This is a genomic window from Neorickettsia findlayensis (assembly GCF_009856525.1).
GTDB classification, from domain to species: domain Bacteria; phylum Pseudomonadota; class Alphaproteobacteria; order Rickettsiales; family Anaplasmataceae; genus Neorickettsia; species Neorickettsia findlayensis.
The window spans coordinates 115,344-173,014 of sequence record NZ_CP047224.1; the positions used below are offsets into that span (position 1 = coordinate 115,344).

Here is a 57,671-nt window from a genome sequence, read left to right on the forward strand (position 1 = left end):
TATTATACCTCTCAATATAGACCACGCCCTCTCACCATGCACAACAGTAACGGGAAGTTAGTGTGAAGGGACAGAGCGGGGAACAAAAACACAAACTTGAATGACGACGCAATAACACACAAAATATTCATACGTCATCAGAGATATCTTAGCGATACTCTAACAAATATTCAAGATTATATAAATTCATGTATAACCTTACATTCTAGCAATATATTGATCAATTAATGTGTTTATTGCTTACCAAAAGGTGTTTATCCGATTTTTTTTGAGGAGAGTGGATGTTTGCTTTCGATTTCCTTGTGGAGCGTGTTTTGCGAAATGTGGGTATAAATCTGAGTGGTTGTAATCTGCGCATGTCCTAGTAAATCTTGCACGACCTTGATGTCCATTCCACTATCTAGTAGATGTGTTGCAAACGAGTGGCGAAGAACATGTGGAGAAATTCGTTTAGGATCAAGGTTGCACTTTAATGCAAGCTCCTTCAACAACTGTCCCAGCCTTTGCCTTGAAATCGGTCTGTCTTTTCTTCCTGCACCTGGAAAAAGCCAAGGGGAATTACTTTGGTAGGAAGTTAGATATAGCTTGAGCACCTGTATCGCTTTCTTAGAGAAGGGCAATATCCTTTCTCTTCTACCCTTGCCCGTGATGATGATATGTTGTTGCCCATTGAGAAGTGGGCGTATGTCGGAAATTTTCAGATTTATAAGCTCGGAAACCCTCATACCAGAGGAATATAAGATTTCTAGGATTGTGTACAATCGTAGGGTAGTAGGCTGTCCGCTTTCTAAGAAAGTAAGTAGTGAGAAAACTTCTTCTTTGGTTAGGTACCTAGGAAGTACCAACGTTTTTTTGGGAAGCTCCAGAGTTTGGGCTGGATTGCTACTGGAGACTTTTTCGGAGTATAAAAATGAGAAAAATTGCCTGAAAGTCGCTATTTTTCTTCGTATCGTTGCATTAGAGAGTTGCTGAGTTCGCAGGTTGGCGATATATCCATACAAATCCTCTTTCGATGCATTTTGTAGGCCCTTTTTCTTGAAAAAAGCACTTAACAGCCTAAGGTCGGTCCGGTAGCTGCTGATCGTGTTAAATGTGGCATTTCTCTCGACCAGGATCTTTTCAAGAAACTGTTCAACATATTTGCAATCACTTGCTTGCATATATCAGTCCTGCAGTGAGTTATATAGTCAGTTTGCCGCACTTTTTCTGCGAAAAGTTCCGCGATAGCACGGCATCTACCGAAGAACATTTCAAATGCCTGTTCAGTAATAACAGCCTTACTTTGAGAAAAGGTTACTTTGTGAGTTCCAATTCGTGAGCTTTTTTCCGACGCTATGATTTCATTGAATCCAAACTTGGTTGAGGGATTATGCTCCTAGAACTCCATACCTCATGCCCAGTCGAAAAACAATTAGTATGGTTCCCACTATAAGTCTCATAGCTGCTAATTATTGCAATATCAGTACTGAAAAAAGCACCCCTTCATTTTCATTTGTAGACAGTCCAGACGTCGCAGAGTTGATTTCCTTGAGATAAATTTTTACAATCCCAGGGTTGAAGTAGGTTTTATGAATGAGTCTCGATAAGATACTGTCAGCATATTCTCATAACTCTCCTGGTTCTAGAACAAACCTTGCACGGATATTGGAGTACGGTCGTCTTGGTGGTACAGGAAAGCTATTGATTTTACCTGTGGATCAAGGATTTGAACACGGTCCAGACGAGAGTTTTTACAATAATCCCTTGGCTTATGATCCTGAATATCATATTAAATTAGCAGTCGATGCTGGCTTGAGCGCGTATGCTGCTCCATTCTCGATGCTGCAGGATGTGGCACATAAGTATCCCAACCATGTGCCGTTAATTTTGAAGCTCAATACTGCTAGTAAGCTCTTTCCAAAGAGTTGTTCGCCTAACCAGGCTTTCATCAGTACGCCGGAAGACGCTATCAGGTTAGGTTGTGTTGGCGTGGGGTTGACTATTTATCCTGGCTCTGAGAGTTATTGTTCAATGCTTACTGAGGCTGCAAAAGTTGTAGCACAGGCTAAGGCGTTTGGTCTTGTTGTTGTAGTATGGTCCTATCCACGTGGTGGTGAGCTTTCTGCTAAGGACGAAACCGCATTGGATGTTGTTTCGTATGCAGCGCACATGGCATGCCTTCTTGGTGCTGACATTGTTAAGGTGAAATTACCTACTTCTAATCTTGCCAATAAGAAGAGTCATCTTTCCTCAGTGGAGGAGCTTTCGGAAAGAGTGAAGGTAATAGTGAGGTCCTGCTTTACCGGTAAGAGGTTAGTGCTTTTTTCTGGTGGGCAAAGTAAGGAGTTGCCTGCGCTTTATGAAGAGGTTAGAGCAATCAAGAAGGGTGGTGGCAACGGGTCCATAATAGGTAGGAATGCATTTCAGAGATCTTATAGAGAATCTCTTGCAATGCTTTCAGAAATTATCTCGTTGTATAAGCAGTGAAACTTGTGGCGTGCTTATAGTTGGTTCATTATGGCCTTTTTCCATGTTGGTTCCCTTAGAGTTCGTGCCAATGATCTGTTTGTATTGCGCGTTTTAAATTTTGAAAAGTGTGTTGCGTTGCCTTTTAATATGATTAGGTGGGTTAGCACGAGTGTTCTCGCCGATGGCTTTTTGTACAGTGTCGCTATATTTTTCCATTTAGAGGCCAGAGCAGAGACATAACCATATATGCTAGCTGTATAATGTGCTTGATCAGTTTCTGGGGGAGGAAGGAAATGATATGCCAGAAAGGTGTGCGGATCTAATGATGTTTTTGAGTTGCGTAATCCAGCTTATCCCGCTTATTGTACCTATTGTGTACTCTGCGTAGTACCAAAATCAATGACCGCGTGTACTATTTGATAGTCAGTAAGCTCTGCCGCTGGTCCTCTGCCCGGAGGTCTCTGTGATGCCAACTGTATCACAGGGTTTTCAGGAACAGTGGGAAATGGTGTGCCAGGTTGTGCATGGTCAGGAGGGGTTTTTTCTTGTGTTTGTCTATCTTTAACTGCCTGTAGTCCACTTGTAATTGCATCATCAACAATCTGATCCACGAGTCCTAGCAGTTTTACTGATCCGCATAGAGAAAGATTGTGTATTTCTGTGTTTTCCGGTACATAAACAGGCTGGTCGGAAACAATACCTGTAAGGTCTAGACTTTTCGGTGTTTCTCTTCCTCCTTGCAATCCGGCGCACCTAGCAATTTCACTTGCGGTACAGCACAGGAAAAAAAGAAATGTGAACAATACAGCTAAGATGTTCAATACCAACAGTATCTTTCCGTTAGGAAAAGTTTTCGTGCTGCACAGCAACGTCAGGTTCACTATTAAGGCAGCAAAGACCAACAGTAATACAGAAAGCGCAAAAATGCATAAGATTCTTCGCTTGGAAAATGTGCAAGCTATAGGCATAGCACCACTAGACTGCTGTTTAGAAATGCTACTTTCCTGGATTAATGTGCGCGCGTCTCCATTATAAATTTCAGACCAAGAGTGCATTGTTTTTTATTACAAGTTTTAAATTTTGCAGAGAAGCACAACCCAAACACTGCAACACAGGACATGGGCCAAGTGCTTAAGTTTATTGATTCTACTATCGAGAAAGCAGTGCCAAGTCTTTTTCAATCAATATAAGTAGGTGTTACCAATACTACTATCATATTACAAAATATCAGCGGTACTCCTTAAACTTGCTATGAACCATCACTAGTATCTGGGTAATTTCTACAAAGTGTAAATCTATTTACTATATTTATTAACTTTATTTACCATATATACCGATGCTGTTCAACCTTCCTGTAAAAGTTATTCGTTGTGTTGCACTCTTTTATTCTCAGAAGAGTAAATATTTGCTGAGTTTTTTATCGATCAGGGTTGGTGTGATTAATTAAGAATATAACCTCAGTGGAATTGAAGCGAAGCAGTAATTAAATTCCTGTGATGGCGGGTTTATTTGCTGGATGCTTTTCCTGTTTTGTTTGTTACAAGCCTTTTGGCTCACACGTGTTATGCATCGTGCTTTGTCCTATAAAAATCTGAATATCGGAGTCATTCGAAAAGCAATATAAACCAAACTATATGCAGGCCGCATCCGTGCAGTTTTTCTTTTGTGTTATTGCAAGTAAGTGGGATTCATCGGTGATTTTTTACCGTTGGCATTTTATTTTAGGTGAGGTATGTCTGATGCTCTCAGGCAGGATCCTCTCAAGGTAAAAGCATTTTCTACTCACGATATTGTCGAAATCGATGGATTAGCGCTGACTAACTCTGTAGAAATACAGCACTTTGAAGCATCAAAGACCGAGTTTTCGTTCTGTTTTTATCAATAAAAGGATAGATGTAGGTGTTTCTTGAGTTCCCATTTTTCCCGTATAGGAAGAGTTGTTGGAAAATGCGTGAATCTATTCGAGGTGGATAGTCTTATCGTATTGTTGTAAAATGAGTGGGTATTGAGGCTGGATGGCAGATTGGTTATGCGGAGGACTGCAAATCCTTTTAGGTCGGTTCGATTCCGGCTCCGGCCTTTCTTGTTGTGTTTACTACTTCCATAGTTGTTCTTTGGTGGGCATGTTTGTTTGTAGCTTCTTTTGAGTTTTTGGTATGAAGTTCGTTTTCCCGACGGTCTTGCTCGGACTGCTACTTCTGGTGCTGACGTTCAAGTTCATAGGGAGCAATGTTCATTCTGAAGATGAAAAAGTGGGTGCAGAGGTGCGTTCATTGCGCACTATAGTTGTCGAACCGGTATTGCGTGCGATTGTTGTAAGTGGTTATGGAAGTGTTGATGCCGCACAGCGTCACTTTTTGTATTCGCAGGTGCCCGGGGAGGTCATAGAAAAGCTCGCCAGGGACGGGCAGATCTTGGAAGAGGGTGATACGTTGCTCCGCCTTAATAGTGATGTATGTGAAGCTCAGTTGCAAAGTTTGAAAGCTCTGCTAGAAGAAAGAAAAATGGAGTACCAAGCTGCTAAAGAGCTTAATGAGAATGGGTACTTATCCCAAGTAAAACTTTCAGCTGCGCTGGTTGGTCTTAAAAAGGCTGAAGCAGATTTGAAAGCCTTAGAAAGGCAAATGAAAAAACATACAATTAAGGCCCCAGTTTCAGGCATAATTGGGAAGATAAATGTTACCGTTGGGGATGTTGTATCACCAGGAGTAACACTCATAGCGGAATTGATCCCGTTCGGGGACTACATTGTGCGAATGAACGTCTCAGAGGTAGATATTTTGAATTTGAAAGAAGGTCTGGAAGCTGAAGTTATTCTTCCCGAAGTTGGTACTATAAAGGGAAGAACAAGGTTTGTTTCACTTGTTCCAAATGATCCTACAGGGACGTTTCTTGTTGAAGTTGGGGTTGAACGGAAAGAATTGGGCGAAAACCGTGTACCAGTGGGGATGGTGGTCGATACAAGGATAGTTGTGGACAAAAGATTCCTCTATAAAGTACCTGGTAGTGCGCTCTTACTAGAGAAAGATGGGAAGATTGCCATAGAGATTCTAAAAGATGGTTTGCTTCAGCCTATCAGGGTAGAGATAGTGGAAGAAGAAGGTGAGAATTTTTGGATACAGCAGAACGCAGCTGGGGGACAGATAGAGGTCGTTGTTGCTGGTGGGAGGCTTTCCAGACGCCAGGAACTTAAAGCGAACTAAGCTGGGTTTCTTTTTCTTCATTTTTTGGTTACTAATTTTGCTAGTGGTGGCAGGGCACGGTTTTCTTGTGTTGGATGTTTTTTTTACTTTCCAGGGTTATTTTCTGCAGTTTTTTGTCATACCGATGCTCATTTGTGTGGGTTTCTGGGTCTCTTGCAAAATGGGGTGGATACATATTCTCAAGCTACCGGTTGCTTTGAAATGTCTCTTTGTTCCCGCTAAGGGTTGCAGAAAAAACATTTCCTCTTTTTCGGCTTTTTCAGCTATATTGGGTGGAAATCTTGGAGTTGGTAATCTTTCTGGTACCGCGATTGCGCTTGCCACTGGGGGTCCCGGCTCGATTGTATGGATGATTCTGATCATTCTTTTCACTGCTTCGATCAAGTATGTCACTTGTTACTTAAGTCTGGTTTACAGGACAAAGAGGGGTACACGCTTTATTGGTGGTCCTATGTATTTTCTTCGAGATGGGCTTAAATCTAAAGTTTTGCCGCTCTTGTTTTGTATAGGATTGATTTGTACAGCGACCATTGGCGGTGGCTTAGTGCAAGTGAACTCTCTTGCTTTGCCGATGGATTATCTCCACATACCGAGGATCTATGGGGGTTTAATTTTCACAGTCCTAGTTGCGCTTGTGACTTTTGGTAGGCTTCGTGTCTTTACTCAGGTAGTTTCGTTTGTAGTGCCATTTATGGCCATCGGATATCTGGCTGTCTCACTTTACATACTTGTTTTGCATGCGGATAGAATCCCAAATGCACTTTCACTTATGTTAACGTCGATGTGGAGCAGAACAGACATACAAGGTGGGATTGTTGGATTTGCGTGGACGCAGTTTTTGACTACAATGCAGATGGGTATTTCCAGGGGAATATTTGCTTCTGACATCGGGTTTGGGCTAGAGGGTATACTTCATGCAAACGTGAAACAGGAAGAAGGTCATAAGTTGCCATTGGAGATAGAACAAGGTCTTATAGGTGTGATTTCACCGTTTATTGTGTTGCTGGTCTGTTTTGTTACAGCCTTGGTGCTTATGGTAACAGGTGTTGCATGGGGTCCTTTTGAAAGTACCAATATGTGCTTTGAGGCCTTCAAGGTTGGTGCTGAAAGTGATGTTGTGGGATACTCACTTATCGTTGTGTTATTCTGTTTTGCTTTTACAACAGTATTGACATGGTCTTTTTGTGCACAGTGCGCGCTTGAATATCTCACGAATTATAGTACCAAAGTACTCAAATTGTGGAAAATTTTTTTCGTTCTCGTATTGCCATTTGGTGCGCTATCGGAGGTGTACTTTCTATGGAGGGTAGTTGACTTTACTTCTGCGATTATGCTCGTGACGAATTTAATAGGGATGGTGTTTCTCGCAGGAGGTGTCGTGCACGAAACCAATAATAGTGTTTGAGAATTGTGAGTTTACTAGATTAGATGTCTTTGCTATTCTGAGAGCGACTTCTCTTCTTGTTTTTGGATGAAAAAATGGAACCTGCCAGCTGGTAGTGACAGAAAGGTTGCCTTCATTGATGCTAGAATCGTTGATCCAGAAAGCGGATTAGAAATCCTTGGGGATCTCGTTGTTCATGAAGGACGAATCGGTGATTTTGGGGAATCTCTCCTTAGTGATGTTGAACTTAAGTCCTTCGACGAAGTTATAAATTGCGCTGGGCATCTCCTAATACCAGGTATCATAGATATACACGTTCACTTGAGGGATCCAGGACAGTTGCAAAATGAGGATATACATTCTGGTACTAAGTCTGCAGCTGCTGGTGGTGTGACTACAGTTGTTTGTCAACCTAACACTGATCCTCCGATTGATACAGTTGAAACTCTGGCATACATACAAGATAAGGCAAACAAAGTTGGTTTTGTAAACGTCCTATGTTACGCATCGATTACAAGGGGAGGAAGGGATCTCACTGACATGTTTGCCTTGCATAAAGCGGGAGCGGTTGGTTTTACAGATGATGGTCTTCCGGTTATGAACTCGCTTTTCATGAGACAGGCTTTTCTGAATGCTGCTTTTCTGAAGGTACCAGTAGCACAGCATGCAGAGGATCTAAACCTTTCTGATGGTGGCTGCATAAATGAAGGAGTGATGTCTCATAAGTTAAATGTCCCTGGAATCACGCATCTTGCTGAGTCTGTCATGGTAGCTAGAGACATATTGCTTTTGGAGCAACTTAACGCACATTACCACGTATTACATGTTTCAACGAAGAAGACAGTTGAGATAGTCAGAGCGGCAAAAGATAGAGGAATGAAAGTGACCTGTGAAGTAACACCACACCACTTTCTTTTAACCGAAGAGGCTGTAGATGGATATAACACCGCTGCCAAAATGAACCCTCCTCTGCGAACAGAAGAGGATCGTCTTTGTATGATCGGGGCGCTTAAAGACGGTACCATCGATGTTATTGCTTCAGATCATGCACCTCACAATGAGGTTTATAAAGAGCTCCCACTCAAAGAGGCTGCATTTGGGATCGTTGGATTGGAAACAATACTGCCACTATCACTGGAATTATACCACTCTGGAATTTTGGGACTGCATTCCTTGCTTGCAAAACTAACGTGCAATCCTGCAAAGATTATTGGTTCTGAGGCTGGAAGAATAAAGGTGGGAAGTCCTGCGGACCTTGTTTTACTAGATCTTGATTCAGAGGTAAGGATAAATACAAAACAGTTTGCAAGTAAATCTAAGAATTCACCTTTTGGAGGGCGTAAGACCAAGGGTAAAGTTTTACGTACTATTGTTGGTGGGAATACAGTGTATACGGATATATGAGAAAATTCCTATCGATATTGTTTTCTTATGAGGTCTCGATGCTGAGTTGGTTGTTCACGGACTTTTTTAATATTATCTTGCATGGATGCAGTATGAGTGAATGTACAGGAGGAGCTTTTACTGGCATCGCTGTCTAGTAGGTTCTTATTACGAGGGCAGTTTTACGCAAATCTTTTTGGAAATCCTGTGCAGAAAATGGTAGAATTTGCGTGATTTTAAAAAGTAGAAGCTACCAATTTAGATAAACTTTTTAGACAGAGATCTAGGGCCTCTTTTTCACGAAGTGTGGCCTGAATGACATATGGTACAGAAGGGGTGACTTTTCCGTGTGATTTAGAAATCATCTCTTTCGTAGAGTCTATGAAACTTATGTTTTTGCAAATCTCCTTATCGAGTATGATGAGCAAATAGGGGACTTTATCTAGTTCTGTGCAGATAATTAGTATTCCTGTTTTGGGTCTTATTCCTGAGACAGAATTTAACAGTGTTTCTCTTGCTATACCCTGAACCTTCTTAATTACTATTTCTACTGATCCGTGTCTTTCTGTTTGGGCTTCTGCATTTGTGATCAGTGAATAGTACGCGCTAGTGATCTCTTTCTGATGACTCTTTTGCATCGCTCTGAATTTTAATTGATTTTCATTAAGCTGCTGCAGTTGTGCTTGTTTTTCTTCTCGCATGTATTGTAAAGCGGTAATGTGTGTTACTGCTTCTATCCTGCGTACACAGTGAGCTACAGATGATGCTGATAAAATTTTTATTAATCCAATGCTTGAGCTTTTTTTGACATGTGTACCTCCGCACAGCTCCACCGCTTCCCCTATTGAGACAACACGAACCGTATCGTCGTACTTTTCTCCGAACAATCCAATGGCGCCATCTCTTATCGCGTCATCAGTTTTTTTGATTTCCGTTTTTACAGAATGATCATCCCAGATCATAAGATTCACACAGTCTTCTACTTTAGAAAGCTCTTCCTCCGTAATAGATTGGCTGTGACTGAAATCGAAACGTAACCTATTTGGTGCCACAAGCGAGCCACGTTGTGAAACATGCACACCGAGTATTTTTCTCAAAACATGGTGTAATATATGTGTTGCCGAGTGATTTCTGGCTAGGCCGTTTCTGCGATCTATGTCGATCTTGAGGTTTACTTTTTCGCCTTTACTCACCGCTTGACCCCCAATGATTTTGCATTCATGGAGGATAACTCCTTCAGTAGATTTGTAGACTTTTTCTACTTTCAGCGTAGCATTTTCCCCTTCTATTACGCCTTGATCGCTCTCTTGTCCACCTGATTCTGGGTAGAAAATCGTTTGGTTCAGTATAATTGTCAGTTCATTAGACGCATCTTTTTCTGTTACCGCTAAGACGATAGCCGATCCTGCGAATCTTTCATAACCAGTAAATGGTGTCTTTCCATGTTCCAGGAACACTTCTTCGACTTCATTACTTGAAATTCGAGCTGTATCCTGCGTACGGGAAGCCTGAGCAAGGAGTCTTTGCATTTTCATTCTTTCAGTGAAACGTGCTTCGTCGACTGAAATTTTTTTCTCTTTTAAGATATCTATGGTTATGTCCAATGGGAATCCGTGAGTGTCATATAATGTGAACGCTACGTCTCCAGATAAGGTATCGCCCTCCCTCATAGAACTTGAAACCTCCTCGAGTAATTTCATTCCTGACTTCAGTGTATTTCGAAACGATTCCTCTTCTAGTGTTAATGTATTCAAAATGAGATTCTTAGCTCTTGTGAGTTCCTGGTAATAAGCTCCCATGTGTTTCTCGAGTACCCAGAAAAGCTTTGGTAACAACACTGCATCGAAACCGAGTGCATGCGAGTACCGCACTGCTCTGCGTATTATCCTCCTCAGGACATATTCGCGTCCGGTGTTACCGGGTAAAACACCATCTGCTATAAGAAAACTAGCAGAACGCAAATGGTCGGCAATTACTTTATGCGCAGCCTGATTGTCTTTGTTGCCAGTAATCTTTTGTGATTCTTTTACAATGGCTTGGAACAATTTTGTTTGGTAGTTATCATCCGTACCCTCTAAGATTGCTGTCACTCTCTCCAGTCCCATTCCTGTATCTATACACGGACACTCCATGTGCCTCAGTTTCCCGCTTCGTTCTCTTATGTACTGCATGAAAACGAGGTTCCATATCTCGACGTATCTTTCGCCGGGATCCTTGTTATCTTCAGGTATGTCTCCGGCTAAGTGCTCTCCATGGTCGTAAAAGATCTCTGAGCAGGGACCACATGGACCAATATCACCCATCTGCCAGAAATTATCACTTGTGCTAATTCTCTTGATTTTTCTTTTCCCGAAACCAGTTAATTTATCCCAAATCCCGAACGCTTCATCATCTTCGTGGTAGACCGTGATATATAGTTTTTCCTTACTTAATTTCAGTTCTTCGGTAACGAACTTCCAAGCCAACTCTATTGCCCTTTCCTTGAAATAGCAGCCGAAGCTAAAATTTCCCAGCATTTCAAAAAAAGTGTGGTGCCGTTTTGTAAATCCGACGTTTTCCAAGTCATTGTGTTTACCTCCAGCCCTAACGCATTTTTGTGCTGTTACAATGCTCGAGAATGGTGCCTTTCTGACATCTGCAAAATAGTCCTTAAATGGGACCATACCTGCGTTGACGAACATCAGTGAAGGATCTTCTTTTGGTACTAAAGACGCTGAAGGGAGGTTTATGTGTCCGTTTTTGACAAAGAAATCTATAAATCTTTTTCTGAGTCCGTCTATCATGAAGTAGCCCAATGCACAGGACACAAACGTAAATGTTATGTTTCCGGGTCTTGAAAGTAAAGTACAGTCAATTTTCTTGCAAGTTCTTGCGGGCGGGGCTCTTGTAACGTTTAGAATTTGCGTTACTCCTGCACGATATTGAACCTATAGGAGCTGCTTATCAAGTCCACTTTCCCGAAGATAATGTTGCTTGTACAGAGTTCCCATTTTTATTATTAGGAGAAAGGCTTAATTTACAATATTTTGCGACCATCCGTAGCCATGGCTTTTTGTTTGCAGTGCTCAATCAATTACTAGTATATCTGGCGCCTCTTTATGTAGTGTCTGTTCTGATTGTGAGTACCTACTTACTCGTGAATAGTAGCTTTAATACGGAGAAAATAACGTTTGTCTCAATTGCGCTACTCATAGTTTATCAAAGTTTTACTCTCTCAAAACCGTTGGCTTTTTTAGAAAGTCTAATGATTGCACCTATCATCGCCATACTTGGTTTGGCTTTAATGGGAAGATTAGTTGCTTGTACTAGTATTATTAACAGAGCTGCAGGTCTCATAGTAAAAATCAAATATAAGACCTTCATACCAATAATTTTGATACTTGCGTGCTACGTCCTGAGCGCCTTTGTTAACAATACGCCTATTGTGGTGCTTCTTATTTCACTTGTTTCCACATTTAGCAAGCAAGTAGGTATTGCCAATTCCAAAATGATGCTCCCGATCGCTTTTTCTGCATCCCTTGGTGGGATGCTCACAGTTCTTGGAAGCAGTACAAATCTACTTATCTACTCAAAAGCTGAGGAGCTTGGTGTTGAATTAGGGTTCTTTGGATTTTTCTTACCAGCTCTCTTCGTAGGCATTTTTGGGATCATTTATGTAATTTTTCTCACCTTGATACTTCCAATAAGAAGACCTGCAGAAGACGATTTTAGGAGGTTCCTTTTTGTTTTGGATTCGCCTAAGTCAGGGAGATTGATTTTCTCTTCGGTTGGGATACGTGAGATAAAAAATATTTTACATAATCACGCATTTTGCAAGAACCTGGTACTGGACGAGATTGTGGTTACGGAAAAATCTGAATTGATAGGTCGTGACGTGCTGTCCGATGATGTTGCGAGTTACTTTAACGCATCTGCTATTGGCATAGCACGTACTTCAGGAAAAGTAGTTTCTGGGTCTAGGCTAATAGTTGTGCGTAAAGCGGCAAGTCCTCATCATGAGAAGGGGGAAGTGGTTTTCGCGAAAGACAGATCGTACATTCTGAGTCATGCTAATAGCATAAAGGTAATATGTACCTTCGTTGGTATGGTTCTTTTATCTGGAGCTTTGAAAATACCACTTGCTCTTACTGTTTTTTCTGGTCTTGCACTGCTAGTTATTTTAGGTGCCGTCGATGTGAGGGAGATTTTCAGATTTCTCGAAATAAAGCTGTTCCTAATGCTTATTTACTCCCTTATTATAGGGAGATCACTAGAAATGACGGGTTTACTAGAAGATTTTGTTCAGCTTCTCTATCGGTATACTAGCGCGTTATCGGTTATTGGGATAATCTGTGCGCTCTTTACTATAGTGACTTTGTTAAATGAAGTCATGAGTAATAATGCAGTGGGATTAATTTTTACACCTGTTGTGCTAAAACTCAGTTACATGATGGGGGTAGAACCAAAGTATTTATTGTGGACACTTATCTTTGCATCCAATAGTGCTTTTGCCACACCGTTTGGATATCAGGTGAACCTTATCGTTATGGAAGCAGGAAAATACAAATATTCTGATTATTTAAAGTTCGGTTTTCCTCTTAATGTGGTTGTTTTGGTTGGCTACGTTATCTATTTGCACCTTTTTTCTGATCTAGATCTCTTTCATAGCGTCCACTTTGGATGAGCGGCTGGTCAGTGATTGCTTTCCTGGTTGAGATAGCAACTGAGAAGCTTTTGTTTCCAACTGGAAGGTGGTAGTACTCATTGAACAGTGTATGTTTTAGGCGTACAATTTGAGATTGTTCTGCGGTCGTGGTGGAATTGGTAGACACGCAGCGTTGAGGTCGCTGTGGCTAATAAACGGCCTTGGAAGTTCAAGTCTTCTCGACCGCACGTTTCTTTCTTGTTGCCAATAGTGCTTGCGCAATTATCTTCTCTGTTAAGTATCTGTTAGGTGCTTCTGCCTTCGGATTATAAGTTTTCCAAGGTTTCTTTGAGTGCGATTTCCATCACTAGTGGGAACAATGACACTATGATAACGTTCACAAAAAATAGTGCTGTGAAAATCCCTGGACTGTTTATATCCCATTTGAAAAGTGCAAGCGCTGTTATGGTCCCAGGAATCGAAATTGGGGCGGCAAGAATAATGGGTGTGATGCGATCCGAGCGAATACTTAAACTACTGCAAAGTGCACCAGTGAAGGATAGCATTGCTGTTGAGTAGCAAAGGGAACCAGCGAACGAAACTATAGTTTGGATACACATTTTGTCAGTGATTAGAAGGTAAAACAAAGCTGTAGCAAAGAATGTTAATAAAAGCCCTTGTCTAATCCATAATTCTAAGACAGTCTTTGTTATGAAGCTCTTGATGCTTGGAGTAAACGTAACGAGTTGTTCGAGACTCCCAGTAGTCCAATATTGTGAAAAAATTCCGCTCACCGAGACTAAGTGCAGGATGTTTGTGGTCACCCATAACACTAGGCCGTCCATTTGGCAGTTTAAGATTTGTCTATAGAGAAGTAACTGGACAAAGTTGATCAATAAAAATGCTAATAGTACTATTGACGACTTACCACGAAACATATATGGTTCTTTCTTTGGCGGCAAGTATAACATAATAGTTATTTAAGTTTATGATGTTAAGGTTTTGCCGGTGTGGGTCTTTTTTTCTTTTACCCGATGTCTTCTGATGATATAAAAACTGCCGAGTATATGGGAGAAAGGATGCTTGCGTACTTTCGTGAAAAGTTGATCACCCTTAGAAGTGCTTTATTGAATCAAGGGAAGGTTGTGAAAGATGTGCTAAGCAGGTGTGCAAACTCATATGAAGCTGACGACATCATAATGTCTACACAAAAGCGCAACTTGTTGTTAAGCGAGATAGACGATGCAATTGAACGCATAGAGCAAGGCGTGTATGGTTACTGCGAGGAGACAGGTGACGAGATAGGCTTTGGTAGATTAGATCTTGAGCCCACAGCCAGGTACTGTGTTGATGTTCAAGAAAGACTCGATAAGAAAAATCGTTTTCTCAAGTCCTCTGGAAGCGTAAATAATGAAGAAGGATAGTATTTTTGTTTTCTGGTTTTGACAACTGTAGAACATGAGTGCAGAATAGTCCCCATGTCCTTTTATTTGGTCTGGTTTAGTGGATAGCGAAAATCTCAATAAAACTAAGAGGGTTGTCTCTGAAAGTCTGGAGGGAAAGCTTGGCGAGTCCTACCAGGTTCTCGATAAGGGCTTTGTACGTGTTGTCGATTACATGGGGAACGATCAGGCAATTGTTCAAGCCGCGCGGGTTTCATATGGAAAGGGAACAAAAACAGTAAATCAAGATCGTGGTTTAATACACTATTTGATGCGGCATGGCCATACCACGCCATTCGAAATGTGTGAAATCAAATTTCACGTAAAGATGCCCATATTTGTTGCCAGACAGTGGATTAGGCATAGGACGGCTAATGTTAATGAATACTCAGCACGCTACTCAATCGTTGAAGAAGAGTTTTATATTCCTGAGATTGACAAAATTTGTTATCAGTCCACCACCAATTCTCAGGGAAGGGGAGATGAACTTGAGCAGCAACTTGCACAAGAATTTCGTGATTTTCTCACAAAAAGTGATAAGTCTACATATGATGAATACACGCGCTTCATAGAGAAAGGCTTAGCTCGTGAGATTGCGCGTATTGCAATGCCTTTAAACACCTACACGGAAATGTATTGGAAGGTGGATTTGCATAATCTGTTTCACTTTTTGAAATTACGCTCACATCAAAGGGCACAGTACGAGATTCGCAAATACGCCGAGATAATGGAAGAAATCGTGAGTTCATGGGTCCCGATGGCGTACGAAGCCTTTCTAGAATATGAAAAACATGCAAAAACCCTTTCTAGGAGTGCAATTGAGTATGTCCGCGATAATCTAAAAGAGGAACTTTCTTCCGAAAGGGAAAGATATGGAATTGGTGCTCGCGAATTTACTGAAGTAACTGAAATGCTCACTGGAGCGGAAAAGGAATAGAGAGGTTAGGTTTATGAGGCTCTTAAAGGTGGGGTTGTAACCTTTCCGTTCTTGAAGCACGAGTGAAAATCAATTAGATTTAACTGGTTGTAGTGGTCTAGGAAGAAAACATAAGGATGGCATTAGCTAGATATGACAACCCTTGGGGTTCTGATGACGAACCACCTCGGAGAACGAGAGTAACTAATAGAAATGTTTACGATATAGAGGGGATTTTACTTTCTATGCGTGGTAGATTTTTTCGTCGTAGCGGGCCCAGGTTCAGCTGGTGGTTTGTCTTTTTTCTCCTTGGTTTGTTTGGCGTCTTTTGGGTTTTGTCAGGCTTTTATATTGTGAACCCAGAAGAACAAGCAGTGAAGCTTACATTTGGTAAGTATGCTGGGATGGCAGACCCGGGTCTCAGGTATCATTTTCCTTTTCCAATTGGTCATGTAGATAAGGTGAAAGTAGCTGTCATAAATCGTAACGAAATAGGTTATTCTTCGGGCAAAAAGGGGGAAGGTGAGGGCATAATGCTCACAGGTGATGAGAATATTGTCAATGCAAATTTCGAGGTTCAATGGCGGATAAAGGACGCCTATAAATTTCTGTATAAAGTTAGGGATTATGGCTTTGGGTTGAGTGTTAAAGGTGCTGCGGAAAGTGCCATGAGGGATGCGATTGGGCAAAATAAGATATCATTCATTTTAAGAGGTGAAGGCAGGGCAAAAATTGCCTCAGATACGAAAAAACAATTGCAAGAGATCCTTGATGGGTATGATATGGGTGTCGAAGTGCTTTCGATCCAGATGAAGAAAGTTGACCCTCCTGAGAAAGTAATAGACGCTTTCCGCGATGTGCAGAGTGCTCGCGCTGATAAGGAGAGAGAAATCAACCAAGCCTACTCTTATAGGAACGACGCTTTACCTAGAGCTCGTGGGGAAGCTGAAGTTGCTTTACAAGGTGCGCAAGCCTACAAGACAGAAGTGATAAATCGGGCATTGGGTGACACAACAAGGTTCACTGAGGTGTACAACCAGTATAAAATTAACCCCGAGATAACGAAAGTAAGAATGCGAATTGAAATGCTCGAAGATGTTTATAGAAACACCGAGAAAATCATTGCTGATGATAGCGGCATATTCAAGTTCTTTGATTTACAGAAGGGTGGTGTCAAATGAAGGGTGTTTTAGCTGCTATTTTGGGCTTTTTTTTGCTCTTGAATCTTAGCGTCTTTGTGGTCCCCGAGGGACATAGTGCTATAGTCTTGCAGTTTGGTGAGGTGATAACTGAAAGCCCCCTTGAGCCAGGTTTGCATTTTAAGATCCCGTTCATTAATAAAGTCATAGTGATGGATACGAGGATACAAGATCTATCATCTGATTCTAGGGAAGTCATTGCCGCTGATCAAAAGAGATTAATAGTTAGTTACTACGCGAAATATAAGATCATAGATCCTGTGCAATTTTATCGGTCTACTAGAAATATAGCCAATCTTGAAAGTAGGTTAGGTCCAGTGGTTGAGGCAAACATGAGAGAACAGATAGGTCTGGTACCTCTTGTCAGTATTCTTACTGAGGAGAGAGCAGATGTAATGAACAAAATAAAGTTGCATTCAGGAAATGTTGCGTCAGACTTTGGGGTCGCTGTGGTAGATGTGCGTATAAAGAGGACCGACCTTCCAGAAGAAAATAGTGGTGCGATCTTTAAAAGGATGCAAACAGAACGTGAAAAAGAAGCACGTGAAATAAGGGCACAGGGTTACCAGGAAGCGCAGAAAATAATCGCGAATGCTGACAGAGAGAAGAAAGTTATCCTGACTGAAGCATATGCGAAGGCGCAATCGATCAAAGGTGAAGGTGATGCTGAGGCTGCTAAACTATATGCTAAGGCATATGCGGTTGATCAAGATTTCTATAAGTTTTACAGGACGATCATTGCGTACAGGAAGGCTTTTGATCGGGGTAATACAAAGTTTATTATCAACTCGAATGATAAGTTTTTGTCTACATTAAAGGATGTTAGTGATAAAAAATAGGTTTTATAAGATATTTCTCTTAGCGGTGCTTTTGAGTTCTTCTTTTGCTTCTGGGGCTGTGCCAGCTGAGGGGTTTTCCGATGTTGTTTCAAGACTTGCTCCTGCAGTTGTGAATATTTCTAGCGAATACAGGTTGAGGATGGATAACCAGGGTCTGTGTGGTAACCCGGCTATCTTGGAAGAGTTTTCTGAGTTTTGTGAGCGCCTCAAGCCATTTTTTCGTAACAAGAATCCAGGTAAGAAATATGGGACATCTTTAGGTTCTGGTTTTTTGATTTCCGATGATGGGCTTATAGTTACGAACTATCATGTTATTGCGAACGCTGACAAAATCAAGGTTGTTTTGAGTCAGTGTAGTGAGGCGTGCCAACAGTATGAGGCCACAGTGATTGGGTATGACAAAAAGACCGACCTCGCCGCGCTAAAAATTTCTGGAGTAAAGGGCCTGCCATATTTGCGTTTTGGCGACTCATCTAAAATGAGACCCGGGGACTGGGTGATAGCAGTTGGTAATCCTTTTGGTTTGGGGGGTTCTGTCAGTGCTGGAATTGTCTCGGCTATTAGTAGAGAAATCGGTTTATCGCAGAACAGCGATTTTATCCAGACGGATGTTGTGCTTAATTCTGGTAATTCAGGAGGACCCCTTTGTAATGCAGAGGGTGAAGTAATTGGCGTAAATACGGCTGCTGTGTACTCTAATGGTGGAAGTGCAGGAATTGGTTTTGCCGTACCCTCGAATGTTGCCAAACCGGTTATAGAAGCTCTGGCTAAGGGTAAGCAAATCCAGCGTGGGTGGATAGGAATTGTTATACAGGAAATCACAAATGAAACAAAAGATTCACTTGGTGGAGACTTATCCGGTGTCCTGGTGGCGAGTATTGAAAAAGACGGACCTGCATACAAAGCTGGGATGAGGGTTGGTGATGTTATTACGGCGGTAAACGGGGAGAAAATTAGTGGTTCGAGGAAATTAGTAAGGGAAGTTTCTGGGCGCAAGATAGGTGATACAATAGTGCTATCTGTAGTTAGGGATGCTCTTAAAAATAAGGAGACGGTATCTTTGAAAATAAAGATTGAGAAAACACCACAAAGATATACAGACGATGGGGCCTCGCAGTTGGAGGTCATAGGATTGGTGGTCTCTAATCTGACTGATACGATTCGAAATTCATTTGGACTTGGTGCAAGCATTGAAGGTGTAGTTGTCTTGGCTGTCGATCCAGATAAGGAGAGTTTTCTCAAGGCCGGAGATATAATTGTGGGGGTTGGTACCAATAGACAGATTTCGACTGTCCAGGAATTTAAACAGCATATAGACGAAGCGAAGAAAAAAGGGCAAAGGTCCCTCCTGATGCTCATAAATCGTGGGAAGCAAACGGTCTTTGCTGCTGTAAGCTTAGATGACTAGTGCCACCTATAATGCGGCGGCAGACATTCGTACATCTTAGAGTACGAAGCGATTATTCGCTCTTACGGGCAGTTACCAAACCTAGAAAAATTGTTGATCTAGCGCGTGCTGCTGGCATGCCAGCTGTTGCGCTCACTGACATTGATACAATGGCAGGTGCGCTTGAGTTTGCTGAGTATGCTAAGAGCTCTGGTATTCAACCGATTATTGGAATTGATCTTTCAATTTCACACAATCGTGTTGACTCACGTGTACTTCTGATCGCAAAAAACGAAGAGGGCTTTCACAATATGATTAAGCTCTCTAGGGTAGTTTCTGCGAGAAGAGTTGCCTTAAATGAGGTTTTTACCTATAGCAAAGGTCTAATTCTGCTGTTAGGAGAGTTCTTTCTTGATGCTATCAATAGTTATTCGATTAACGCGGAAACTCTGGTATCCGATCTAAAGCAAGTCTTTGATAAGGATCTTTTTATTGAAATACAACGTCTGGGCAATCAATCTGCAGAGGAAAAACTTATTCAACTTGGATATGAGTGTAATATTCCTTTTGTTGCTACAAACGATGTTCTTTTTCCGAATAGGGATTTCAGGGAGGCACATGACGTATTGACCTGCATCGGTGGTCTTACATATGTCAGTGATATAAACCGCGTACATTACTCACCAGAATCGTATTTTAAAAGTGCAGAAGAAATGTTTGCACTTTTCTCTGATTTGAAGGAAGCGTTGCACAACACTGTTTTGATAGCGCGTCGTTGTAGCTTTATGCCAGAAGTGAGGAGTCCTATTCTGCCAAAGTTTGAATGCGAAAGAGATGAGAACGATGAGTTGAGGCGTCTGAGCTATGCTGGTTTACAAAGAAGGATGGGGGATGATATTCCACAAAATTATTTGGATAGGCTCGAGTATGAGCTTGGCATTATCATTGACATGAATTATTCTGGCTACTTTTTGATAGTGGCTGATTTCATACGTTGGAGTAAGGCCAATGATATTGTTGTTGGTCCTGGAAGAGGATCTGGTGTCGGATCAATAGTTGCCTGGTGTCTTGGTATTACTGGTTTAGATCCACTGAAATTTGCTCTTTTTTTTGAAAGGTTCCTGAATCCGGTTCGTGTATCAATGCCGGATTTTGATGTGGACTTCTGCCAGGAAAGACGGCATCTTGTGATAGAGTACGTGAGGAAAAAATATGGTCACGTTGCTCAAATAATGACCTTTGGTACTCTCCAGCCCAGAGCTGCATTGCGAGATGTTGGAAGGGTCCTTCAGCTGCCCTATGGTCGAGTAGATAGGATCTGTAAAATGATTCCCAATAATCCAGCCAATCCGATTTCTTTGCAGGAGGCAATAAATCTCGACAAAGATCTCCAAAAAGAAAGTGAAAATGATGAATCGATAGCCAAGTTGCTTGATCTTGCTCTTAAGCTGGAAGGAACACTAAGACATGCATCGACTCACGCTGCTGGGATAGTTATTAGTGATACTCCAATAGAGAATTATCTACCTATTTACCATGATAAGGAGTCAGACATTCCGGTTACTCAGTATTCGATGAAATATGTTGAAAAAGCAGGACTCATAAAGTTTGATTTTCTAGGTTTGAAAACACTAACAGTAATCAATCAGGCATGCTCATTAGTACGATTAAAAGATCCTAATTTCGATATGGATTCTATTCCTCTTAACGATAAAAGGACGTATGAGCTTCTTTCAGCGGGAAATGCGATAGGTGTGTTTCAGTTGGATAATGCGTACATGTGTGAAACGCTAAAACGCCTGCATCCAGACTGTTTTGAAGATATAATTGCCCTGATTTCGCTTAATAGGCCTGGTCCTATGGCGAACATTCCAACGTATATAGCAAGGAAACACGGAAAAGAAACAGTTAAATATCCACATCCACTACTGGAATCTTCATTAAAAGAAACTTTTGGTGTTGTTATCTATCAAGAGCAGGTAATGGAAATGGTGCGGCTTCTTGCCGGGTATACACTCGCTGAAGCAGATATTCTCCGGCGTGTTATGGGTAAGAAAATACGTGCGGAAATGTCAGAGCAAACCGAGAAATTTGTCGAGGGTGCAAAACGTAACGGTATTGATGCGGAAAAAGCTCGAGAAATCTTCGAGATGGTAGAAAAGTTTGCTGGCTATGGTTTTAATAAGTCACATGCTGCTGCATATGCGCTCATTTCATACCAAACGGCCTTTCTCAAGGCTAACTTTCCAATTGAGTTTACCACGGCTGCCCTTAATCTCGAACTGCACCATACGGACAAGCTTGCAATTCTAATACAAGATGCAAAAAACTGTGGTATTACAATTTTGCCGCCAGATATAAATAAGTCAAAAATTTTCTTCTCTATTGAGGGTAATGCAATAAGGTACTCGCTCGCAGCTTTGAAGAATGTTGGAGAAGCTGCAGCTTCAGCAATAGAAAAAAGAAGCCCGTTCAAAACAATTGCGGAACTTCAAAGATGCTTGGATGGAAAAATAGTTCATAGAAAAGCTGTTGAAAGTCTTATAAAGTCGGGTTCTCTGGATGTACTCTCTCCTGAGAGGAGTAGACTTTATTCTTGTATGAACGAATTAGTGGGGAAAGAGGATAATAGTGCACAGATTGCATTATTTGATATCTCTGTTGTTAAACCAGAGAAAGTTTTTGCGCCATGGAATTTTTTTGAAAAAACACAGTGTGAATTTGATGCGCTTGGCTTTTTTCTTTATGATCACCCTCTTTCTCCATATCAAAGGTTTTTAAAGCTTTCACCGAATCAGATTGCTGGTGTGATAACTGAATTGAGAATAAGATCGAGGGGCAATAGAAAGTTTGCTGTGATGCATGTTTCGACAGTAAGCGATATATACACTGTCGTGTTTTACGAATCCGAAGTCATTGACTCCAGACGTGAACTTTTTGTAGTTGGTGTAAAGGTTGTGCTGACCCTCTTAAAGAGTGATAACGGCTATGTATGTAGCAATTTGGCTGAATTACACGAATTTATCTTTGCGGATTATAAGAGAAGATTTGCAATTCTCGTAAACCGTAAAGAACAGGTTACCGCATTGAAGGACGCTCTAAGGCGTGGTGGTAAATGTGAGGTTATAGTCGTTGTGCGTAGTGATTCACAGTACACGAGGATTATTTTGGGGCATGATTTTGATCTTGCCATTGAAAAGCTTGCATTGATTGAGGGTGTCGAAATTCTCAAGCACAGGGTGCGCTCAATTAGCACATGAGTATCGTGCGAGTACCGTAAGATTATTCGTTCTTGTTTGTAATGTGCTTAAAATTGTTGATGCCGTAGTAATTTAATACTTCATCTAAGTATGTTACACTCTACGACGTTCTTGGGATGTAGCCAAGCGGTAAGGCAACGGTTTTTGGTATCGTGATGCGCAGGTTCGAATCCTGCCATCCCAGCTCTCAGGGTCATTGTCTTGCGTTTCTACTCATCGAAAGGTCTTTTTCTTCTAAGAAATACGTAGTATGCTCCTTCACCCCCATGATGAGGTAGTGCCTCTGCTACGAATTTGATCAGACCTCTGATCTCGGCATTGTTTTCTAGCCATGATACAAGACTTGTCTTGATAACTGCGTCGCCAGTCCTTCCTTTTCCAACAATGATTAGGAGATAACGAAGACCACTCACGTAATTTTCCAAAATGAATTGGATAGTTTTCCGATAGGCGCTTTCCACGGTTTCACCATGCAGGTCTAGTGTTTTGTCTATATTAATCTTTCTGCGTTTGATTTTTCGCAAAAAATCAGGATCTGCATTCTTAGCGAAATCAAGCCCACTTGTGTTCAAGTTACTTGGTTTATTGTATGTCACGACTTTGTCTTTTGTGTTTGGTGTAAGACCTATCGCAGGTTTTGTTGGTTTATGACAACATGGGTGGGCAAATTTGTCTGAAACCTTAGTGACGCTCCTTATGAAGCTGTCCCAGTCTGTTGTATTTTCATGCTGTGGACTCACGTGAGAATTTTCTGTCGTGCTGATAGAAATCATACTTATGTTGCAGGTTCTATCATCTTCTCCAGATGTACCGGATTTGTGCAAAGTACTTTCTTTTCTGATCAAGTGAGTATACATGCTGACGCCATGTACACTTTTTATTCCCATCTTCTCTAATAATTCTATGAAATGGTCGTGTAAATTAGTGGTGTATTTCGGTGGATGATATTGTACGGATTCCTGGTTTGTACCATTGCTGAAGAATCTGTCTTTTATGTTGTCATGTATATATGGCCCGAGGACAGCGTTTATATGTCTTATTTCAGCGCCAGACTCTAACATCTTAAGAAGCGTATTTCGTATTAATTCATCTGGACTACTGAGGTCTACATTTACAATTCCTATAACACGGTTTATGTGATCAGAAAGTAGTAAAGGGATAGAGTCTATTGTCTTTATCATGAGAAATAGGTTAGGCCTGTTCGTTACAAGCGCGTTGCATTTGAGGAAATCGGTGCTTGGACTGTCTGCAAATATGCACACACTGGATTGTGATTGTTGGGGTAAAACATATGCTTTTCCTTGCAATTCCATATGGGTAAAACTTCTGAGGTTTGTCAGAGAGTCTCCTTTGAGTGGGAGATTACAAAGAAAGGAATGCTCTATTATATTGGTATTGTGCCTATCGAATGAAGGTAAAGCTATCCTAAAAACGGATCTCTTACGCATCTGCTTCGCTTCTTGGAAATACCAGAACAGTAACATACTAGTATAATCCTATACAACCTGTACATATGGAGCTTCAGGTTCACACTATACAGATAAGTTGCTATAATCCCTGCTGTTTCTCTCTGCTAAAATGAAAGAAAACATGCACTCTTCCATCACTGTGCAACAAGATGCATTAACAAGAATTCTTGCGAATCTTGTTAGTGTATCAACAAGGAAAAGCACTATAGCTTATTTGTCGCATGTTAGGGTATGTTTCTCTGGCAATTCAGTCGAGTTCACCACAACTGATAATGAGCTTTCACTCACAGATTCATTACAGGGAATTGAAGGTGCGATTGATGCAGTAATCTCAGTAGATGCATTCAGGTTATACGAGATAGTCAGGCGTCTGCCACCCGATGTTGGAATTATTTTCTCAATTGAAAAGAATAATTTAGTTGTTCGCAGCAAAAGAATAGAGTTCTCATTACCATATTTAGATGCAAAACATTTCCCGTTGATAAGTGAAGAGGAAAAAATGGGACAAATTAGCTTTGCAGGGGATGAAATAAGGAGTCTCTTCAATAAAGTGCGGTTTGCCACTTCAACTGAGGCTACAAGGCAACATCTGAACGGTGTATATTTTGAATCAGATGGTGAAAAAATAACCGTTGCTGCAACTGATGTACACAGGCTTGCAGTAGCCACACTTACAAAAAAGACAGGTCTCAAGTTTTCTTGCATAATTCCGAAGAAAACTGTGTCAGAGATGATTAAGCTTTCTTCGAGTAAGGAAGTTGACCTCTTTCTTCATGGGAAGGAGTATGTCAGTAGGATAAGGATGGTTTTCGGGGGTATTCGTTTAAATTCGAAGTTGATAGCTGGTACATTCCCAAATTTTGCTGCGGTCATTCCGCAGAGCTTCAAGTCTTTTCTAATATTTGATAGGAAGGGTTTAGCGACCAGTATAGAAAGGGTTGGTCTTGTTTCGCCTGATCAAAGTCGTGCGATTAGTATTAGCATGAAGGGCAAGCAGCTTTACCTCGACGCGAGCAATTCTGATGCGAGTTTCGGGCGAGAATTGTTGGAATTAAATGAAGAAGTGAACGAAGAGCTCAGTATTTATTTCAATCATGCCTACCTCCTGGATATACTCTCAGCTCTGGATAATAAAGAGGTGATAATGAAGTTTAACAATGCAACTTCTCAGGTTTTGTTTCAGGGTGATGAGAGTGCTTTGTATATTGTTATGCCAATGGCTTTCTAGATCTGTTTGTATCGGGCTTTGTACCCCTTGTTCTTCTTATCAAGAAGCATGTTTACAAAGCTAACCCTAAAGATTAGAATTCTCCTGTTGGCCCGGTAGCTCAGTTGGTAGAGCAAAGGACTGAAAATCCTTGTGTCACTGGTTCGAGTCCGGTTCGGGCCACGCGATGCAGTATTCCTTGGGTTGAACTCCATGTAATTTGCTTTGCATTGTAGATTTTCGATCTCGTTATATTAGGTCGAAGTGCCTAATCCCTTCCTATTCGGAGCTGGAGTTCTCAATGAGTTCTGTTACAGATTTGAAGTACCAGTGTCTACCTAGACATTTGAGAACCCTGCCTCATCACCAAAAGAGTAGAGTTTCTCCATCCTAGTGACCTCTATCGTTGAATTTTCCAGTTCGTTCATTAGGGCGTAGATAACTGTTGTTGCTAGACTCTTGTTGGGTTCTGCCAAAAATCTGCAACAAAGAGTGTCACTATACGGCATGACTGCGGTTTCTTCTGGCCAAATCAAGACGCCTTTTACGCTTATGCTACCCAGGATGATTGCATCGTCCACTTTTATTTTTTTTAAAGCAGCCAAAAGTAATGCTAAATTTGTGCTATCCCAACTGATAAAGAGATCTACTCCGATTAGAAGCTTTTCTTTTTTACTCTGATATTGAGGTTTGATGAGTGTACCTTGAACTAGGCTATTACATGAGAAAGCTACCAGACTTTTTCTGTCGATGTTGTTAATTATGTGTTCTGTGAATTTTCTAGTGCCAACCTTGAGCTTGCTATGCAAAGGATCATAAACATCTGCGGTATGTACACCTGATTTTAGTGTCTTCAACCACGCAGAATAAACCTTCTGTGCAATTTCTTTTTGTCCTACGTAGCTAAGCATGTACATTGCAGCATTCAGAAGACCGGAGGGATTTGCAATGTCTTGGCCCGCTATATCAGGTGCAGAACCATGCACAGCCTCGAACATTGCGTACTCTTCGCCTATGTTGATGCTACCTCCAAGACCAACTGAACCTGACATTTCCGCTGCAACGTCCGAAATAATATCTCCATATAGGTTAAGCGTCACGATTACATCAAATTTTTCAGGATTTTTCGCTATCCTTGCTGCGCCAATATCTATAATGTAGTTTTCACTTTCGATATCTGGATACTCAAGCGCGACCTTCTTAAACAGTTTGTGGAAGATTCCATCAGTCAGTTTCATGATATTATCTTTCACCATTACAGTGACTTTCTTTCTACCGTTATTGCGCGCGTACTCAAAAGCATATCGGCAAATCCGTTCAGACGCACTTTCTGTAATGACCTTAGTGCAGTTGTATGTATCGAGGGTCTGTCTATATTCTATCCCTGAGTAGAGGTCTTCCTCATTTTCTCGGATAATGACAATATCCATTTTAGGGTTTTGCCATTCTAGGTGCGAGGCACAAGGCCTAACATTTGCGAATAGTCCCAGCTTTTTTCTGAGTGTTACGTTTAGACTTCTTACACCTCCGCCACGAGGAGTTGTTATCGGTGCTTTTAGGAGCACTTTATTCCTCTTCAGGGTTTCCCATCCGGAGTCAGAAATCCCAGAAGGCCAGCCTTTTTCATAAATCTTCTGTCCAATTTCGACTGTATCAATCTGTATTTCTGCACCAGCTTCAAAAATAATTTCGAGCACTGATGTCATTATTTCCGGTCCGACTCCGTCGCCGTAGGCTACCGTCAACTTAGGCATATCATCCTTCCGTATACTGTACTTCTTTCATTTTACAAAAAACTACCGTTATTATTAGTGGAGAGTTGTTTTTTTAGCAAAATTCGGTGTTCCTTGTGGTCTTGGGGAAGATATTCCCCCTTTATCTAATGATACTGTTGGGCTACATTGCTGGAAGAATGCTCAACACTGATCGTAATACCATCGCAACTCTTCTTTTATATCTCCTCTCACCGTTAGTTATCTTAAACGGGTTACTCGGTGTGGACAATATGCAGAAACTGTTACTTCTCCCTGTCATTGTTTTCTTAACAAGTTGTTTCATGTGCTGGCTTGTATATACGGCCACCCAGCTTTTTTACAATGACAGCCTAAGAAACATAATTGCATTTAGTTCAGGTAGCTTCAACACGGGCCAATTTGGTCTTCCCGTAGCACTTATGATTGTTGATGCTGAAACTGTTGGGATATATATACTTGCATACAGTGGAATCATCCTTTTTGAGAATACATATGGTTTCTATATTGCGTCTAAAGGAGCCTTTTCTCCAATGTACTGTATAAAAAAGACGCTAAGCCTGCCTCCGCTACACGGAATAGTAGTAGCATTTTCCATGAAGCTTTTGTGTTTACACTTTCCTGAATTTTTGGATCCATTTTTTGCGAATCTACGAAGTACCTACGTGACACTTGGTATGAGTACCATTGGTCTTGGTCTGGGAACTATAAAAAAGTTCGAAGTGGACTGGAAGTGCATTGGAATCACGATGTTTGTAAAGTACTTTCTTTGGCCGGTTCTAATGCTTAGTCTTGTCTATCTTGATGCCTCCTTCTTGCACATTTTTGATAACGATAAAGTGTACAATGCTATGTTGATTCTTTCTGTGGTACCAATTTCTGTGAGTACCATGCTATTAGGTTGTGTTTTCAATTATCCAGCGGAGAAGATTGCAGTTGTTGTTCTCATAAGCACACTTACAGGCATGGTGTACATTCCTTTGGTGGTGAAATTCTTTTTTTAAATCTCATAAAGTGATTCCTTATTTTGGTGATGTACACAAAATTCTGATTTGCCAGTCTGAGAAAGTTTTAAATTTCGGTTAGTCATCTGTAATTGAAAAAATGCGACCTGTATCATTGGGTGGTTGCAACAGAGCCAGGGTAAGAAACAGTTACCACTCAGTGCTGAAAAGTGGGTAAGATATGAGTTTTAAATCATCCACTACGAAACAATTCTTTAATTGTGGAATGTGACAAACGGATCTGGATGCGTCGTGCCTTTTTTCCGCTGAGAATGCGTTCGTTCTCGAGTTGATTTCCCTCACTCCAGGTGCTAGAATCGACCCCTAAATCTTTCCACCAGAGAAGTGCAGCGCCTAATCCAGAGACGCCTTGGAAACAATTTACCCGTCTTTGTGGATAGTATACCAGGACATTATTCTGTTTCAATAAAGATTTGGATTAGAGCCGGCAGTGAGTGTGAGACTCAGGAAAATAATGGGTTGGCGCACTTTCTTGAACATATGATCTTCAAGGGTACAAGTACACGAACCGCAGAACAAATAGCAGCGGATTTTGATCGGCTTGGAGGTTATTTTAATGCATGTACCAGTAGAAGTTACACAGTCTATTATGTGAAGCTGTTGGAAGAACACTTGGATAAAGGGATGGAGATTCTTTCCGATGTGCTGAACAATTCGATCTTCCCAAAAGAAGAACTCGAACGCGAAAAGATGGTTGTCCTGGAGGAGATTTCTCAAACTGAGGATGCACCCGACGACATTATTTTCGACCGTTTTTTTGAGAATATATACCCGAATCAAGCTTACGGGAGACCTATTCTTGGTTCTAGGGAGAACGTTAGGCGCTTTACAAGAGATGACATTACCTCTTTCATATCTCAACACTATTGTTCTGAGAATATGATGCTTATTGCATCTGGTAAAGTGGATTCTGAGAGGTTCATCTCACTAGCGGAGAAGTACTTCGGATGTATAAAGTCAGTAGGTGTACGTGCTGTGGATAGGTCTCCAGCACGGTATGTTCCTGCTGAGTACAGAGAAGAGCGTAAATTGGAGCAGACTCATCTCATTCTAGGATTGCCGTGTGTTTCTTATTCAGACAGCATCTCTCAGATATATTCCGCTAAGGTTCTTGCTATACTCTTAGGTGGTAGCATGTCGTCTAGATTATTTCAGGAAGTGCGAGAAAAACGTGGTTTAGCCTATTCTATAAGTGCTTTTCATGCACCAAGTGAGACTTCAGCAATCATGGGTATTTACTCTTCTACGGATCCGAAGAGACTAAAAGAGCTGGTTACAGTAGTCCTTGGTGAGCTGTCTAAGCTTCAGAATACTCTCACAACTGAGGAAGTTGAAAGAGCGAAACAGCAAATTAAGTCATCGATTTTAATGAGTCTGGAAAGTAATGAATCTCGTGCGTCCCATATAGGTAGGTCAATTCATTATTTTGGTAGATACACAGATGGAGCTGAGCTAATCGAGATCATCGATACTATTGGGGTTAATGATGTTGCCTCGATTGCAGAGTTTATGTTGCAGGATAAGCGCTTGAGCCTTGCATTAATTGGTGCAAAAGGTATGTTGGATGGATATAGAGTGTTAGCAGAGGCACTGTAGCATTCGTTTGTATGGACCAATTTAGTTTAGCTTTTGGAGATATAAAATGAGTACTGAGTTCCATGGGACTACTATTCTTTCGATCAGAAAGGATAATAAGGTCGTCATGATAGGTGATGGACAAGTGACTATGGGAAACGCAGTCGTTGTAAAATCGACTGCGCAAAAAGTGAAGCGTCTTTCTGGTGGAAAGATAATATCAGGGTTTGCCGGATCAACTGCGGATGCATTCACGTTATTTGAGCGGCTAGAGTCAAAATTAGAAGCCCATCCAGGTCAACTTTTGCGTGCGTGTGTGGAGCTTGCGAAGGATTGGCGTACAGACAAATTTCTTCGTCGATTAGAGGCGATGATGATTGTGGCTGATGCTAGGGGTACGTTCATTCTGAACGGTGCTGGTGATGTGATAGAACCTGAGGATAGTGTTGCTGCAATTGGATCTGGGGGCAACTATGCTCTGGCTGCTGCTAAAGCGCTTGTAGTCCACGCCAGTGATCTTGATGCTTTTCAGATTGCTGAGGCATCTATGAAAATAGCTGCTAAGATCTGTGTTTTTACAAATGAAAATTTTACGGTTGAAGTCATTGATTGTACTTCAAAAGAGTGTAGTTGAAGTTAGTGAGAGTATTATATGGGTGCAGAGAAAGTCTTTAAGTATTCAGCTGTAGTTGGACAGGATCCCGAACATATCTTAGAAGATGCTTATTCTGCCGCTCCAAAGGCGCTTGTAAGTTATCTGGACAGATTTGTTGTTGGACAGAAGTTGGCCAAGAAAAAAATTGCGATTGCAATAAGAAATCGCTGGAGGAGAAATAATGTCCCGAAGCCACTTCATGATGAAATCATTCCAAAAAATATACTTATGATAGGGCCAACTGGTGTTGGAAAAACAGAAATTGCTAGACGCGTGGCGAAACTTTCAGGAGCACCGTTTATTAAGGTTGAGGCAACGAAGTTCACTGAGGTCGGTTATGTTGGTCGGGATGTCGAATCAATAATTCGGGATCTTGTTGATAGTGCTGTTGCGCAGGTCAAAGATCAGAAGAGAAAGCAATTTTTGAAGGGAGCCGAAGAATCTGCCAAGGAGAAGATCCTTGATGCATTGGTTGGTAAAAAAGATACTCAAGATGACGATCTTCCTGGCGATGGGGATGAAAGACATGATGCAAGAGCTATTTTTGAGAAGAAGCTCGATGAAGGGAAATTAGATGATGCGGAAATCGAAATAAATGTTCGTGAGGTTCCCCAAAATGTTTTTCCTACAATGGATGTTCCAGGTATGCCGGGCACGCAGATTGGTATGATGAACATCGGGGACATGATGAGTAAGGTCTTTGGTGCGAGTAAGAAGTTCAAAAGAAAAAGGGTCAAAATCAAAGATGCTAGAAAAATCCTTGCAGATGCAGAGGTCGAGGATCTTTTTGATGAAGACGCGATAATCAAAGAAGCGCTAGACCTAGTGACAAATAGGGGTATGGTTTTTATTGATGAAATAGATAAAATCTGTGCTCGAACAGAGGTTAGAGGTGAGGTGAATAGAGAAGGTGTTCAGAGAGATTTATTACCTCTTCTAGAGGGAACCACAGTAGTGACAAAGTATGGTGTTGTGAAAACAGATCATATTCTTTTCGTCGGTTCTGGAGCGTTTCACTTTGCTAAACCATCGGACTTACTACCGGAATTACAGGGACGTTTGCCGATAAGAGTAGAACTTGACTCGCTTGACGTGGAAGATATGATCCGTATCCTCACTGAAACTGAGTCTAGCCTGTTAAAGCAGTACTGTGCATTGTTGGAGACAGAGGGTGTTTCTCTTGAATTTACAAAAGAGGGTGTGCGTGCGATCGCTGAAGCTGCAATAACAGTTAATAATGAAGTTGAAAATATCGGTGCAAGGCGCCTCCATACAATAATGGAGACACTGCTTGAAGAAATTAACTTTGAGGCCAATGATAATATAGGAAAAACTTTTTCAATTGACCGTGAGTATGTAGATAAACATCTGCAAACTATCATCAAGAAGTTGGATTTGTCGAAGTTTATTCTGTAAACATGGGCAAAATTGCCGGTCTCGTGGTTGCTGGAGGAGGAGGTTCGAGGATAATAGGTTCGGTGCTTCCAAAGCAGTACTTGGAGATCCATGGCAAAGCAATTTTGCAGTACGCAGTCGAAGCTCTTTTTGCTCACCCGAAAATCGAGTGTGTGCACCTTGTTGTTAATTCAAAGTATGAGGTGCATTATTTGCCAATTTTGCGTAATTTGAGTGGGTACGTGGTTTCATTGTCAGAAGCTGGTGACACTCGAACGGATTCAGTTTTTTCAGGGCTGAAGGCTTTGGAATGCCTAAATCCTAGCTACGTATTGATACAGGATGCAGCTAGACCTTTTACGACGCCTAAAGTGATTGATGCAGTGATTAAGACTCTCTTGCAGGGTTGTAAGGGTGTTGTGCCAGTTGTGCCCGTACAGGATACTATCATAAAAAAGGAATCTAAAGGCATGATAACAGATGTAAATAGGGATGAGTTGAGCGTAGTGCAGACGCCACAAGGATTCGATTTTTGTGAGATTTTTGCAGCATATAAGGCGCACTTCATCCGTCCTTCCAAGAAGTATACAGATGATGGAAGTCTAGCACGTGCTCACGGTATAGAGGTGAAGTGTATTCCGGGTGACAGCAGTAATCTTAAGATTACCCATCCTTTTGACTTGAAGTTTGCCGATTTTCTCTTAGCTCGAGACCATCAGTGAAAGTGTCATTTTCACGTCTTGTGTTTTATTTTTCTATTCCGTCTTGAAAATTTTCGGAAAGTGGCACACAATTCGCACGTCTCTTGCTTTTCTGAATAAAATGTATGAAAAGCTCTTAGTGGTTCTTTTGCAGTGTTTGAGCCCGTCGTTTGCACATGCGATTACTCGTGTGGCGCTCAAGCATTTTCCAGGGTTTGTGGGTGAAAATTCTTTCGAGGACCCAATACTGGAAAGTAGGGTGTGTGGTTTGCACTTTAATAACCCGATTGGCATTGCAGCTGGGTTTGACAAAAATGCTGAATGCGTTAATGCCCTCAAGAGGGTAGGGTTCGGCTTCATTGAGCTTGGAACAGTCACCCTTAAACCGCAAAAGGGAAATCCTAGTCCCAGATTGTTTAGATTGCCGCAGGACGGTGCCGTAATCAATCGACTTGGATTTAATAATAAGGGGGTAGGGTATTTTCTCAAATCGCTTAAAAAAGCTATGGCACAGACGGATTTACCACCTCTGGGAATTAATATCGGTAAAAATGCCGTTTCAAGGGATGCTGTTTCCGATTATGCACGCTTGGCTGCTCATGTATCTTCGGTTGCTGACTATATCACGCTAAATGTCTCTTCTCCAAATACTGCTAGTCTCAGGGATATGCAAAAAGTAGAAATTCTTGAAGAGCTTCTTATTGCTGTAAAGGCAGCAGTTGGAAGTGACGTACGAATTTTTATCAAGGTTGCTCCTGATCTTACTGAGGGAGCAGAAGTAAATATTGTTTCGCTTGCTTTGAAGCACAAAGTAGCCGGAATCATAGTAAGTAACACTACTATTGGATGCAGGGAAAGCCTTCATAGTAAACATAAAGTCGAATATGGTGGGTTAAGCGGTAAGCCATTGTTCAAGCTTTCCACGGCTTTATTGAGAAAAATGTATAGGTGTGCAAACGGGGAGCTAGTTTTCATAGGTTGTGGAGGCATTTCAGATGCAGAAACAGCTTATGCGAAAATTAGGAGCGGTGCCGCTTTAATTCAGGCTTATACTAGTTTTACCTATCATGGTTTTGGTCTTCTGAACGAGATCAAAATGGGTTTAGTTCAGAGACTTAGGGCTGACGGTTTTTCTTCTGTAAGTGAGGCTATAGGTGTAGATGCGCAATTTTAAGTTTCGTTTTTAGTCTTCACGTATAAATTTTGTGATAGATGGAGAGTTTTTCCATGCGAAACTTGATATGTACTTCCAGTGCAATCATTGTTTCCTGTGCATCTTTCTATTCTGGCCACTATGTCTGTTATCGGGGTTGCGTGCTACACCGGTGGTTTGTCTAAGTTCATATGCAGAGGCCCTAAGAGTCTTGCTTGGCCGTATAATCGGTTGGCTTTCCAAAATTATAGTATAGTTGAAGCCACTCTGGGTGGTATCTGGATACTGTAATCGTCTCTCTGGTAATGAAACCTGCGAGAGTAAGGAGGTTGCCAAGCTGGTGGTCGTAAGATGCGCTTACGGAGTTGTTCCCTTTTAGTGATGTGCCTTCTACATCTATCCTGTCATTCTTGAGTTTGATCGTTGCACCCAGCTTTTGCATTATTGCTACGAAATCCATGAACCTTTTATCTTGTGTAATTCTTAAGCCATTTGCGTTCTCTATGGAACTTTTCCCTTTTGCTATACATATGAGAAAGAGTAATGTCCTGAGATTCTCTTCATGGGCATCATTCTCATTGATTGTTACACCGTTGAGACTGGCACTTTTAACATGAATCTCACCTATTCCTACATTGAGAGATGTTGTATTAACCTTAAACTCAATATTAGCACCCATTTTCTTTAGGAATTTGTATATCTCAAAGCGTTCCTTATCTAGGTAGACATTTTTGATTATAATCGCAGAGCCAGCGACTAAAGTTGCTGCAATAACCAAGAACAAAGCCATTGAAGGGTCACCAGGAATCGTAATATTCCGTGATGCGAATTCCTTACCTCCGTGAACAACGGTTGTTGTATTTTCCCTGGCTTTTATTACCTTGATATCAGCGCCCAAGTACTCTAGGATGCCAGTAACATGATCTCTACTACCGGAAAAGGGTTCTATAATTTTTGTGGTACCGAGCATATTCAATCCGGCCATTAACAATGCAGTTTTACTCTGTGAACAGGAGTGTTGTAATATATGTTCATGCGGGATGCAGTATTGGTACCCTTTGATAACCGTTGGGAGGGTTTGTGGAACTATCTCTATACCTATATCAGCAAAGTGCTGTGCGCACTTGATCTTAAGTTTGCCAATTTGATGCTGGAGGTCAGTGATGATTGTCTGGAAAGGGTAAGTCGCGACCGCACCAAGTAAGAGATGAAGTCCCATATGTGAGCTGCCGATGTTTAAAATGTTTGCAGGAGCACGTAAGCCTCTCAACCCAACGCCGTATACTTCTATTTTTGACGAGTCTTCTACTTTTTTTATTCTTACACCAAGTTGTTCTAAGCAATTGATCGTGTGAGTGATGCAGGTGTAAGCGAAAAAAGGTGACACGGTAGATCTACCCATTGCGTGTGCAAGTGCGAAAATGCTGCTTTGCAGCATTGATACATCGGGTGGAACACTATAAGTTCCCTGCATTGGTGGAATTTTTTCTATTTCGCAGACTTTGCCATCCATAATTTTTTCCCGGAGCAGAGAGTATAGCAAAACTAAGTGATATAAATTCTACGTGGGGTGAATTCAACACCGGGGATAAGTATAGAACCGTTACATACACCTGAAAAGCAATGTTCTACTTCAACGATAAGGGGGTAAGTATGTATGTTGGGTTTAATATTTGTTTTTGCCTATTTAATTCACGTGTATTAGTGAACGATATGGCGAAAATAAAAAGAATTTTTCTTTGGCATTTAGTTAAAAACTTTAAAAAACTTATGCAGAATAGTTGGAGTAAACGTTGTGAGTGTGTTCACTGAGACCGTGGACTTATTCATTTTCCTTGTCAATGTGTATTCTGCAGCTATGATACCACGGTTCTTTCCGCCTGTTACCAATGTTCCTATTATTGGTACCTTCGAGATCAATTTGTTGAGCTTATACAATGGTACAACGCTTCCGTGAATGATTGCTTCATTTTGTTTTAGACTGAGGATTCCCATCACGCTTAGTCCTACTGGTGCTGCTTCTAGCCATGACTCTGAGATATAAAAAATACCGTCTGCATATTTGAACTGTGAAAAGAATCTTTCAAAGAAAATACCTTCTCCATTAAGAATGTTCATTATTCCGTATAGAGAAGATAAGGAAAGAATGCGTGCCAGTGTAGGAGCGTCCTGCATGTAAAAGTTTTCCACTACCAGAATCCCGTCGTTACTCCGCGTATCCTTTGTACCTAGGTAAAATGAAGCTCTTCCTCCCATTATTCCACTCTTAATACCAAGACTTTTGAGTAGTGTTCCTACGTTCGTGCTATCCACAATCACACCCCCATGTTTACTGAAGCTTGCGCCCAGAATTGTACCATCGTTGAAGATTCCGGAGAGATTCCCGTCCCCATTTTTAAGGTTGACCTTTAGGTCCGAAAGCGAAAGTGCGTTTTTTAATTTGAGTGTACCTATACCTACCTCTACATTACTTTTTGTTTTGCCTGCCATGCCAAAATTTAGTACAGGGGTAAATGTTTCTGCATTCGATACGTCTAGTGTTTCAGAGTTAACGATTAAGTTTGATGTATCCTCTTCCAGTGAATAATGAAATTGAAATGCAAGGCTCGAGTCATTTATGTTGACCATTCGACTATTTATGATGATGTTTTCTCCGTCGCTGCTTCCCCTTAGGCGCAATTCTAAACGTTTTCCAGTAAGATCAAGTTTCTTGAAATTATATTGCTCTCCAACAGAATCGATACTAAAGTTGAAAACGGCATCGGGATCCTTTTCCCATCCAAAAAGTTGAAAGATTTCTTCATGCACATCTTGCATGTTAAGGCTTCCATGCAAGTCCAGGTTTCCATCTTGGAGAAGTCGTACTTCTACTTTCCCGTGAACTTTTCCATTAAATGGTAGGGAACTGGGTAAGAAAGCAGAGTTTTTCATTGTTTCGATAGAGCTTGTGCCTTCGAAGATGAAATCCGTTACTTGGGTATGGAAATCTCTAAAAAGCTTCATATCGATTTCTCCATCCGGAGAAATTAAACTTGCGTCAATTTCGACTGTGTCATCATTCATCTTAAGCTCTGCTATACCTGAGATGATCGAAAAGTCGCGGTAAAATTTATCTGCCCGGAGATTATTGGCTTCAACGTGAAGTTTAGTGCTAATCTGTCCTTCATTGGTATGCAATATATGCAATACTACATCTGCGTTACCATTCCCTTTAAGTCCCTTTAGATTAGTCACTTTTGTTATCTCGTTTATGCTATTTGGATTTGCTTTTTCTCCCAGCAGGATAAGTTGACTGAGTTCTCCTGTAAGGGTGCCTGATAATCTTGTCTTTGCTATATCAATAATTGCTTCGCAGTTTTTACATGTCAGACTGTCTATTTCTCCAGAATCAGCTTTGATGTACAAACTTCCACCTATGAGATTGAGCGTGCCTGCAAATCGCTCTAAGTTAATAAAGCGCTTTGCTTCGTCCGTGTCATAGGAAATCTCTATTTCTCCCTTGGTATCTACAAAACTCGCATCTCGAATTTCAAAGTCCCCAGTTTTGCTATCCAGTTTTATAGTTGCCCCTTTTATAGTGCCGTGCTTTACGTTGTTCTTGTACCACTCTCTTGCACTGCTAGAACCACTCCAATACTTTAGTACGTCTTCTGATGAGAGGTTGCTAATTGTCCCTAAAAGAGAAATGCCATCACTGAAAAAGATGGTACCATTAAACTGTGTTCCGTCGATGTTGATCACTACGTCGTCAAGCTCTATTTTATTTGATGTGCCCGTTAATACAAATCTTCCATCATGGAAATTGAAGCTCGTCCCATTTCTTTTTATTGATCCATGCAGATCATTTACTGCTCCGCTGATCTTCTTTTCATTCAAGTTGAGCAGTGCATGTCCACTGAAAGTGAAATTGTCATCTGAGATTTGCAGATTAGCTAGCTCCTTTATTAAAGGCGATAAAACACTATTATTGGAGTCGAGATTTTTTACTCTCATTGCGATGGTATCGTATTGGGACTGAACTATTTCTAACTCTATTTCCGCATTTTCTTCGTGTATACCAACTTGTAAAACCTTTTTGTGATTCATTTTTTTTATCCGCATGAATCCCTCATTTATTCTGTGGCCGTTAAAGCTTAGTCTTTCTACAAAGAGATCTGTGTTTAGGAGTCCGATTAGCGAAAAGACGCTATCAATTTGGGTGCTTTCAGGTATGCTAACATTTTTTTTTGCTGCTCCCATCTCTACGTACAGCTCTGCGCCGTATATAGTTGCACTTATTGGGTGAAGCTTTGTAAATGGGAAGTTCCAGCTGAATAGGAGGCTGACCTTTCCTATTAGAGCAACTTTTTTCGAATTCAACGTAGCTGTAATTCCGTTTAAAACAAGTCTTTTCGAGTCATTAGATTTTTCCAGCTCGAAATCTGCAAAAGAGATACTAAGTCCAGGGTTGAGCCGATGGAAACGGCTGTTTATGTAGTACTCAACAAATTGCTTTGATAGGTTTCTGTTGTATTTGTACAGCAAAAATGGTGAAAGAATAGCAAGAAAGAATAATAATACGAGTATTTTAAATTTCATTTGAAACAACTACCCCTAGTTATGCAGTTGTAAACGCCCAGCAGGACTATAGCTATAACAGTTTCTAGCTTGCTAAGAAAGACGCGAGATATAAGATGTGTCACACAGCTTTTCCGGTGGTACGTCGTAGACATCTCTCAACGATGCCTTGAGTTGTTATAGAGTATGAAGTTTATAATTGCTATCAGACCTATAAAACCCATAAAGGAATAAATGTAAGCAATATCAAGGAAATTGTTATCTAACACGAGGGCTGCATATAGACATGAAAGGACTACCACATGAGTGTTTAGAGAATTCGCTGCTAAAATCTTGTCATGTTTTGCCTTGAAGAAAACCACACAGAAAGTCAAGAGAAGCATACTAAAAAGCAAGACAGCCAAAACGACCAAAAGCATTAAAAGAAATCAGAGCGCCAAAGAATAAAGTTGGAGGACAGGAACTAGCTCATTTTATACGCAAGAGCAACACTATCAAACTCCGAACCACCTAATGTGGCCATGGAACAATTTTAATCATAATATGCAAGGACCTAGATGTCGATTCTTGTGGTCAAGTATAGGTATCATTATTCATTCTTAATACCTATTTTTGTGGAGCACGGCTGTGCTCTATGCTGCCTTTATCTCAATTGTCACTTCAGCATTGATGGTGATTGCATGCCATAAGGGCTACAGAAGAGGCACATGCACAGTTTTTTACAAACATATGTTATATGCCAAAGAGGTTTACACGAATGCTACGCTATATGAGTGCTAAGTGGTAAATAAATATTCCCGCAACCTTTGCAAGCGAATGTATCCGACAGCAGGTTACTTTCTTTTAGTCATGTGGTCTTCCCAATATATGTGCCGTGCAGCCTAAGTATGGAGTCATCGCCATCTAGCAGACAAACCGAAAGGCAATTTCTGTCTTTCTATACCCAAAAGCAGAAGTCTTTATAACAACAGAAATCTCAATTCAAGAAAAATACTTAATAAGTCTTATGGCCTTACGCCTTCTAAGAAGGCAGTGTTAGTGCCTGAAATGCCTCATTCGTGTAAATATCATTGCAATATTATGGTGATCGGCTGCTTCTATTACTTCTTTATCTCTGATTGAGCCACCTGGTTGAATAATTGACGCTACACCCTTCTTTGCTGCTAGTTCTATACTATCCGCAAAGGGAAAGAATGCATCCGAAGCCATTGCAAGTGGCTGTCCAATCTTGCTTTTTTCGAGTGCTATTTCTACACTCTTAACACGGCTCATTTGACCAGCACCTATGCCTACAGTCGTGTAATCATGGGCAGTCACTATTGCATTTGACTTGACATATTTGCAGACTTTCCAGGCAAAAATAAGTTGATTAACCTCTTCATTTGTTGGTTCCCTTTTTGTGACAATATCGAAGTCCTGAAACAATTTTGTATTTCCAGATTGTACTAAGAATCCCCCAAGCAAACTGAGCATATGTTTTTCTGGTACAGCATAGCTCTTGTATGTAAGGACGCGTAAATTTGGTTTATTTGAGAAGAGAGAAATAGCGTCCTGCGTGATTCCAGGGGCAACTATGACTTCAAAGAAGGTAGCTAATAGCTTTTCTGCCACGTTCCTAGTAACAATTTGATTCAGTGCAACTACACCACCAAAAGCACTCAACGAATCTGCAGCAAGTGATTTCTCGTATGCCTGTTCCAGACTGGATTTGTGCGATGCTACACCACAGGGATTAGTGTGTTTGATGATTGCACAAGCAGGTTCAGTGAAATTCATAATAATCGATAATGCGCTGTCGAGGTCGAGCAGATTATTGTAACTTAGTTCCTTACCCTGAAGTTTTGTAAGTGGAAACTCTCCATCAGAGTAGAAAGATGCGTTCTGATGAGGATTTTCACCGTACCTGAAGTCATTTTTTTTCATGACAGACAAGTTTAGTGTCTCTGGCGAAGAAGTAGAGGAGGCAAACCATTCTGCTATCTTACAGTCATATCTTGCCACTCGTGCAAATGCTTTTCTCGCCATTTTACTTCTGAAAGATAAAGTTGGATTTACATCGAATGTGCTGTAATCGCTTGGATCAGAGAGAACACAAACATTTTTAAAATTCTTGGCTGCGGACCTCAATAACGAAACACCGCCAATATCCACATTTTCTATGATTTCGTTTTCCGGGGCACCACTATTCACGCACTTTTCAAATGGGTAGAGATTCACGACTACCAGATCTATTTGCCGTATTGCCAGTGTTTGCATTTCAGGTCCGTGTAAAGATGGATCTGCTAGCAGTCCTGCATGTATTGCGGGATGCAATGTTTTCACCCTACCACCTAGTATTTCCGGTTGATGTGTATAATCAGATAAACTGGTTGCTCTGATTTGATTTGCTAGAAGGTATTGATGTGTCTTTCCAGTTGCAATGATTTCAACATTCGCAGCCTGCAATTTGCACGCCAGAGGTAAAAGACCCGTCTTATCGTAAACGGATATAAGTGCTCTTTTTATCATCTCAATCTTTCAAGTCAAAAACACACACGGCGCCGAGCCCAAAACCTTAAATGCAAATCGGAAACAGTACTGGGTTGTTTTTAGCACAGGCAAAGCGCAGAATAGCACTTATGGCGCACAGCCGGATGTTAGCATCTTTGCTGTTCCTTGTCTAGAATTCGGAAATGAATTGATTTTCTGCTGTTTTTATTCAAAGAAGGTCTGCTTGCTTAACGCCTATAGGAGCACACCATTTCCTCGAAAACATCAAAGCATCTAGCGGCGGTGTTTATGTGGTAGAGTTCATTCAGCTCTGCTATACAGGCTATGGAAGTGACATTGATTTCGGTTATCCTCCCTGCAACAAGATCTATTCCTGCAAGTATGATTCCCGATTTTTTTAGGTCTGAGGCAATCTTGTAGCACCTTTCTTCTTCTATTGGGGTAAGGGTACATGAGAAGAATTCACCTCCCTGGTGCAAATTTGTGATGAAATTGTTTTTGTTATGTCGCTTTAGACAGCCCAGCAACCCTCCATTGAGTACTACAACCCGTTTATCACCGTGCTCAATTACAGATTTGTCGTATTTTTGTATCACCACCGGAGTTCTAGTTTTTTCAATTAAGCTCTGAACACGAGCAAGATGACTCTCGTTTGTATCCGATATTTTTGTCACATCGATTCCAGCAAATGCATAGAGCGGCTTCACTACCACCTCTCCATGTTGTTCAATGAAAAGTTTGATATTCCACATATCGCGTGATATGAGAGTCGGAAATGTGTCCTCATAGTAATCCACAAATTTTTCAGGAAAATTGCGCACCGCTACTGGATCGTTTATGACTAGAGTACCACTTCTTTCCAACATATATGTTGCGGTTATATAGCCCATATCGAACGGAGGGTCGTTTCTCATCAAGAGCAGATCTAGTGTATCTAAATTGACTTCTATTTCTTCCTTAGATAGCGTGATCGTACCTTTATGACAGTCCTCCACATATTTCCCACGAGCGAAGACACGACCACTGCAAATGCATAGAGTTTTGACAGGGTAAATAAAGACACTGCACTCTCTTTCCAGAGCTTCCTCGACTAGATAGACAGTGCTTTTTCCAGGTGCATCAAGCTCAAGTATCTGTACTCCTGTTTTCATGGTAATGTGCGAGTATTTTCTGCAGTCTATCTCAATTTATGAATCAAACAAAGAGCTTCTGTATCTCCATTGCGAATGCGTATGTCCATAGGAAGAGTGTAGACATATGAACTTTCTAACTTGACAGATTTCGAGTATAGGGCTTGTGTTCAACCTTCTGATTTATTCCTATGTTTTAAGTACACGGTTTTCATACATATTCAGCGTAAGTAGAGTCAACTATACAGAAACATTACATATCGAATCATACGTGCAGGTATGAGTATTCCAGCAGGGAATTAAGTGTGTCTACGATATCAATTGGTGTCATGTTTTGTTGCTACTGGTGGATTCTTTCAGATGATCTTTGGTATGTATTCTGTTGAATACAATGATATGTAGTAGTTGTGTGCTATTTCCTAATTGTAGGAAAAATGTGTTTGAGCGGTCTTTGGGCTGCTGCGATGGATATTGAGAGCAACGGAGGTGATCAAGCTTTCTACTTGGCTGGAGCGATGCTTTTCATACAGTCATTTCTGATATTCAGACCGTTCTGTCATTCTATGCTCATTTTCGCAAACAAGTAACCTGCTAAGTGAGGGTAGATGGGTTCTTGACCTTGATAATCGGAGTGGGAAAAGAATCACTTCACGCTAAAGTACTTGGACCTGCTTACGATCCTCTTCTTTGTTCCCTCTGTGCATAAAGTGTGTCTTGAGAGTATTCCGAATGTTAGTTTGCATGGATGAACGATATGTTATACTCTTGGGATGCATGTCTTAGTGGATCCAAGTTGAGCGTTGTAAAGAAGCTGGCTATTTCGGGATGGCCCGTTTGGCCTATAATAGAGGGTGGCAAAGGTGTCGCTGTAAGTGATGGGGTTTCATCTGGTGCTTTTGCTGCTGCAGGTTGTGTAGGTACCTTTTCTGCCGTTAATGCAAAGCTTATAGATGATAATGGAGAAATTGTCCCGCTTGAGTATCATAGCAAGACCCGAAGAGGGCGCCATGACGAGCTGATGGAATACAGCATCAAGAGTGCAATAAGTCAGGCCAGGGTAGCCCATGAGCGTTCAAAAGGGGAAGGAAGGATCCATATGAATGTGTTATGGGAAATGGGCGGAGTTGAAAGGGTGCTGGACGGCGTTCTGTCGAAGGTTAGCGGATTAATTCACGGGATCACTTGTGGTGCGGGTATGCCTTATAAGCTCGCCGAAATAGCATCACGCTATAGATTATATTACTATCCAATCATTTCTTCTGTTAAGGCTTTTAGAATTCTGTGGAAGCGTTCGTATAGAAAGTTTAGTGAGTTTCTTGGTGGTGTTGTTTACGAAGATCCGTGGCTTGCTGGTGGGCACAACGGACTTAGTAATTCTGATAGACCAGATGATATGCAAGATCCTTATCCAAGAGTCATCGAACTGCGTTCTTTTATGAATGAGAATGGGTTGAATCAGGTCCCCATAATTATGGCAGGAGGTGTATGGTCACTCTCAGAATGGAAGCATTTCATAGATAATGATGAGGTGGGTGTAGTTGCGTTTCAGTTTGGTACACGTCCTCTTGTGACAAAGGAAAGCCCCATTCCCGCTGCATGGAAACAAAAATTATTGCAGGCCAAAAAAGGTGATGTCCTGTTACATAAGTTTAGTCCCACTGGATTTTATTCATCTGCTCTAAAAAATGAATTCATACAGGTTCTTATAGATCGTTCTAAAAGGCAGATTCCCTACTCTGAATCCATGGAAGGGGAGTTTGTGCTATCCCTCGAATATGGTCTGCGTAAACGGCGGGTCTTCATAAAAAATTCCGATGAGTCTTTAGTGCAAGGGTGGCTCTCGTCTGGATGCACAGAGATTGTTAAGACTCCTGATCATTCCGTTGTGTTTCTTACACCGGATGAGTTTGCGTCAGTCCGTGCAGATCAGATGAATTGTATGGGCTGCCTTAGCCATTGTAAGTTCAGCAATTGGAAAGACCATGATGATTATACAACGGGTAAATTGCCAGATCCTAGAAGCTTTTGTATACAGAAAACACTTCAGAATATAGTGTACGGAGCCGATCCTAATACAGAGTTAGCTTTTGCTGGACATAATGCGTATAGGTTTGCCATAGATCCTTTGTATAGGAATGGTTACATGCCAAGTGTAAAAGAGCTGGTCGAGAAGATCCTTGCTGGTGAGTGAAGGTGGTTTATAGTGGTGGCTCTGCTTTATCCGTATGGAGAATGTTTTTACTACTTTCTTATCAATACAGTGTGTTTTTGGGTCAATGTATCACGTAGCTTTACGTGGAGGGTACGCATTGATGGATCTACTCGATTCAGTGAACCTGCCCATGTGAGTGACTTACTTGTGAATCACTGTTGAGAGTGTCTTTCTTTGCTCGCAGAAGCGCTTGTCTCGCGGAAAAGGCGCGCAGAAATTGGTTTCCCTTTGTGTAGCGCTTCCCTGTTCAAAAGAGCGACAAACTCTACTACTGCTTCTAGGGATCTATCAACCCGCTGAAGTACAAGGTTCACTACATTTTCAGACACTCTGGTTTGATAGAGGTAAAACTGTTTTCTTGTCACTACCCGAAGCAGTTCATCATCTGGAGGAGGGATGGAATACGTAATGCTTGATCTCAGTCTCGAACTTAAGTCAGGTAGAACATCCGAAAAGTCTAGACTCCTTGTCGTCATAAGGAGAATTTTTCCATTCTCTACAGCGCTATTATAAATGTGAAGCAATGCTTCGATTTCCTCTTGGGTGGTTAGTTTGTCTATATCATCTATGAAACAGTGATTGTGAATCGCAAGGTGTGCTTGGTCTGGGAGATTAGACAAAATATCAGCGCTATGCTTCGATGCCCATACTCTGCCAATATGCGTCTTACCGGACTTCGAATGACCTTTGAGTACGATTGGTTTCTTGTTAGATGGTGTTTCGACTAACGATTTGTAAATGTACAGATTACTCTCTGAGACAAAATAATCTGCAGCAGAATAAGTGTTCTCCCTAACTTGGTTATCAATTAGGATTAGTTGCTTCATTCTTGTAATAGGAGCTATCTCTGTAGTAAGAAATACCTAATCGTATAAATCCTGCAACGATCGCTGCGACAGGAACGGCCAGTAATATTCCTGCCAATCCAAACAGCATGCCCCCGATCGTCATAGAAAAGATTACCCATAGTGGATGTAGGTTCACACTCTTACTTAGAAGTCTTGGCGATAGGAACATGCCCTCCATTGCGCCACAAATGATGAAGATCAGTGTGATTGGTAATACATCCAGAATACTTGAAGCACGAGATAATGCGACCAGGTGGCTCGTTATAAGGCCTGTTATGTTTCCAAAATATGGGATAATCGTCAGCACTCCGGTAGAGACACCAATCAGGAAATAATATGGCATACCTGCAAAAAAGAGTAGCACTGTATATAACACTCCCAAAATAAATGAAATTTTCATTTGTCCGAGCACATATCCGGAAATGCTTGCGTCCATCAATGTGATTTGGTCGTTGAAGGTAGTTCTGTATCTTAGAGGTACGATTTCTTTTATTGCGTTCGTCATTTTTGGCCAGTCCTGAAGAAGATAGAAAAGTATTACAGGAGTGAAAATTAGTAAGACTACAACATTTGCTAAAACAAGCGTTGAATTCCATAAGTGTTGCGTAATTTTAGTCGAGAGTTGCGGTACAAGAGATAAGATATACTCGAATAATGAAGACATTCCTCTTTCTTCGAGAAAACTATGCAGGCCTGGAGAAGAAATTTTGATGGAGTTTTCTATATATGCAATTAGTTGTGGTGCTCCTTTAAGAAAGAGAATTAATTGATGATAAAGCAGAGGTATGGCTAGCGCGAAAACAAGGACGACAAGTATGCTAAGAAAAGCAACAACAAGCAGGGATGCAATACCTCTAGATCCAATAAGAGCTGCAAGCCTTGTCGTAGAGCGATTCAAGAAATACGCAAGAATAAATGAGAATGCGAAGGAAAAAAGCATTGGGATACAACAAGAAAACCTAGGCAAGTTTATACATCAACCTCTTAAGATGTAAATCATCCATTCCTTTGTGTCCACCATTTTCTCCAGTGGATGTGAGATTCAAGTTCCGGTATTTAGCTTTGGTGTAGGCGAAAGCATCAGTAGTGCCGGAGTTAGAATGAGTGTCAAAAGCGTTGTGAACGACAACCCTCCGGCAACAGTGGTTGCCAAACTTTGCCACCACTGTGTCGCTGGAGCTCCGTATGATATCGTAAAGTTTACTAGGTCTATGGTTATGCAAAAAACCATGGGTAAAAGTCCCAGTATGGTTGTCCCTGAAGTGAGAAGTATTGGCCTGAATCTGGATATTGCAGCTCTTATGATTGCGCGCTTTTTATCAGCGGATTCACTAATGTAATCGTTATAAGCATCAATGAGTAATATATTGTTATTCACTACTATTCCAGCTAATGAGATTATTCCTATACCGCTCATCACAACAATGAATGGTTGATGTGTTATAAGTAATCCGAATGTCACACCTCCTGTTGATAGTGCAACGGCAGTTAAAATGATCAGAACCTGAAAGAAACTATTAAACTGCAGAAGTAAGATCAGTACCATACAAAGTGTAGATACAAAAAATGCAACTACCAGAAACCGTGTTGTCTCACTTTGATCTTGTTGTTCTCCCTTAAAACTGATCTTTAACTTAGATAGTTCTTTGTGCTTCTCAATTTCTTTTCTAAGCGATTTGACTATATTGTGTGAGAGGAATCCCGGTTGTACATCTGAATACACGTTTATAGTTGGTTCAGAGTTAAACCGTTTTACTGTGGTGGTCTTTGCTACCGGTTCTATCTTCATCAAGGATGACAGTCGAATCATCCCTTTTTGAGATGGAATCATCATCCCTAGAATTGAAGAAAGACTTTTTCTTTCTTCTGGAAGTGTAAGTACGATGTCTAATTTTTCTTCATGGTCATCCCCTCTGTATTCACCGATCGTTATGCCACTGGTTGCAAGAGCTATATATTGTCCAACCGTTGCCACATCGACTCCATAGAGTGCAGCCTTGTTTCTGTCTATAAGTCCCTCCCAGGTCAGCTTCTGTGCTGACGTATCGTCACTGATACTCTTTGTACCATTGATTTTGCTGAGCATTTCTTCAATTGATGCTGCAGCCCGCGCAACTTCTCCATATGACGTACCGCTTATGACGATCTTGATAGGTTTTTCTTGTATTGGTCCATCTTTTTGTGTGAAAAGCTCAAACTGGATGCCCTTAATAGACTTCATTCTTCTCTCTATGTCGTCATTAATTGCAGGAATTTTTCTACGTTTTTTCCAATGTGCAAACTCAACTTGAATGCTTCCTATAACATCATTGCCTAGTGTCCCGATCTTCGTATAGCAGGTTCTAATTTCCGGTGTCTCACAGATTGTTTTTTCTGCTGTTTCGACTATTGTCCTTTTTTGTGCGAGAGTGAGATTTTCAACTGCCTTAATTAAGATGGTAGAGCTTTTGGGTTCTACGTTTGGCAAAAACTGCACTCCTTTACCGAAAACATAATAGCCTCCGGTGCTTAGTATAAGGAATATAAATATTCCTGCAATTACGGCTTTTGGGTGGTCGAGGAGCTTTTCTAGTATTCGACAATATTTTCCGGAAATTTTTCCCATTGCTGAAGGGTCCGCTTGATCTATTGCAAAGATCTTAGAAATTTCCACTGGGTCAGATGTCGATGGTGTTCCAATCATACTTCCGATGACCGGAGTAAAAACAACTGACATCAACACCGATGCGGAAAGGGTGAAAATAAGTGTGATTGGGAGGAATTTCATAAATTCACCCGCAAGTCCAGGCCAGAATAGTAAAGGAACCAAAACAATCAACGTAGTTGCGGTTGAAGATAGAACGGGCCAAAACATCTTCTTTGCTGACAAAGTGTAAGCTTCTCTTGCGGAAGAGCCCATAAGCATTCTTCTATCTGCATACTCATTTACTATGATTGCTGCATCTACAATCATTCCAACCGACATGATCAAACTGAATAGAACTACGATATTCATCGTAAATCCACCTACATATAGAAGTAGGATTGCTATAAATATCGAACCAGGTACCGTGCAGGCTGTCATAAGTGCCATCTTCCATCCTATGTAGATCACCATGATGGCAACAACCATTATAATGGTTAGCACAATACTATTCTTGAGGTCTGTGAGGACTTCTTTAACCTCCGTTGAGGTGTCAAATTCTGTCGATAAGGAGAATCCCTCAGGGAGAGTTGCCTGCATTCTGGAGACCTCCTCTCGTACTTGCCTGACTGTTTCCAAAAGGTTCTTTCCACTTGCCTTTGATACTTCAATCACCACGGTGTCCACTCCACCTATTCTTGAGGTAGCTTTTTCCTTTTCAAAAACAGCATTTACATCTGCGATATCCTTCAGAGTTAGTATGTTTCCGTTGTTTAGTGATATAGGAAGTTCCTTGAGTTTATTGAGGTGAGTTACAAGTCCATTTGTAGAAACAGGATACCCACTACCAGGTAAGCTGCCTGAAAGAATGAGTATATTATTCCGATGTAATGTGTTTACGATATTATGCAGGCCAATGTTGTACCTGGAAAACATCTTTGGGTCGATTGCAATTTCTACAACCTTTTTTCGTTTTCCAATTATGTTTGTCGAAAGAACATTTGGTAGGGCGTTTAGTTTGGTGCGTAGTTGGGTCGCAACCCTTTGTGCTTCTTCCACTCCTAAATCGCTTGAGACTGTAACCACAACTGCGGGAATAAGGGCTGTAGTAACCTGTTCGACAGTGGGTCTCAATGTGTCTTTTGGAAGTTTACTGACAACTTGGTCCAATTTATCTCTGATACTGGCTAAGGCTTTTGCACTATCAAATCCAACTTCAAACTCCATCAGTATGGATGAAGCATTCTCAAGGGACTGTGAAGTAATGCTCTTCAGATGCTCGACAGACTGTAGAGCATCTTCGAGTTCCTTCGATAAAAATCTTGTGCTATCCTCAGCCGATACTCCTGTTAGGACCGTGTTTACAAGTATATATGGTATTTCCATATTCGGAGTTTGTTCCTTCGAGATGACAAAACACGAGTAAACGCCAGAAGCAATCAGAATGAACCAAAGAACCAAAATAGCTCTGTTGCGCTCCAAAAGAAAATCAAGCATCACGTCATATTAAAACAAGGGTTATATACCCCTAAAACAGCATCACAAGTCCATTCTCGAAAAGAAACCACCTAATAACACTAGTCCTATCTGTTATGAAGATACCATAAGTAGTTTGACATGCGCCAGCTAAAAGTACATCCGAAACAAAATCGTAGAGCAAGAATATATCTACGGAATAGAAGGCTCTCACATACATCTTTCTATGTACAAACAAAACTGCACTCAAATGCCGCGTAAGTCACGCGTCTTGGGAAGTCCCAATGCACTCTATCGGGTAATCACCAGTAAAACAGGCGTCACAAAAACCTACACGTTTCTTGCTCCCAGATACAGCTCTGTATAATCCCTCAAGTGTAAGAAAATACAAACTCGTTGCACCTAAATACTCCCTCATGACTTCTAAAGACATGTTTGCCGAGATTAGATCCCTTTTATTAGGTGTGTCAACTCCGTAATAGCACGGATTAAGAATACGTGGGCTTGATATTCTTACATGTATTTCACTTGTCCCAACTTCCCACAACATCGCGATTAACTGCTTGAGTGTAGTTCCCCTTACTATGCTATCATCTACAAGAACTATCTTCTTCCCCTTGAGCAAGAACCTATTTGCATTGTGTTTCAATTTGACCTTTATGTTTCTTCGCTCTGGTGTGGGTTCTATAAAACTTCTACTTGAATAATGATTCCTTGTGATTGCAAGCTCGAGTGGTAAGCCCGACTCTTCTGAGTAACCGAGCGCTGCTACCATACCAGAATCAAGCACTGGTACTACCATATTGGCTTGGATCCCACTCTCGCGAGCAAGTTCTTTACCTATTTCTTTTCTTGAAGCGTACACGCTACGTCCTTCTAAAACACTATCCGGTCTGGAGAAATATACATGCTCAAAAATACAAAACTTCTGTTCCATTTTCTTAAACGGGAACAGAGATAAAAGCTTTCCGCCTTTTATTTGCAGTAGTTCACCGGGCGCTATATCCCTGACGAAAGTTGCCCTGAGCATGTCCAATGCACATGTCTCAGATGCTACAACCATTCCATCAACAAGTTTGCCAAGACTAAGCGGTCTTATTCCGTAGGGATCTCTCACAGCAAAGACCTCCTCACCAACAAATAATAGCAATGAATAAGCTCCTTCAACTTGTTGTAGCGCGTCCACAATTTTTTCTGTCGGAGTTTTTCCAGGAGACCGTGCTATTAAATGTGCTATAACCTCGGTATCAACTTCAGATTCGAAAATGCAACCCTCGTCCTCAAGCTTAGACCTTATCTCAGCAGCGTTAGTAAGATTACCGTTATGTGCCACTACTATTTCGCAGGAGGGACATTTCAAGTATATCGGTTGGGCAAAGTCTGAGTTCCCGCTTGTTGAATACCTAACATGTCCAATAACTGTATCAGCAGAAGGGATGGATAGATCACTTGTGCCGACCGCCATAACCCTACCAAAGCGGTGGACGACACCTATACAACCATTACGCAAAAATGCAATACCGAAGGCTTCGTGTCCTCTATGCTGCAGTCCATGGAGCCCAAAAAGAGAAAGCTCGACAGCATTGGGCGCACCAACAACAGCTATAACACCACACTTCTCCGTGAGCTGTCCAGACTCACATTCTGACACCATGACCTACTCTCTCTCAAAGTGCAGGAGAAACCTACGCCTAGGCAGAGGTTTGAAGACATCTGACATACACTTTCTCCACAACTTGATCCGCACTAGAACCCTGAGTGTCTACTTGTACCCTGACACCCCCATCTTGCTCGGTAGTGAGGAAGCACGTAATATTTTCATACCCTTCAACTGTTCCACTGGATTCATCTGGCCCAACAGTTTGAGTTAAATCAGTAGGTGGAGTTGCATCAACAGTTTGTGTGGAAATGCTAGTCAAAGTCGGTCCAGCAACACCCATGAGCAAATCACTCATGTGGAGCCCCTCAATAACTGGCATAGCACACTCACAACTCGTAACATCAAAGATGTCTACTACACCAGTATCATCAACTTGAAAAAAAAATATTCCTTGTGTCATTTCTCGGCCCTCTCAACATATGTTCCATCTTCCGTTTTAACAACGATTTGATCCCCGACCTTGATAAACGGTGGCACCATCACCTTCAACAACCCACCATTCAATGTGGCAGGCTTATAGGATGACGTAACAGTTTGGCCTTTCATATAAGGTTCGGTTTCCTCAACCGTGTATGTCAAATTGTCCTGTACTTTTACTCCAACAGTTTTGTCACCATGCTTTAGGAGTTTTACAACAACCTCTTCCTTTAGGTACTTCTCTATATCTACGAAAAGATCAGCACTAACGGAAACCTGCTCATAAGTCGCAAGGTTCATCAGAACAATAGCATTCCCCTCCCTAAAAAGGTAGTGGTATTCCTCTTCTTCCAAGAAAGCTTTGAAAACAACCTCGTCAGATCTAAACCTATGATTGACTTTACTTGCTCCGTCGATACTTTTCATCTCGACATTAACAAAGGCTCCACCCTTACCGGGCTTCACGTGTTCTCTTTTCAAAACCTGGTACAGAGAATTTCTGTACTCGAGAACATTGCCAACCCTGATATCGTTTCCAAGGATTTTTTGCGACACGGCGAACAGGTACGAGAAAACAGCTGAGAATTATAACTTACATTAGATGCACTTACAATTGCTTAGGGCACAACACGGGCATCGCAAAAGGTATAGTACGGCTCTGATTAGTGTGTACTGGTGAGAACATCTCCCAATTTTGTGAGCTAGCTACTTTCCTCTTGAGTCAACTTTTTCTTTGCCATTTTAAGAACCTTTTCTTTTGGTATATCTGCTTTTTGAATATCACTGACCACATTGTTCACAAAAACGACTTTTATTACATTTGCAGAGTAATTTTTCCTGACCCCAACGGAATCAGAGCGTGTAGTTATTCTTACGTAGTACCAGGTTTCACCATCTATTAGCGTAGGATCACCCGACATTATTCTAACCACTTCTTTGCGTTCTCCAAGTTTAATTGGGTTCTCAACTAGGTAGCCGTGTACAATCGTTTTTTGTGCACAAGCCGAAAGAAACAATAAAAGACACACACACGCAGCGAACTTTTTTCTAGAGAGGTTAAGCATAGTTTGTTAATTCAAAAACTCAAAGCAAGGAAACGGACATGAGATTTTTTTGGAAAATACACTGACAATGAGACACCGCAACGAGCCGCACCAAATATCATGTTTACTTGATATGAGTGAAGATTAAAAGATGCTTTCTACGTGTAGTGGGTTTTGGTTACTTGGAAATTTACGTTTATCATAGGAACGTTTTTAAGCTAGACATGTACAATCTATCCAGGCGATTGTAGAATCCCTATAGAAGGTTAGTTTCCTGGGTTTATCATGCGTATTTTCAATATCGCTACGGTTTTGATAATCATAGCAGTCTTTCTATGGGTAGGTCACATCCCTCTGAACATCCGTTCAGCTATGTATGCGGTCAGTTTGACGATTCAGGATATAATTTTGGTAATCTTGCCTTTTGTTATCTTCAGCGCTCTACTTGACCTGATAGTAAGAATGAGAGCAAAGGCCTCGGGTTTGCTTGTTTCTTTTATTTTTTTCGTTACAGCCTCGAATGTAGTGGCGATCTGTCTTGCCTATTTGGTTGGGCGTATCTTTTTACCGGATGTTCAAAACATTGTTGATGAATCCGTCACTGTTCTTGTACCCATGTGGAGATTATACCTTCCTCAATTAATACGCACAGAGTATGCAATGCCATTGAGTATTGTGATAGGAACTGTGCTGCTTATGGTATTCGGTGATAGGGTGAACTTCTTGAACGATAAATTGTGCAGTGCCTGTAACTTTTTACTAAACAAGATCATTATGCCCGTAATACCGATCTTTATTGGCGGTCTAGCGGTCAAAATTGCAAGTGATAAGATGCTACAACCAGTAATAGATCACTATTCAGTAATGTTACTTGTCATACTGCTTAGCTCTATTTCATATTCTTTGTTTTGGTATTTGATTTTAACAGGGAAAAAAGTAGGTTCTGCTATCTTGAATGTTGCACCTGCACTGATTACAGCATTTACGACCATGTCAAGTGCTGTAACTTTGCCAGCTTTGTTGATTGCAACAAAGAAAAATACTGATGATTCGCATGTAGCAAGTGCTATCTTACCTCCAGCGGTGAACTTCCACGTTATGGGTGATACGTTTAATATTACGATCACTTTAATGGCTATTCTCTTTACTTTTACAGGTAAGATGCTGGGCGTATATGATCTATGCATGTACATCTTTTTCTTCATAGTTTACCGCTTTGCTACCGTGGGTATTCCAGGCGGGGGGATAATAATTTTGTTACCTTTCTTTAGTTCACGTCTTGGCTTCACACCAGAAATGTTGACCCTCATTACCACTTTGTATGTCATTTTTGATCCCTTTCAGACGGTGCTTAACATTTTCGGTAATGGTGCTTTCGCTATTTTTTTCAGTAAGCTATATAAAGGTGAAAAAACGGCCACGGTTGACAAATGAAGCCCTATATTACGGGAGTCTTACTTAAGGATTTCCGTAATCATGCTTTTTGGACAGCGTCGTTTGAAAGTAGGCATATCTTGCTTTGTGGGAAAAACGGTGCTGGCAAAACAAGTATACTTGAAGCTATATCAAAATTATCTCCTGGATTGGGACTCAGGTCTGCGAGTAATACCGAGCTGATTCGATCTGGGACTCTTTCCTGGGAGGTAAGTCTGAAATTTGCCGGTGGCGCTGACTTAAGAGAAGTCGGGATGGGCTATTGTGAGGATAAGAGAGTTACCAGAGTAAATGGAAAGCCTGTTCAGTGCTTTAAAAAGGTAATTGATCTTGTCAAGGTGATGTGGCTCACTCCGCAGATGTGTAATGTGTTTACTACTGATAAGTCTGTCAGGAGAAAGTTTTTTGACCGTATGGTTGCACTTTCTGAGCCTCAGCACCTTGAGAATCTTGTGATGTACGAACGTTTTAAGTCAGAACGCCTAAAAATTCTTGGTGCACGTGCGTCCAAGATATGGTTAAACGTTAATGAAAAAAAACTAGCAGAATTATGTATAGCTATTACTGATGCGAGAGTGAGTTTCATCCGACAATTGGTGAGCAATTTTCCTCCTAGAGGTTTTGGTTCCCTAGAAATCAAGTTGCTCTGTCCTGTTGCAAGTTCGATTGATAAGGTAGGTTCGTCTGAGCAGATGGAGTGTATTCAGTCCGCTCTTGAAAGAAGTAGAGCTGCGGATACTGTCACTGGAAAGATGCAATTTGGTGTACACCGAACGGACTTTCTTGCTACAGTACGACAAGGAGAAAATACCGCTAGATGTTATTCTACAGGGGAGCAAAAATTGCTTATCTTGGGGATAATACTTGCTGCTGGTGAACTAATAGACATAATACTTTTAGATGATATTTTTGCTCATCTAGATCCGCAAAATTCTTCAGCCTTCCTTTCGGAGGTAACTAAAAAAAATTGCCAGTTTTTTTTTAGTGATCTCGACAACAGCAAGTTTGTGCAGTTTGCAAATGTAATACAGACTATCCCGGTTTAGTAATTAGATTGGTCTCGGAACCTCTATTGTGATGCTGAATATACAGGTTGGTCCTACTTCTATCATCCTAGTGAATACTGAAGAGAGTAATGAAGTGTGTATGGGTATTTTATTTCGATCAGTAGTGTTTGTTACAAGAGATCTAGCTGTATGAGGGTCTATCTGAAAAAGTTAGCCACTTATCTTTAGTGATTGTCTTCCATTGGTTTGTTGTGATGAGAAGTTCTCGTTTGCGGTTGCTTAGCATTGAACGTTGTTCTACTAATATTTACAAATCGCATTTCACCGTTGTTTCCACTGAGAGAAATGGAATATGTAATACGCGCTGGAGGATCTTGTTTAGCTGAGTGTCTTAAGCAAAAGTGTGCTTACTTACAAAGGGACTTCTTTTGTTTAAAGCTATTCTGACTCAAAAATCTGAGGAAAGCACTGACTATTTGTGCTAAACTTACGCTGGTCGTTCATCCTTAGCTAGATGCGTGTTATTGCGGGTAAGTACAAAGAGAGGAAAATAGGTCTCATAAAAGGTGTCGACATTAGGCCTACCATGGGGAAGGTGCGCGAAGCGCTTTTTAACATCATCTTGCACGCGCGTTTTGTGACAAAATTACCAGAAGAGATTCACTTCCTTGATCTCTTTACAGGTACGGGTTCTGTTAGTATAGAAGCGCTTTCGCGAGGTTTTGCAAGTGTTACAGCGGTTGATATTGATACGCGGTGCATATATGCCAATCTCGAAAAAATGGCTATCCATGATGAAATCACTGTCATTAGTAGGGATGTAGTAAAGCTAGAGGAGTCGGGCAAACAATACGATGTTGTATTCATGGATCCCCCATATAATGAGAAAACACCTCAATATCGTGCATCTAAGATAACTGAGAAGAGCTTTGCAGGGCTTCATGAACGTGGTTGGCTTTGTGATGGAAGTATTGTTATTTTGGAGAAACACAAGAAAGAGATATTCAAATTAAATCACTGTGCCTTTGAGTTGATTGATTCAAGAAGATATGGGATGTCCGAGTTGCTGACATTCATTTATATAGGCCATGATTTGCCGCTAAAAGAGTAGAGACCTGAGTACTCTTTGTCCTCGTAGATTTAGCTTTTGTTCGCGAATAATGAGGTTCAGCAAACGCAGGATCGTGTGGGGATTAGTATGAGAATTGATTACTTGTATTCTTTGTGTTAACCCTTGGTGGTTGTTTGATACGGTCGGAGTGGTTGTGCCCGTCGAAGAGAAGGAGATCACAAGGTTGCTTTTAGATGCGTTTCCCGATGTGGATCCTGAGGTTGATATCCAGCTTGTTGACACTGTTGGTGATAAAGATCATTACTATCTTAAAATCCGCTCTGCGTCTTTTGCTGGAAAATCAGCGGTAGAGCGCCATAGATTAGTAGTTTCAGCTTTAGGAGGAATTCTTAAGGAAAAGCTCCACTCGATTTCTATTGAGACCAAGATTAAGACTTAAAAAATACGCAGTGCGTTCATCATGAAAGATATTTTTACGGAAATAGAGAGAATAATTAGCCAGAATGACGTCGTGCTTTTTATGAAGGGTACGTCTGAGATGCCAATGTGTGGATTTTCGGGTGCTGTTGTTAACATTCTTAAAACTTTAGGTATCACCTTTCATGGGGTGAATATCTTAGAGGATCCTGAGTTGAGGGAAGGAATAAAGAAGTTTGCAGATTGGCCGACCATCCCGCAGTTGTATGTGAAAGGTGAATTCATCGGTGGATGCGACATTGTCAGGGAGATGTACGAGAGCGGAGAACTGAAAACTCTTTTTGAGAATAACTTGGCTGGCTAAATAGCTGTATCTGGCTCAATTGTGAATACCTTCGAGAAAGTGCAAGGTTCTCTCTTTGTTGGGTTATTCTTATCCACTGAGTTTAATGTGCGTGTCTTTTAGACATAGACATTGAAACGGCGTTTAATATCCAAGTCAATATGAAGAGCGTCATGCCTAGCGCATATGCAGATAGACTTTCCTCGGTATTCAGTGTTTGGTCACCTGTCAATATTGTGACAATCTGTACAGTCACCGTGGTAATCGTGTGGAATATGTTGTAATCGATATTTGCCGAAATTCCTGTTAGCATGAGCACCACCATAGTCTCACCCAGTGCCCTTGAGAAACCTAAAAGAACGATTGCGACTATTCCAGGTAGGCAGTTTGGTAAGACTGCTCTCAATATAATTTCGGTCTGTGTGCTGCCAAGTGCTGCGGCACCGTAATATAAGCTCTTCGGTGTTGTACGCAAAAGGTCGTCAGTAAGGGATGTAACAAGAGGAATGATCATAATGCCTATTACTATTCCAGCAGATAAGGCACTTTCAGTCGAAATGTTAAGGTGTAACAGATGTCCGAGTTTTTGCACCAACGCTGGCACGAACGCTAGGGAAAAGTAGCCGTATATTACGGTCGGTATGCCAGCCATTATTTCTATTATCGGCTTAATAACATTCCTGACTTTTTTCGGTATGAAGTAGGTCAATGCTATAGCTGCTCCTATACCTATAGGTGTGCCAACTGTGCTACCAATCAAAGCCACCATTGTTGTTCCAAAAAGCAGTGGTAATATGCCGAAGAGTTTTTCGACTTGCCCGTCTATGATTGTTCCGTTCGGTGCCCACACGGTTCCAAAAAAGAAATCCATTGGGGAAACCACACGGAAGAACGAAACCGTTTGTGTCACGAGAGATAAGATGATCAATGCTGTGACCATCGAAGTCGCAATTAACGCAACCGAAGCACACAGAACAAACGTTCTCTTTGACCAGAGCAAAAGAGCAAAAAAAATACCTAAAAAGAAAATAAAGGTACTATTAAAGGAAAAAGCTAATACTGCAGACACAAGTAGCATCAAGGCTGTATTTAGTCTAACTGCACGACTTGTACTATCCACGAAATCACGACGGCTTCTCCATTCTAAGACTTACACACTTCTTGTTTTTTTTCTAGTAATTTTGATTAGCATGTGTACACGAAAATACCCTACTCATTGCATGGGTGAGTAGGGTATATGAACAGTATAAAGGTATATGAGATGTGTGCCTGATTCACCAAAGTTACACTTCTTGTTTCTGGGTTAAAAAGTGTTATAGGTTACTATAGATTTTAGCAGGTTTCTTCATAGAATTGTACTTGATGTTTCGTTCCACCGGTGTTTTTTATCTCAGGTTTATAGGGAAATTTACTTTTCCGTTTGTTTACTTTTTGCTTTTCTTGGTTCCTGCGTTCGCCGTGCCAAGAATTGGGATTTTCTCTACGGACTTGTACGTTTACGAGCGCGAAGCCCTTGGAGTAGAAAAATTTTTTAAACTTCCAGAAGCTCTCGGGCGTGAGTTCGAAGTTGTGATGGTGGACTATAACTTGATCCATTCTGATTACCTGAAGAAGAATAAAGAAGTTCCATTGGAAGAGGTGCTTGAGAACAGACTGGAAATGCAGGGAGTAAAACACCTAATCCTACCAGGTGATGTGTACAATGTGCATATGTCTCCCTTACATCCGACCTCTACAAAGGGTCACATGTATAAAGCTTTGCTTGGACTTGTAAAAAAAAGTAAGGTTTCCATCCTTGGGATTTGTGGAGGTATGCAGCAATTCTTTAATGCTGATGGTATTCGCATACTGAATCTATCGCAAATGGATATTGCAGAACTTCATAAGAAAGAAAAGGATCCGAGAGTGAGCGGTCCTACAGGCCCA

Annotated in this window: 45 protein-coding genes and 4 tRNA genes (1 of these 49 only partly in view); 30 read left to right on the top strand and 19 right to left on the bottom strand. The window is 41.1% G+C overall.

Translation table 11 applies throughout. The features are described from left to right. Window positions 1-254: 254 nt before the first annotated feature. Window positions 255-1,160: a tyrosine recombinase gene (locus GP480_RS00535; RefSeq protein WP_160094902.1), complete on the bottom strand. Its 906-nt coding sequence runs from the start codon at window positions 1,158-1,160 to the stop codon at window positions 255-257. Between the two features lie 412 nt (window positions 1,161-1,572). Here GP480_RS00535 and GP480_RS00540 point away from each other — a divergent pair, with 412 nt between their 5' ends. Then, window positions 1,573-2,466 carry a class I fructose-bisphosphate aldolase gene (locus GP480_RS00540; RefSeq protein ID WP_160094904.1) on the top strand — a complete coding sequence of 298 codons (894 nt, stop codon included), beginning with the start codon at window positions 1,573-1,575 and terminating at the stop codon, window positions 2,464-2,466. 350 nt (window positions 2,467-2,816) lie between these two features. Here the strand turns inward: GP480_RS00540 and GP480_RS00545 are convergent, their stop codons facing one another. Next, entirely contained in the window at window positions 2,817-3,503 is a 687-nt protein-coding gene (locus tag GP480_RS00545; RefSeq protein ID WP_160094906.1) for a hypothetical protein, read from the bottom strand. Window positions 3,504-4,180: 677 nt separating this feature from the next. Between GP480_RS00545 and GP480_RS00550 the strand changes: the two genes are divergently transcribed. The 5 genes from GP480_RS00550 to GP480_RS00570 all read left to right on the top strand — a co-directional run bounded on the left by GP480_RS00550 (window position 4,181) and on the right by GP480_RS00570 (window position 8,439). After that, window positions 4,181-4,333 (top strand): hypothetical protein, encoded by a 153-nt coding sequence (locus tag GP480_RS00550; protein WP_160094908.1) that lies wholly within the window; start codon window positions 4,181-4,183, stop codon window positions 4,331-4,333. A 124-nt stretch (window positions 4,334-4,457) separates the two neighbouring features. Then, window positions 4,458-4,528: transfer RNA gene (locus tag GP480_RS00555), tRNA-Cys, on the top strand. Window positions 4,529-4,604: 76 nt separating this feature from the next. Continuing rightward, window positions 4,605-5,651: an efflux RND transporter periplasmic adaptor subunit gene (locus GP480_RS00560; protein WP_160094910.1), complete on the top strand. Its 1,047-nt coding sequence runs from the start codon at window positions 4,605-4,607 to the stop codon at window positions 5,649-5,651. Next, window positions 5,611-7,056, top strand: coding sequence for an alanine/glycine:cation symporter family protein (locus tag GP480_RS00565; RefSeq protein WP_237111388.1), 1,446 nt, complete (start codon window positions 5,611-5,613; stop codon window positions 7,054-7,056). Before GP480_RS00560 ends, GP480_RS00565 begins: the two co-directional genes overlap by 41 nt. Window positions 7,057-7,122: 66 nt before the next feature. Further along, window positions 7,123-8,439, top strand: a complete 1,317-nt coding sequence (locus GP480_RS00570; RefSeq protein ID WP_160094912.1) for a dihydroorotase — start codon at window positions 7,123-7,125, stop codon at window positions 8,437-8,439. A 215-nt stretch (window positions 8,440-8,654) separates the two neighbouring features. On the opposite strand, the gene alaS is transcribed toward GP480_RS00570, so the two are convergent. Further along, a complete protein-coding gene (gene alaS / locus GP480_RS00575; RefSeq protein WP_160094914.1) occupies window positions 8,655-11,201 on the bottom strand; it encodes an alanine--tRNA ligase in 2,547 nt (848 codons plus the stop codon). Window positions 11,202-11,536: 335 nt separating this feature from the next. Between alaS and GP480_RS00580 the strand changes: the two genes are divergently transcribed. Both GP480_RS00580 and GP480_RS00585 read left to right on the top strand, forming a co-directional pair. Then, window positions 11,537-13,081: an SLC13 family permease gene (locus GP480_RS00580; protein ID WP_237111365.1), complete on the top strand. Its 1,545-nt coding sequence runs from the start codon at window positions 11,537-11,539 to the stop codon at window positions 13,079-13,081. 122 nt (window positions 13,082-13,203) lie between these two features. Further along, window positions 13,204-13,290 (top strand) — tRNA-Leu (locus GP480_RS00585). Window positions 13,291-13,368: 78 nt separating this feature from the next. Here GP480_RS00585 and GP480_RS00590 read toward each other — a convergent pair. Beyond that, window positions 13,369-14,013 (bottom strand): heme exporter protein CcmB, encoded by a 645-nt coding sequence (locus tag GP480_RS00590; RefSeq protein ID WP_336603232.1) that lies wholly within the window; start codon window positions 14,011-14,013, stop codon window positions 13,369-13,371. Window positions 14,014-14,076: 63 nt separating this feature from the next. Here GP480_RS00590 and GP480_RS00595 point away from each other — a divergent pair, with 63 nt between their 5' ends. The 7 genes from GP480_RS00595 to GP480_RS00625 all read left to right on the top strand — a co-directional run bounded on the left by GP480_RS00595 (window position 14,077) and on the right by GP480_RS00625 (window position 22,269). Continuing rightward, a complete protein-coding gene (locus GP480_RS00595; protein ID WP_067978653.1) occupies window positions 14,077-14,466 on the top strand; it encodes a TraR/DksA family transcriptional regulator in 390 nt (129 codons plus the stop codon). 79 nt (window positions 14,467-14,545) lie between these two features. Beyond that, complete coding sequence (thyX, locus tag GP480_RS00600; protein ID WP_160094920.1) at window positions 14,546-15,421, top strand: FAD-dependent thymidylate synthase; 876 nt, start codon at window positions 14,546-14,548, stop codon at window positions 15,419-15,421. Window positions 15,422-15,537: 116 nt separating this feature from the next. Continuing rightward, window positions 15,538-16,581, top strand: a complete 1,044-nt coding sequence (hflK, locus tag GP480_RS00605; RefSeq protein ID WP_160094922.1) for an FtsH protease activity modulator HflK — start codon at window positions 15,538-15,540, stop codon at window positions 16,579-16,581. Further along, window positions 16,578-17,438 carry a protease modulator HflC gene (hflC, locus tag GP480_RS00610; protein ID WP_160094924.1) on the top strand — a complete coding sequence of 287 codons (861 nt, stop codon included), beginning with the start codon at window positions 16,578-16,580 and terminating at the stop codon, window positions 17,436-17,438. The genes hflK and hflC overlap by 4 nt, the downstream gene beginning before the upstream one ends. After that, window positions 17,419-18,846 (top strand): Do family serine endopeptidase, encoded by a 1,428-nt coding sequence (locus GP480_RS00615; protein ID WP_237111367.1) that lies wholly within the window; start codon window positions 17,419-17,421, stop codon window positions 18,844-18,846. Before hflC ends, GP480_RS00615 begins: the two co-directional genes overlap by 20 nt. An 11-nt stretch (window positions 18,847-18,857) precedes the next feature. Further along, a complete protein-coding gene (gene dnaE / locus GP480_RS00620) occupies window positions 18,858-22,085 on the top strand; it encodes a DNA polymerase III subunit alpha (protein ID WP_160094926.1) in 3,228 nt (1,075 codons plus the stop codon). Window positions 22,086-22,197: 112 nt separating this feature from the next. Next, a tRNA-Gln gene (locus GP480_RS00625) sits at window positions 22,198-22,269 on the top strand. 25 nt (window positions 22,270-22,294) lie between these two features. On the opposite strand, the gene GP480_RS00630 is transcribed toward GP480_RS00625, so the two are convergent. Beyond that, window positions 22,295-23,398, bottom strand: coding sequence for a Smr/MutS family protein (locus tag GP480_RS00630; RefSeq protein ID WP_237111389.1), 1,104 nt, complete (start codon window positions 23,396-23,398; stop codon window positions 22,295-22,297). A gap of 265 nt (window positions 23,399-23,663) precedes the next feature. Between GP480_RS00630 and dnaN the strand changes: the two genes are divergently transcribed. Both dnaN and GP480_RS00640 read left to right on the top strand, forming a co-directional pair. Continuing rightward, entirely contained in the window at window positions 23,664-24,782 is a 1,119-nt protein-coding gene (gene dnaN, locus GP480_RS00635) for a DNA polymerase III subunit beta (RefSeq protein WP_160094930.1), read from the top strand. 89 nt (window positions 24,783-24,871) lie between these two features. After that, a tRNA-Phe gene (locus GP480_RS00640) sits at window positions 24,872-24,944 on the top strand. A 155-nt stretch (window positions 24,945-25,099) separates the two neighbouring features. Here GP480_RS00640 and icd read toward each other — a convergent pair. Then, window positions 25,100-26,515 carry an isocitrate dehydrogenase gene (gene icd / locus GP480_RS00645; RefSeq protein ID WP_160094932.1) on the bottom strand — a complete coding sequence of 472 codons (1,416 nt, stop codon included), beginning with the start codon at window positions 26,513-26,515 and terminating at the stop codon, window positions 25,100-25,102. 95 nt (window positions 26,516-26,610) lie between these two features. On the opposite strand from icd, the gene GP480_RS00650 reads away from it, so the two are divergent. From GP480_RS00650 to GP480_RS00675, 6 genes are all read left to right on the top strand, one after another. After that, a complete protein-coding gene (locus GP480_RS00650) occupies window positions 26,611-27,516 on the top strand; it encodes an AEC family transporter (RefSeq protein ID WP_160096070.1) in 906 nt (301 codons plus the stop codon). A gap of 345 nt (window positions 27,517-27,861) precedes the next feature. Beyond that, on the top strand, window positions 27,862-29,133 hold the full coding sequence (locus tag GP480_RS00655; protein WP_164500978.1) for a M16 family metallopeptidase: 1,272 nt from the start codon (window positions 27,862-27,864) through the stop codon (window positions 29,131-29,133). 46 nt (window positions 29,134-29,179) lie between these two features. Further along, window positions 29,180-29,746, top strand: coding sequence for an ATP-dependent protease subunit HslV (gene hslV, locus GP480_RS00660; RefSeq protein ID WP_160094934.1), 567 nt, complete (start codon window positions 29,180-29,182; stop codon window positions 29,744-29,746). 18 nt (window positions 29,747-29,764) lie between these two features. Then, window positions 29,765-31,183, top strand: coding sequence for an ATP-dependent protease ATPase subunit HslU (gene hslU / locus GP480_RS00665; protein ID WP_160094936.1), 1,419 nt, complete (start codon window positions 29,765-29,767; stop codon window positions 31,181-31,183). 2 nt (window positions 31,184-31,185) lie between these two features. Beyond that, a complete protein-coding gene (gene ispD / locus GP480_RS00670) occupies window positions 31,186-31,884 on the top strand; it encodes a 2-C-methyl-D-erythritol 4-phosphate cytidylyltransferase (protein ID WP_160094938.1) in 699 nt (232 codons plus the stop codon). Between the two features lie 100 nt (window positions 31,885-31,984). Beyond that, a complete protein-coding gene (locus GP480_RS00675) occupies window positions 31,985-33,037 on the top strand; it encodes a quinone-dependent dihydroorotate dehydrogenase (RefSeq protein ID WP_160094940.1) in 1,053 nt (350 codons plus the stop codon). Window positions 33,038-33,218: 181 nt separating this feature from the next. On the opposite strand, the gene GP480_RS00680 is transcribed toward GP480_RS00675, so the two are convergent. The 5 genes from GP480_RS00680 to GP480_RS00700 all read right to left on the bottom strand — a co-directional run bounded on the left by GP480_RS00680 (window position 33,219) and on the right by GP480_RS00700 (window position 41,214). After that, window positions 33,219-34,529, bottom strand: coding sequence for a 3-phosphoshikimate 1-carboxyvinyltransferase (locus tag GP480_RS00680; protein WP_160094942.1), 1,311 nt, complete (start codon window positions 34,527-34,529; stop codon window positions 33,219-33,221). 233 nt (window positions 34,530-34,762) lie between these two features. Beyond that, window positions 34,763-37,594, bottom strand: coding sequence for an AsmA-like C-terminal domain-containing protein (locus GP480_RS00685; RefSeq protein WP_160094944.1), 2,832 nt, complete (start codon window positions 37,592-37,594; stop codon window positions 34,763-34,765). A gap of 137 nt (window positions 37,595-37,731) precedes the next feature. Further along, on the bottom strand, window positions 37,732-37,992 hold the full coding sequence (locus GP480_RS00690; RefSeq protein WP_160094946.1) for an MrpF/PhaF family protein: 261 nt from the start codon (window positions 37,990-37,992) through the stop codon (window positions 37,732-37,734). A 616-nt stretch (window positions 37,993-38,608) separates the two neighbouring features. Further along, window positions 38,609-40,081: a bifunctional phosphoribosylaminoimidazolecarboxamide formyltransferase/IMP cyclohydrolase gene (gene purH, locus GP480_RS00695; RefSeq protein WP_160094948.1), complete on the bottom strand. Its 1,473-nt coding sequence runs from the start codon at window positions 40,079-40,081 to the stop codon at window positions 38,609-38,611. A gap of 209 nt (window positions 40,082-40,290) precedes the next feature. Continuing rightward, window positions 40,291-41,214 (bottom strand): ATP-grasp domain-containing protein, encoded by a 924-nt coding sequence (locus GP480_RS00700; RefSeq protein ID WP_160094950.1) that lies wholly within the window; start codon window positions 41,212-41,214, stop codon window positions 40,291-40,293. A gap of 724 nt (window positions 41,215-41,938) precedes the next feature. Here GP480_RS00700 and GP480_RS00705 point away from each other — a divergent pair. Beyond that, complete coding sequence (locus GP480_RS00705) at window positions 41,939-43,384, top strand: NAD(P)H-dependent flavin oxidoreductase (RefSeq protein ID WP_160094952.1); 1,446 nt, start codon at window positions 41,939-41,941, stop codon at window positions 43,382-43,384. 173 nt (window positions 43,385-43,557) lie between these two features. Here GP480_RS00705 and GP480_RS00710 read toward each other — a convergent pair whose 3' ends face one another. The 7 genes from GP480_RS00710 to GP480_RS00740 all read right to left on the bottom strand — a co-directional run bounded on the left by GP480_RS00710 (window position 43,558) and on the right by GP480_RS00740 (window position 51,493). Next, complete coding sequence (locus tag GP480_RS00710; protein ID WP_160094954.1) at window positions 43,558-44,232, bottom strand: P-loop NTPase family protein; 675 nt, start codon at window positions 44,230-44,232, stop codon at window positions 43,558-43,560. Then, the gene (locus GP480_RS00715) at window positions 44,210-45,193 is read right to left on the bottom strand and encodes an AI-2E family transporter (RefSeq protein ID WP_160094956.1); all 984 of its coding nucleotides are present in this window, start codon (window positions 45,191-45,193) and stop codon (window positions 44,210-44,212) included. The genes GP480_RS00710 and GP480_RS00715 overlap by 23 nt, the downstream gene beginning before the upstream one ends. Window positions 45,194-45,295: 102 nt before the next feature. Then, entirely contained in the window at window positions 45,296-48,373 is a 3,078-nt protein-coding gene (locus GP480_RS00720) for an efflux RND transporter permease subunit (RefSeq protein WP_160094958.1), read from the bottom strand. A gap of 241 nt (window positions 48,374-48,614) precedes the next feature. Beyond that, the gene (gene purF, locus GP480_RS00725) at window positions 48,615-50,006 is read right to left on the bottom strand and encodes an amidophosphoribosyltransferase (RefSeq protein WP_160094960.1); all 1,392 of its coding nucleotides are present in this window, start codon (window positions 50,004-50,006) and stop codon (window positions 48,615-48,617) included. A gap of 37 nt (window positions 50,007-50,043) precedes the next feature. Further along, complete coding sequence (locus GP480_RS00730; protein WP_160094962.1) at window positions 50,044-50,412, bottom strand: hypothetical protein; 369 nt, start codon at window positions 50,410-50,412, stop codon at window positions 50,044-50,046. Then, window positions 50,409-50,984, bottom strand: a complete 576-nt coding sequence (gene efp, locus GP480_RS00735; protein WP_160094964.1) for an elongation factor P — start codon at window positions 50,982-50,984, stop codon at window positions 50,409-50,411. Before efp ends, GP480_RS00730 begins: the two co-directional genes overlap by 4 nt. Before the next feature lie 146 nt (window positions 50,985-51,130). Continuing rightward, window positions 51,131-51,493 carry a hypothetical protein gene (locus tag GP480_RS00740; protein ID WP_160094966.1) on the bottom strand — a complete coding sequence of 121 codons (363 nt, stop codon included), beginning with the start codon at window positions 51,491-51,493 and terminating at the stop codon, window positions 51,131-51,133. A 264-nt stretch (window positions 51,494-51,757) separates the two neighbouring features. Between GP480_RS00740 and GP480_RS00745 the strand changes: the two genes are divergently transcribed. The 5 genes from GP480_RS00745 (at window position 51,758) to grxD (ending at window position 55,766) form a co-directional block, all read left to right on the top strand. Beyond that, window positions 51,758-52,906 (top strand): cation:dicarboxylate symporter family transporter, encoded by a 1,149-nt coding sequence (locus GP480_RS00745; RefSeq protein WP_160094968.1) that lies wholly within the window; start codon window positions 51,758-51,760, stop codon window positions 52,904-52,906. Further along, window positions 52,903-53,952: a DNA replication/repair protein RecF gene (gene recF / locus GP480_RS00750; RefSeq protein WP_160094970.1), complete on the top strand. Its 1,050-nt coding sequence runs from the start codon at window positions 52,903-52,905 to the stop codon at window positions 53,950-53,952. The genes GP480_RS00745 and recF overlap by 4 nt, the downstream gene beginning before the upstream one ends. 475 nt (window positions 53,953-54,427) lie before the next feature. After that, a complete protein-coding gene (gene rsmD / locus GP480_RS00755; protein ID WP_160094972.1) occupies window positions 54,428-55,024 on the top strand; it encodes a 16S rRNA (guanine(966)-N(2))-methyltransferase RsmD in 597 nt (198 codons plus the stop codon). 154 nt (window positions 55,025-55,178) lie between these two features. Then, window positions 55,179-55,424, top strand: a complete 246-nt coding sequence (locus GP480_RS00760) for a BolA/IbaG family iron-sulfur metabolism protein (RefSeq protein WP_160094974.1) — start codon at window positions 55,179-55,181, stop codon at window positions 55,422-55,424. Between the two features lie 21 nt (window positions 55,425-55,445). Then, a complete protein-coding gene (gene grxD / locus GP480_RS00765; protein WP_160094976.1) occupies window positions 55,446-55,766 on the top strand; it encodes a Grx4 family monothiol glutaredoxin in 321 nt (106 codons plus the stop codon). Window positions 55,767-55,848: 82 nt separating this feature from the next. Here the strand turns inward: grxD and pstC are convergent, their stop codons facing one another. Further along, the gene (pstC, locus tag GP480_RS00770) at window positions 55,849-56,823 is read right to left on the bottom strand and encodes a phosphate ABC transporter permease subunit PstC (RefSeq protein ID WP_237111391.1); all 975 of its coding nucleotides are present in this window, start codon (window positions 56,821-56,823) and stop codon (window positions 55,849-55,851) included. A gap of 284 nt (window positions 56,824-57,107) precedes the next feature. Between pstC and GP480_RS00775 the strand changes: the two genes are divergently transcribed. Beyond that, a protein-coding gene (locus GP480_RS00775) for a gamma-glutamyl-gamma-aminobutyrate hydrolase family protein (protein ID WP_160094980.1) crosses the window boundary here: on the top strand, window positions 57,108-57,671 show its 5' portion. It continues 375 nt past the right edge of the window; 564 of the gene's 939 nt are visible here — the first part of the coding sequence; the start codon lies at window positions 57,108-57,110; the stop codon falls past the right edge of the window.

What these genes read in the sequence shown, in the direction of transcription:
- GP480_RS00730 (WP_160094962.1), bottom strand. Translation starts at nt 50,412, where the DNA reads ATGACACAAGGAATATTTTTTTTTCAAGTTGATGATACTGGTGTAGTA.
- GP480_RS00690 (WP_160094946.1), bottom strand. Translation starts at nt 37,992, where the DNA reads ATGCTTTTGGTCGTTTTGGCTGTCTTGCTTTTTAGTATGCTTCTCTTG.
- grxD (WP_160094976.1), top strand. Translation starts at nt 55,446, where the DNA reads ATGAAAGATATTTTTACGGAAATAGAGAGAATAATTAGCCAGAATGAC.
- GP480_RS00745 (WP_160094968.1), top strand. Translation starts at nt 51,758, where the DNA reads ATGCGTATTTTCAATATCGCTACGGTTTTGATAATCATAGCAGTCTTT.
- purH (WP_160094948.1), bottom strand. Translation starts at nt 40,081, where the DNA reads ATGATAAAAAGAGCACTTATATCCGTTTACGATAAGACGGGTCTTTTA.
- GP480_RS00715 (WP_160094956.1), bottom strand. Translation starts at nt 45,193, where the DNA reads ATGCTTTTTTCCTTCGCATTCTCATTTATTCTTGCGTATTTCTTGAAT.
- ispD (WP_160094938.1), top strand. Translation starts at nt 31,186, where the DNA reads ATGGGCAAAATTGCCGGTCTCGTGGTTGCTGGAGGAGGAGGTTCGAGG.
- GP480_RS00540 (WP_160094904.1), top strand. Translation starts at nt 1,573, where the DNA reads ATGAGTCTCGATAAGATACTGTCAGCATATTCTCATAACTCTCCTGGT.
- GP480_RS00545 (WP_160094906.1), bottom strand. Translation starts at nt 3,503, where the DNA reads ATGCACTCTTGGTCTGAAATTTATAATGGAGACGCGCGCACATTAATC.
- purF (WP_160094960.1), bottom strand. Translation starts at nt 50,006, where the DNA reads ATGGTGTCAGAATGTGAGTCTGGACAGCTCACGGAGAAGTGTGGTGTT.
- hslU (WP_160094936.1), top strand. Translation starts at nt 29,765, where the DNA reads ATGGGTGCAGAGAAAGTCTTTAAGTATTCAGCTGTAGTTGGACAGGAT.
- alaS (WP_160094914.1), bottom strand. Translation starts at nt 11,201, where the DNA reads ATGATAGACGGACTCAGAAAAAGATTTATAGATTTCTTTGTCAAAAAC.
- GP480_RS00705 (WP_160094952.1), top strand. Translation starts at nt 41,939, where the DNA reads ATGAACGATATGTTATACTCTTGGGATGCATGTCTTAGTGGATCCAAG.
- GP480_RS00630 (WP_237111389.1), bottom strand. Translation starts at nt 23,398, where the DNA reads ATGGAATTGCAAGGAAAAGCATATGTTTTACCCCAACAATCACAATCC.
- pstC (WP_237111391.1), bottom strand. Translation starts at nt 56,823, where the DNA reads ATGCTACTTGTGTCTGCAGTATTAGCTTTTTCCTTTAATAGTACCTTT.
- dnaN (WP_160094930.1), top strand. Translation starts at nt 23,664, where the DNA reads ATGAAAGAAAACATGCACTCTTCCATCACTGTGCAACAAGATGCATTA.
- GP480_RS00685 (WP_160094944.1), bottom strand. Translation starts at nt 37,594, where the DNA reads ATGAAATTTAAAATACTCGTATTATTATTCTTTCTTGCTATTCTTTCA.
- dnaE (WP_160094926.1), top strand. Translation starts at nt 18,858, where the DNA reads ATGCGGCGGCAGACATTCGTACATCTTAGAGTACGAAGCGATTATTCG.
- rsmD (WP_160094972.1), top strand. Translation starts at nt 54,428, where the DNA reads ATGCGTGTTATTGCGGGTAAGTACAAAGAGAGGAAAATAGGTCTCATA.
- GP480_RS00615 (WP_237111367.1), top strand. Translation starts at nt 17,419, where the DNA reads ATGTTAGTGATAAAAAATAGGTTTTATAAGATATTTCTCTTAGCGGTG.
- GP480_RS00700 (WP_160094950.1), bottom strand. Translation starts at nt 41,214, where the DNA reads ATGAAAACAGGAGTACAGATACTTGAGCTTGATGCACCTGGAAAAAGC.
- GP480_RS00550 (WP_160094908.1), top strand. Translation starts at nt 4,181, where the DNA reads ATGTCTGATGCTCTCAGGCAGGATCCTCTCAAGGTAAAAGCATTTTCT.
- GP480_RS00720 (WP_160094958.1), bottom strand. Translation starts at nt 48,373, where the DNA reads ATGCTTGATTTTCTTTTGGAGCGCAACAGAGCTATTTTGGTTCTTTGG.
- GP480_RS00740 (WP_160094966.1), bottom strand. Translation starts at nt 51,493, where the DNA reads ATGCTTAACCTCTCTAGAAAAAAGTTCGCTGCGTGTGTGTGTCTTTTA.
- GP480_RS00680 (WP_160094942.1), bottom strand. Translation starts at nt 34,529, where the DNA reads ATGGATGGCAAAGTCTGCGAAATAGAAAAAATTCCACCAATGCAGGGA.
- GP480_RS00590 (WP_336603232.1), bottom strand. Translation starts at nt 14,013, where the DNA reads ATGTTATACTTGCCGCCAAAGAAAGAACCATATATGTTTCGTGGTAAG.
- GP480_RS00710 (WP_160094954.1), bottom strand. Translation starts at nt 44,232, where the DNA reads ATGAAGCAACTAATCCTAATTGATAACCAAGTTAGGGAGAACACTTAT.
- GP480_RS00560 (WP_160094910.1), top strand. Translation starts at nt 4,605, where the DNA reads ATGAAGTTCGTTTTCCCGACGGTCTTGCTCGGACTGCTACTTCTGGTG.
- GP480_RS00535 (WP_160094902.1), bottom strand. Translation starts at nt 1,160, where the DNA reads ATGCAAGCAAGTGATTGCAAATATGTTGAACAGTTTCTTGAAAAGATC.
- hflK (WP_160094922.1), top strand. Translation starts at nt 15,538, where the DNA reads ATGGCATTAGCTAGATATGACAACCCTTGGGGTTCTGATGACGAACCA.
- GP480_RS00570 (WP_160094912.1), top strand. Translation starts at nt 7,123, where the DNA reads ATGAAAAAATGGAACCTGCCAGCTGGTAGTGACAGAAAGGTTGCCTTC.
- hslV (WP_160094934.1), top strand. Translation starts at nt 29,180, where the DNA reads ATGAGTACTGAGTTCCATGGGACTACTATTCTTTCGATCAGAAAGGAT.
- icd (WP_160094932.1), bottom strand. Translation starts at nt 26,515, where the DNA reads ATGCCTAAGTTGACGGTAGCCTACGGCGACGGAGTCGGACCGGAAATA.
- GP480_RS00595 (WP_067978653.1), top strand. Translation starts at nt 14,077, where the DNA reads ATGTCTTCTGATGATATAAAAACTGCCGAGTATATGGGAGAAAGGATG.
- GP480_RS00675 (WP_160094940.1), top strand. Translation starts at nt 31,985, where the DNA reads ATGTATGAAAAGCTCTTAGTGGTTCTTTTGCAGTGTTTGAGCCCGTCG.
- hflC (WP_160094924.1), top strand. Translation starts at nt 16,578, where the DNA reads ATGAAGGGTGTTTTAGCTGCTATTTTGGGCTTTTTTTTGCTCTTGAAT.
- recF (WP_160094970.1), top strand. Translation starts at nt 52,903, where the DNA reads ATGAAGCCCTATATTACGGGAGTCTTACTTAAGGATTTCCGTAATCAT.